Source organism: Ruegeria sp. BC3, from assembly GCF_056539265.1.
In genome coordinates, this window is the sequence record NZ_JBQFUP010000002.1 from 630,739 (window position 1) to 686,975 (window position 56,237).

General features: G+C 58.5%; 56 protein-coding genes (2 of these 56 only partly in view). 27 read left to right on the forward strand and 29 right to left on the reverse strand.

Annotated elements, in window-relative coordinates; translation table 11 throughout:
- Positions 1-860: the 3' portion of a GDP-L-fucose synthase gene (fcl, locus tag ACR0MV_RS08155; RefSeq protein ID WP_170423965.1), read on the forward strand. Its footprint begins 118 nt before the window's first position; 860 of the gene's 978 nt are visible here — the last part of the coding sequence; its start codon lies beyond the left edge, outside the window; the stop codon is at positions 858-860.
- 34 nt (positions 861-894) lie between these two features.
- On the opposite strand, the gene ACR0MV_RS08160 is transcribed toward fcl, so the two are convergent.
- The 15 genes from ACR0MV_RS08160 to ACR0MV_RS08230 form a co-directional block, all read right to left on the reverse strand.
- Entirely contained in the window at positions 895-1,971 is a 1,077-nt protein-coding gene (locus ACR0MV_RS08160) for a DUF2793 domain-containing protein (protein ID WP_170423967.1), read from the reverse strand.
- A gap of 223 nt (positions 1,972-2,194) precedes the next feature.
- The gene (gene galU, locus ACR0MV_RS08165; RefSeq protein WP_480701724.1) at positions 2,195-3,088 is read right to left on the reverse strand and encodes a UTP--glucose-1-phosphate uridylyltransferase GalU; all 894 of its coding nucleotides are present in this window, start codon (positions 3,086-3,088) and stop codon (positions 2,195-2,197) included.
- Positions 3,089-3,531: 443 nt separating this feature from the next.
- Positions 3,532-4,629 (reverse strand): M56 family metallopeptidase, encoded by a 1,098-nt coding sequence (locus ACR0MV_RS08170; RefSeq protein WP_170423971.1) that lies wholly within the window; start codon positions 4,627-4,629, stop codon positions 3,532-3,534.
- Positions 4,616-5,011 carry a BlaI/MecI/CopY family transcriptional regulator gene (locus ACR0MV_RS08175; RefSeq protein WP_170424269.1) on the reverse strand — a complete coding sequence of 132 codons (396 nt, stop codon included), beginning with the start codon at positions 5,009-5,011 and terminating at the stop codon, positions 4,616-4,618. The genes ACR0MV_RS08170 and ACR0MV_RS08175 overlap by 14 nt, the downstream gene beginning before the upstream one ends.
- A 65-nt stretch (positions 5,012-5,076) precedes the next feature.
- Entirely contained in the window at positions 5,077-5,478 is a 402-nt protein-coding gene (locus ACR0MV_RS08180) for a DUF2160 domain-containing protein (RefSeq protein ID WP_170423973.1), read from the reverse strand.
- Between the two features lie 8 nt (positions 5,479-5,486).
- On the reverse strand, positions 5,487-6,284 hold the full coding sequence (locus tag ACR0MV_RS08185) for a carbohydrate ABC transporter permease (protein WP_058280831.1): 798 nt from the start codon (positions 6,282-6,284) through the stop codon (positions 5,487-5,489).
- Positions 6,281-7,144 (reverse strand): carbohydrate ABC transporter permease, encoded by an 864-nt coding sequence (locus ACR0MV_RS08190; RefSeq protein ID WP_170423975.1) that lies wholly within the window; start codon positions 7,142-7,144, stop codon positions 6,281-6,283. Before ACR0MV_RS08190 ends, ACR0MV_RS08185 begins: the two co-directional genes overlap by 4 nt.
- The gene (locus tag ACR0MV_RS08195; RefSeq protein WP_170423977.1) at positions 7,144-8,217 is read right to left on the reverse strand and encodes an ABC transporter ATP-binding protein; all 1,074 of its coding nucleotides are present in this window, start codon (positions 8,215-8,217) and stop codon (positions 7,144-7,146) included. The genes ACR0MV_RS08190 and ACR0MV_RS08195 overlap by 1 nt, the downstream gene beginning before the upstream one ends.
- Before the next feature lies 1 nt (position 8,218).
- The gene (locus ACR0MV_RS08200) at positions 8,219-9,268 is read right to left on the reverse strand and encodes an ABC transporter ATP-binding protein (RefSeq protein ID WP_480701725.1); all 1,050 of its coding nucleotides are present in this window, start codon (positions 9,266-9,268) and stop codon (positions 8,219-8,221) included.
- Positions 9,269-9,351: 83 nt separating this feature from the next.
- Positions 9,352-11,091, reverse strand: a complete 1,740-nt coding sequence (locus ACR0MV_RS08205) for an ABC transporter substrate-binding protein (protein ID WP_170423981.1) — start codon at positions 11,089-11,091, stop codon at positions 9,352-9,354.
- Positions 11,092-11,283: 192 nt separating this feature from the next.
- On the reverse strand, positions 11,284-12,825 hold the full coding sequence (locus ACR0MV_RS08210) for a polyamine aminopropyltransferase (RefSeq protein ID WP_480701726.1): 1,542 nt from the start codon (positions 12,823-12,825) through the stop codon (positions 11,284-11,286).
- Entirely contained in the window at positions 12,822-13,046 is a 225-nt protein-coding gene (locus ACR0MV_RS08215; protein WP_475206008.1) for a DUF350 domain-containing protein, read from the reverse strand. The genes ACR0MV_RS08210 and ACR0MV_RS08215 overlap by 4 nt, the downstream gene beginning before the upstream one ends.
- Before the next feature lie 10 nt (positions 13,047-13,056).
- Positions 13,057-13,221, reverse strand: coding sequence for a hypothetical protein (locus ACR0MV_RS08220; protein ID WP_170423987.1), 165 nt, complete (start codon positions 13,219-13,221; stop codon positions 13,057-13,059).
- Between the two features lie 2 nt (positions 13,222-13,223).
- A complete protein-coding gene (locus ACR0MV_RS08225) occupies positions 13,224-14,525 on the reverse strand; it encodes a DUF4178 domain-containing protein (RefSeq protein WP_480701727.1) in 1,302 nt (433 codons plus the stop codon).
- Positions 14,522-15,136, reverse strand: a complete 615-nt coding sequence (locus ACR0MV_RS08230) for a DUF4178 domain-containing protein (RefSeq protein ID WP_480701729.1) — start codon at positions 15,134-15,136, stop codon at positions 14,522-14,524. The genes ACR0MV_RS08225 and ACR0MV_RS08230 overlap by 4 nt, the downstream gene beginning before the upstream one ends.
- Positions 15,137-15,627: 491 nt before the next feature.
- Here ACR0MV_RS08230 and ACR0MV_RS08235 point away from each other — a divergent pair, with 491 nt between their 5' ends.
- From ACR0MV_RS08235 to ACR0MV_RS08245, 3 genes are all read left to right on the forward strand, one after another.
- Positions 15,628-15,891 (forward strand): type II toxin-antitoxin system ParD family antitoxin, encoded by a 264-nt coding sequence (locus ACR0MV_RS08235; RefSeq protein ID WP_480701730.1) that lies wholly within the window; start codon positions 15,628-15,630, stop codon positions 15,889-15,891.
- Positions 15,888-16,202 carry a type II toxin-antitoxin system RelE/ParE family toxin gene (locus tag ACR0MV_RS08240; RefSeq protein WP_480701731.1) on the forward strand — a complete coding sequence of 105 codons (315 nt, stop codon included), beginning with the start codon at positions 15,888-15,890 and terminating at the stop codon, positions 16,200-16,202. The genes ACR0MV_RS08235 and ACR0MV_RS08240 overlap by 4 nt, the downstream gene beginning before the upstream one ends.
- A 95-nt stretch (positions 16,203-16,297) precedes the next feature.
- Complete coding sequence (locus ACR0MV_RS08245; protein ID WP_480701732.1) at positions 16,298-17,329, forward strand: NADP-dependent oxidoreductase; 1,032 nt, start codon at positions 16,298-16,300, stop codon at positions 17,327-17,329.
- Positions 17,330-17,685: 356 nt separating this feature from the next.
- On the opposite strand, the gene ACR0MV_RS08250 is transcribed toward ACR0MV_RS08245, so the two are convergent.
- From ACR0MV_RS08250 to ACR0MV_RS08265, 4 genes are all read right to left on the reverse strand, one after another.
- Positions 17,686-18,309, reverse strand: a complete 624-nt coding sequence (locus tag ACR0MV_RS08250; protein WP_480701733.1) for a dioxygenase family protein — start codon at positions 18,307-18,309, stop codon at positions 17,686-17,688.
- Positions 18,310-18,324: 15 nt separating this feature from the next.
- The gene (locus ACR0MV_RS08255; protein ID WP_480701735.1) at positions 18,325-18,717 is read right to left on the reverse strand and encodes a DoxX family protein; all 393 of its coding nucleotides are present in this window, start codon (positions 18,715-18,717) and stop codon (positions 18,325-18,327) included.
- 94 nt (positions 18,718-18,811) lie between these two features.
- Positions 18,812-19,675 (reverse strand): MBL fold metallo-hydrolase, encoded by an 864-nt coding sequence (locus ACR0MV_RS08260; RefSeq protein WP_480701737.1) that lies wholly within the window; start codon positions 19,673-19,675, stop codon positions 18,812-18,814.
- 54 nt (positions 19,676-19,729) lie between these two features.
- Positions 19,730-19,891 carry a hypothetical protein gene (locus ACR0MV_RS08265; RefSeq protein ID WP_480701738.1) on the reverse strand — a complete coding sequence of 54 codons (162 nt, stop codon included), beginning with the start codon at positions 19,889-19,891 and terminating at the stop codon, positions 19,730-19,732.
- A gap of 94 nt (positions 19,892-19,985) precedes the next feature.
- Here ACR0MV_RS08265 and ACR0MV_RS08270 point away from each other — a divergent pair, with 94 nt between their 5' ends.
- Positions 19,986-20,888 (forward strand): LysR family transcriptional regulator, encoded by a 903-nt coding sequence (locus ACR0MV_RS08270; protein WP_480701740.1) that lies wholly within the window; start codon positions 19,986-19,988, stop codon positions 20,886-20,888.
- 97 nt (positions 20,889-20,985) lie between these two features.
- Here the strand turns inward: ACR0MV_RS08270 and ACR0MV_RS08275 are convergent, their stop codons facing one another.
- Entirely contained in the window at positions 20,986-21,900 is a 915-nt protein-coding gene (locus tag ACR0MV_RS08275; protein WP_480701741.1) for a LysR family transcriptional regulator, read from the reverse strand.
- 117 nt (positions 21,901-22,017) lie between these two features.
- On the opposite strand from ACR0MV_RS08275, the gene ACR0MV_RS08280 reads away from it, so the two are divergent.
- Complete coding sequence (locus tag ACR0MV_RS08280) at positions 22,018-22,758, forward strand: SDR family oxidoreductase (RefSeq protein ID WP_170424010.1); 741 nt, start codon at positions 22,018-22,020, stop codon at positions 22,756-22,758.
- 32 nt (positions 22,759-22,790) lie between these two features.
- Entirely contained in the window at positions 22,791-23,921 is a 1,131-nt protein-coding gene (locus tag ACR0MV_RS08285) for an aldo/keto reductase (RefSeq protein WP_170424012.1), read from the forward strand.
- 97 nt (positions 23,922-24,018) lie between these two features.
- Here ACR0MV_RS08285 and ACR0MV_RS08290 read toward each other — a convergent pair whose 3' ends face one another.
- Positions 24,019-25,998: a bifunctional 2',3'-cyclic-nucleotide 2'-phosphodiesterase/3'-nucleotidase gene (locus ACR0MV_RS08290; protein WP_480701742.1), complete on the reverse strand. Its 1,980-nt coding sequence runs from the start codon at positions 25,996-25,998 to the stop codon at positions 24,019-24,021.
- A gap of 373 nt (positions 25,999-26,371) precedes the next feature.
- Here ACR0MV_RS08290 and ACR0MV_RS08295 point away from each other — a divergent pair, with 373 nt between their 5' ends.
- The 14 genes from ACR0MV_RS08295 to ACR0MV_RS08360 all read left to right on the forward strand — a co-directional run bounded on the left by ACR0MV_RS08295 (position 26,372) and on the right by ACR0MV_RS08360 (position 41,674).
- Positions 26,372-27,640 carry a metal-dependent hydrolase family protein gene (locus ACR0MV_RS08295; RefSeq protein WP_480701744.1) on the forward strand — a complete coding sequence of 423 codons (1,269 nt, stop codon included), beginning with the start codon at positions 26,372-26,374 and terminating at the stop codon, positions 27,638-27,640.
- 25 nt (positions 27,641-27,665) lie between these two features.
- On the forward strand, positions 27,666-28,796 hold the full coding sequence (locus ACR0MV_RS08300; RefSeq protein WP_475205958.1) for a substrate-binding domain-containing protein: 1,131 nt from the start codon (positions 27,666-27,668) through the stop codon (positions 28,794-28,796).
- A 61-nt stretch (positions 28,797-28,857) separates the two neighbouring features.
- Positions 28,858-30,375 carry a sugar ABC transporter ATP-binding protein gene (locus ACR0MV_RS08305; protein ID WP_480701746.1) on the forward strand — a complete coding sequence of 506 codons (1,518 nt, stop codon included), beginning with the start codon at positions 28,858-28,860 and terminating at the stop codon, positions 30,373-30,375.
- On the forward strand, positions 30,372-31,316 hold the full coding sequence (locus tag ACR0MV_RS08310; RefSeq protein ID WP_480701748.1) for an ABC transporter permease: 945 nt from the start codon (positions 30,372-30,374) through the stop codon (positions 31,314-31,316). Before ACR0MV_RS08305 ends, ACR0MV_RS08310 begins: the two co-directional genes overlap by 4 nt.
- Positions 31,313-32,284 carry an ABC transporter permease gene (locus ACR0MV_RS08315; protein ID WP_480701749.1) on the forward strand — a complete coding sequence of 324 codons (972 nt, stop codon included), beginning with the start codon at positions 31,313-31,315 and terminating at the stop codon, positions 32,282-32,284. Before ACR0MV_RS08310 ends, ACR0MV_RS08315 begins: the two co-directional genes overlap by 4 nt.
- Before the next feature lie 14 nt (positions 32,285-32,298).
- Positions 32,299-33,648, forward strand: a complete 1,350-nt coding sequence (locus ACR0MV_RS08320) for a substrate-binding domain-containing protein (protein WP_480701751.1) — start codon at positions 32,299-32,301, stop codon at positions 33,646-33,648.
- Positions 33,645-34,268, forward strand: a complete 624-nt coding sequence (locus ACR0MV_RS08325; RefSeq protein ID WP_170424027.1) for a helix-turn-helix domain-containing protein — start codon at positions 33,645-33,647, stop codon at positions 34,266-34,268. Before ACR0MV_RS08320 ends, ACR0MV_RS08325 begins: the two co-directional genes overlap by 4 nt.
- Positions 34,269-34,270: 2 nt before the next feature.
- Positions 34,271-35,053 (forward strand): alpha/beta hydrolase, encoded by a 783-nt coding sequence (locus ACR0MV_RS08330; RefSeq protein WP_480701753.1) that lies wholly within the window; start codon positions 34,271-34,273, stop codon positions 35,051-35,053.
- Positions 35,050-36,198 (forward strand): fumarylacetoacetate hydrolase family protein, encoded by a 1,149-nt coding sequence (locus tag ACR0MV_RS08335; RefSeq protein ID WP_480701754.1) that lies wholly within the window; start codon positions 35,050-35,052, stop codon positions 36,196-36,198. The genes ACR0MV_RS08330 and ACR0MV_RS08335 overlap by 4 nt, the downstream gene beginning before the upstream one ends.
- A 10-nt stretch (positions 36,199-36,208) precedes the next feature.
- Positions 36,209-37,705, forward strand: coding sequence for an aldehyde dehydrogenase (NADP(+)) (locus tag ACR0MV_RS08340; RefSeq protein WP_480701755.1), 1,497 nt, complete (start codon positions 36,209-36,211; stop codon positions 37,703-37,705).
- 288 nt (positions 37,706-37,993) lie between these two features.
- Complete coding sequence (locus tag ACR0MV_RS08345; protein ID WP_170424035.1) at positions 37,994-38,974, forward strand: TRAP transporter substrate-binding protein; 981 nt, start codon at positions 37,994-37,996, stop codon at positions 38,972-38,974.
- Positions 38,975-39,025: 51 nt separating this feature from the next.
- Positions 39,026-39,523: a TRAP transporter small permease gene (locus ACR0MV_RS08350; RefSeq protein WP_480701756.1), complete on the forward strand. Its 498-nt coding sequence runs from the start codon at positions 39,026-39,028 to the stop codon at positions 39,521-39,523.
- A complete protein-coding gene (locus ACR0MV_RS08355; RefSeq protein ID WP_480701758.1) occupies positions 39,520-40,794 on the forward strand; it encodes a TRAP transporter large permease in 1,275 nt (424 codons plus the stop codon). The genes ACR0MV_RS08350 and ACR0MV_RS08355 overlap by 4 nt, the downstream gene beginning before the upstream one ends.
- Positions 40,795-40,801: 7 nt before the next feature.
- A complete protein-coding gene (locus ACR0MV_RS08360) occupies positions 40,802-41,674 on the forward strand; it encodes an isocitrate lyase/PEP mutase family protein (protein ID WP_480701759.1) in 873 nt (290 codons plus the stop codon).
- Positions 41,675-41,735: 61 nt separating this feature from the next.
- Here ACR0MV_RS08360 and aroQ read toward each other — a convergent pair whose 3' ends face one another.
- From aroQ to ACR0MV_RS08395, 7 genes are all read right to left on the reverse strand, one after another.
- Entirely contained in the window at positions 41,736-42,284 is a 549-nt protein-coding gene (gene aroQ, locus ACR0MV_RS08365; protein ID WP_480701761.1) for a gamma subclass chorismate mutase AroQ, read from the reverse strand.
- Between the two features lie 26 nt (positions 42,285-42,310).
- Positions 42,311-43,306 carry an ABC transporter ATP-binding protein gene (locus ACR0MV_RS08370; RefSeq protein ID WP_480701763.1) on the reverse strand — a complete coding sequence of 332 codons (996 nt, stop codon included), beginning with the start codon at positions 43,304-43,306 and terminating at the stop codon, positions 42,311-42,313.
- A complete protein-coding gene (locus tag ACR0MV_RS08375; RefSeq protein ID WP_480701765.1) occupies positions 43,303-44,337 on the reverse strand; it encodes a Gfo/Idh/MocA family protein in 1,035 nt (344 codons plus the stop codon). Before ACR0MV_RS08375 ends, ACR0MV_RS08370 begins: the two co-directional genes overlap by 4 nt.
- Positions 44,334-45,173 carry a carbohydrate ABC transporter permease gene (locus ACR0MV_RS08380; RefSeq protein ID WP_170424048.1) on the reverse strand — a complete coding sequence of 280 codons (840 nt, stop codon included), beginning with the start codon at positions 45,171-45,173 and terminating at the stop codon, positions 44,334-44,336. Before ACR0MV_RS08380 ends, ACR0MV_RS08375 begins: the two co-directional genes overlap by 4 nt.
- A 10-nt stretch (positions 45,174-45,183) precedes the next feature.
- Complete coding sequence (locus ACR0MV_RS08385; RefSeq protein WP_170424050.1) at positions 45,184-46,098, reverse strand: carbohydrate ABC transporter permease; 915 nt, start codon at positions 46,096-46,098, stop codon at positions 45,184-45,186.
- Positions 46,099-46,166: 68 nt separating this feature from the next.
- Complete coding sequence (locus ACR0MV_RS08390; RefSeq protein WP_170424052.1) at positions 46,167-47,417, reverse strand: ABC transporter substrate-binding protein; 1,251 nt, start codon at positions 47,415-47,417, stop codon at positions 46,167-46,169.
- The gene (locus ACR0MV_RS08395; RefSeq protein ID WP_480701768.1) at positions 47,414-48,337 is read right to left on the reverse strand and encodes an N-acetylmuramic acid 6-phosphate etherase; all 924 of its coding nucleotides are present in this window, start codon (positions 48,335-48,337) and stop codon (positions 47,414-47,416) included. The genes ACR0MV_RS08390 and ACR0MV_RS08395 overlap by 4 nt, the downstream gene beginning before the upstream one ends.
- A gap of 161 nt (positions 48,338-48,498) precedes the next feature.
- Here ACR0MV_RS08395 and ACR0MV_RS08400 point away from each other — a divergent pair, with 161 nt between their 5' ends.
- Genes ACR0MV_RS08400 through nagA form a run of 4 tightly spaced genes read left to right on the forward strand, consistent with a single transcriptional unit; the run spans position 48,499 to position 52,293 of the window.
- The gene (locus ACR0MV_RS08400; protein WP_480701770.1) at positions 48,499-49,386 is read left to right on the forward strand and encodes a glucosamine kinase nucleotide-binding domain-containing protein; all 888 of its coding nucleotides are present in this window, start codon (positions 48,499-48,501) and stop codon (positions 49,384-49,386) included.
- On the forward strand, positions 49,373-50,128 hold the full coding sequence (locus tag ACR0MV_RS08405; RefSeq protein ID WP_480701772.1) for a GntR family transcriptional regulator: 756 nt from the start codon (positions 49,373-49,375) through the stop codon (positions 50,126-50,128). Before ACR0MV_RS08400 ends, ACR0MV_RS08405 begins: the two co-directional genes overlap by 14 nt.
- Positions 50,129-50,140: 12 nt before the next feature.
- Positions 50,141-51,169, forward strand: coding sequence for an SIS domain-containing protein (locus ACR0MV_RS08410; RefSeq protein WP_480701774.1), 1,029 nt, complete (start codon positions 50,141-50,143; stop codon positions 51,167-51,169).
- Entirely contained in the window at positions 51,166-52,293 is a 1,128-nt protein-coding gene (nagA, locus tag ACR0MV_RS08415) for an N-acetylglucosamine-6-phosphate deacetylase (protein WP_480701776.1), read from the forward strand. The genes ACR0MV_RS08410 and nagA overlap by 4 nt, the downstream gene beginning before the upstream one ends.
- 83 nt (positions 52,294-52,376) lie before the next feature.
- Here the strand turns inward: nagA and ACR0MV_RS08420 are convergent, their stop codons facing one another.
- The gene (locus tag ACR0MV_RS08420) at positions 52,377-53,144 is read right to left on the reverse strand and encodes a helix-turn-helix domain-containing protein (RefSeq protein ID WP_480701778.1); all 768 of its coding nucleotides are present in this window, start codon (positions 53,142-53,144) and stop codon (positions 52,377-52,379) included.
- A gap of 120 nt (positions 53,145-53,264) precedes the next feature.
- Here ACR0MV_RS08420 and ACR0MV_RS08425 point away from each other — a divergent pair, with 120 nt between their 5' ends.
- Complete coding sequence (locus tag ACR0MV_RS08425) at positions 53,265-54,866, forward strand: ABC transporter substrate-binding protein (RefSeq protein WP_480701779.1); 1,602 nt, start codon at positions 53,265-53,267, stop codon at positions 54,864-54,866.
- Positions 54,867-54,947: 81 nt separating this feature from the next.
- Positions 54,948-56,237 carry the 5' portion of a M81 family metallopeptidase gene (locus ACR0MV_RS08430; RefSeq protein WP_480701781.1) on the forward strand. It continues 210 nt past the right edge of the window, so only the first 1,290 of its 1,500 coding nucleotides appear in the window; it begins with the start codon at positions 54,948-54,950; its stop codon lies beyond the right edge, outside the window.

Below are 56,237 nucleotides of genomic sequence, written 5' to 3' on the forward strand. Positions count from 1 at the left end.
AGCTGGACCTGACCGATCAGGCCGCTGTCCGTGACTTCATGCAGTCCGAGTGTCCCGACGTCGTCATCCTGGCCGCGGCCAAGGTGGGGGGCATCCATGCCAACAACACCTATCCGGCGGATTTCATTTACCAAAACCTGATGATCGAGTGCAACGTGATCCATCAGGCCTTTGCTGCCGGTGTCAAAAACCTGCTGCAACTGGGCAGTTCCTGCATCTATCCGCGCGCCGTACCGCAGCCTATGCGCGAAGATGCGTTGCTGACTGGCGTTCTTGAGCCGACAAACGAACCTTATGCGGTGGCGAAGATTGCCGGCATTAAACTCTGCGAAAGTTATAACCGGCAGCATGGGGTGGACTATCGTTCGGTTATGCCCACGAACCTTTACGGCCCGGGCGATAACTTTCACCCGGAAAACAGCCATGTTCTGCCTGCACTGATCCGCCGGTTCCACGAGGCACAGCAGGACGGTCTGGACGAGGTGGTGATCTGGGGCACCGGCAAGCCGCGCCGCGAATTCCTGCATGTGGATGACATGGCCGAGGCGTCTTTGTTTGTCCTTGATTTGCCTCTTGGAGACTATGAGGCGAACACGGAACCGATGCTGAGCCATATAAACGTTGGGTGCGGCGAGGATGTCTCGATCGCGGAACTGGCTGCGCTGGTCGCAAAGGTCACCGGATTTACCGGTCGGATCACCCAGGACACCAGCAAGCCGGATGGCACCATGCGCAAGCTGATGGACGTGTCCCGTCTGGCGGATATGGGCTGGCGCGCACGCATAAATCTCGAAGACGGGGTTCGGGAAACCTATGCTTGGTTTCTTGAACAATCCGACGCGACCCTGCGCGCCAAATGACCACCCGAACACTGGGTCCGGACGGCCATGTTGATCAGAACCAGCGGCCGATCGCAACCACTGTCGGGGCAAGCGACGCAGCATCTGATGTAGTGGACAGAACCTTTAGTCCGACCTGAGCGTTCGACGGTTCGTCAAACCCCAGGAACCTGCCCGCAGCGCCGCCACTGCCGCTAAGGGCAGGCGTTCTGCCTGTCGCAAAGGCTGCGGGGAAGTTCCATGTCTGTAGGGCGCTTGCGAACAAAGCGCCCTCGCTGTTTGTGCAGGCGGTTGCGGTAAGCTTCGCGGTGCAAATCTGAGTGCCGTCGGCAAAGCGGACAAACTCGCCGTTCGGCGTGTTGCCCCGTTCGATTACCGCTCCAGTCGGATTGCCGCTGCTTTGCGTGACCGTTCCCAACAGATTGCCAGGCCCATAGCCATAATCGGCTCGCATCAACCGCCCGGCCGTAGTGTCATCTGCGCTGGATTGAACCGCGGTGCCAGAGGTTAGTCCGGTCGCCGGATCAAAGCGCAGCGCTTCAGCCCAGTTCGACCCGTTCTGCGAGACTTTTATGGAAAAAGCCGTGTCGCCAGACAGGCCCATTTCGGCATGACCGGTCCAGTTTGACTGAAACAACAGCGATGCCGTTTCGCCCGCATTCGCCTTGTTGATTTTCAACTGATGACCCGCACCATCGTGGGTGAGCAGAGTGGCTGGCGATCGGACCGATAATCGGTTTGTGCTGTCGTGCCCGGTGGCAATACCGATTCCTGGCAGGTTCTGAGTGGTCGAAGGCGGCTCGACCCAATCCGATCCGTCCCACCGTTTCAGGCTTCTGCTGCTCTGATCCCAGGCACGCCAGCCCGGTTCGGGGGACATGAAATGCCAACTGTTATCCAGCCAGGCGGCCAGCTTTTTGGTGTGTCCTGCCCAGTCTCCGGTGGGTGTATCCCCAAGGGCATAAATGTCACCTTGGGCCGGTGCCGCTGGCGGGGTTGTCGCGCTTGTAGAAATGATGGTCAGTTGGACGATGAGGTCCAGACGCCGCAGAGCCTCGTTATGCGTGACGTGTTTTTGCGCCTGTGACGGTTGCAGAAGGGGCAGGTTCAATCTGGGTGAGTTCTGGGGCAAGGGGCATCCTCCGTTGGTAGTCCGTTCGACACATGAATTGCGGACCAAACTGCCGTCGATCTCATGAATCCGGACTGACCGGCGCGAACGCCCACGTAACACCTTGCCAACGATTGAACGAAACCCAAGATGATCGGTCCGTACTGCGCTCTTCTCAAATAAAAAAGGACAAGCCGAGCGCGACGCGGCTTGTCCCCTTTTCCCCTAAGCTGGAGTGTGTCTTCTATTGAGCGGCCTGACCCGTTGTCGCCAATTCGTGCAAGTAATGCCGCAGTTCATCCCGCAAATCCTCACGTGCCAAGGCAAACGCGACCGTGGCTTGCAGGAATCCGGCCTTAGAGCCGCAGTCAAATCGTTGACCGTCGAATTTGTAGCCAAAGACCGGGACACCGTTTCTGATGTCTTCTGCGATGGCGTCCGTCAGCTGAATCTCACCGCCGCTGCCCAGCTTGTTTTGGTTGAGGTTGTACAGAACCGAGGGACGCAGAACATAGCGACCAATCACCGCCAGATTTGACGGTGCTTCCTGGGGTTTCGGTTTTTCGACCATTCCTCGGGCCCGAACGACTTTGCCGATGTTGTCGCCCACGTCCAGTACACCATACGAGCTGGTCTTCTCTTCCGGAACTTCCATGGCGGCCACCATATTGCCACCGGTTTCTTCGTAGGCTTCAATCATCTGCTGCAAACAGGGTTTTGGGCCAGAGATCACATCGTCCGGCAGCATCACAGCAAACGGCTCGTCACCGATCAGGCGGCGCGCGCACCAGACGGCGTGACCCAGACCCAGGGCCTTGTGCTGCCGGATATAAGCAATCGCGCCACTTTCCATATTGGTTGCTTGCAACGTTTCCAGCAGGTCGTTTTTGCCCTTTTCCTTTAGGGACTGCTCCAGAACCTGATTGTGATCGAAGTAGTCTTCCAAGGCCGATTTGCCGCGGGAGGTGACAAAAATGAACTCGGTGATCCCTGCAGCACGCGCCTCGTCGATGGCATATTGGACCAACGGACGGTCAACCAAAGTCATGATCTCCTTGGGAACCGACTTTGTCGCTGGCAAAAAGCGGGTACCCATTCCTGCAACCGGAAAAACTGCCTTGGTGACTTTACGTGTCATGTTACCTCTCAGCAAAAAGTCTTATCAGTCCAAATACGTATCTTCGATGCAACCTGATATTGTGTGTGTTCCCAACATTCAACGAACAAAAGCGAAGATCGGCTTGTTTAGTGGAATCGTGCCACTGCTCAGTTCGGAAGTCAAAAGGCCCGCCTGGGACCAGCGAGGCCGCGGCTGGGTGAGCGAGTTCAATCGAAGACAAAGGTCGGGGTCTTGGTTCAGCAGTTACAAGCTGGGTTGCCGCAGGTTGACATAGGGGAAGGCTGTTATCGAACCGCCTTCGATCAATCAATTTCAAGCACTGCGGACACTCGTTCAACAATTGCTGAAAGCTTTAATTTTGGAACTGAGCTAACCGAGCATCTACCGCAGCCTCCAGCGCCGTCGCACCAAAACGATGGCTCGATTGCTAGCATTGCACATGGGGCGAAGTTTTCAGCCTATCAATTTCCCTGATTCCGGGCTTCGAGCCTTTCCAGGTTCACGACCGTTGAAAGCATAAGCCGGTCATGACTCCAATCCTGCGTCTGGCGGACGGATGCGGCGCCTATAGCCAAGACCGAAGCCAGTGCCAATGTCAGACCCATAAACATCGCAGGGGAAAGTGTCCCGATGATGGAGCGCTCGGTCAGTGCAAGCACACGTTGACGCAGCACGTGTTTTGATTTGCTTCCGTTGACCAGACCAACATGCAGAACACGCGGATTGCTCAGCGCGACGGACTGCGCGCAATAGTCCAGCAGGCAGGTCGTATAGTCCTGGGCGTCGATCCCTTTGCGCCATACAACGGACTGGTCGCACGCCAATTCACGTAGCCGGTCGAACTGGTGTTTCAGGATCAGATAGGCAGGGTTCCAGAACAGGACCGGGCGCAAAAGTTCGAACCCCAGCTCCCATTCGACGTCTCTGGCGCGGATATGCTGAAACTCATGCGCCAGCGCGAAACGCAACTCGCGCGGCCGGTTCAACAGGTGGCTGGGCAGGACCACATGCCGCCGAAACAGCCCGCGCACTGCGAACGGTACGGTGATCCTGTCGGACAGGCGAATGTCCACCTTGGGCGACTGCCGCCACAAGAAACTGCCTTTCACAGCCTGCCGGATCGCCCAGGCGTCTCGCAGCACACGGATTGCCAACAGCGATGAAACCAGCGCCAGCACCACCAGCACGCTTGTCACAACGCCATTGCCGCCGGAGAGAACATGATCAAGCCAACGCGCACGAGTATTCAGCAGGGATTCAAATTGTGCGGCCGGCATCGCAATCTCACCACGCAGGTAGGCCGCCACGGCAATGTCGCCCAACGCTACGGCACGTCCCGGCCAAAGCAACCCGGCAAGCGTTGAAACACCCAGCGCCAGCAGCGGGCTCAGGACAACGCAGATGCACAGCATCTTGAACACACGCAACTGCGCCGCAAAGCCATATCGCATCGAGGTCCGGCCCAGCACAGCCCGCACGGCCAGCCAGGCAAGTGCGGACAAGCCCAGCACGATATTCAACTCGAGAAACGCATCGAGAACCGGTTTAACCGCCGTCATTTTGCAGTCTCCTTTCTACCAGTGCCCGAATTTCCTCAAGATCGGATTCGCTCAGCCCTGCGTCATCGACCAGCCGCGCGACCAGTGTCGCGGGGGTGTCGTCAAACAGCGTACGAGACAGGTTTTGCAGCGACCGCGCCTGGTATCTGTCTTTCTCAAGCAGCGGCTTGTAGATCAGGGTCTTGCCGTCCTTTCGGCTTTCGACAAAGCCCTTCTCATCAAGAATACGCAGAATTGTTGCGCCGGATGTGTAGGCCAGATTGCGTTCTGATGGCAGGCGGCTCAGGACGTCCCGAACGGACCCCTCGCCTAGCGCCCAGAGCTCGTTCATGAACTCCAGCTCTACTTCGGTCATCAGATTTGTGGTTTTTTTCTTACGCATCGGGTCTTGTGTCGCCATTCTTGATATGCCCGTTAGACAAGCATCCTTTCACTGTTTCGCAAAGCCTAAACTTTCCAGAAGACAAAAACGCCCCAACCTATGGACAGGAACAGAGGGGTCCAGACCGGTTGTCCGACCAGTCCCAGCCAGGCCAAAAAGATATAGGCCGAGCCCAGCAGAGTGATAAACAGCCGGTCGCCCAAAGTGGTGGTCAGTCCCAGCACGCCGCGCCGTTCGATACCGTCGCGATACTTGAACCCTTCCAGCACACCGATCAGGGCAATAGCCGAGAAGATGCCCACGAACAGAGCCAGCGTGGCCGGGGTCCAGGCCATCCAGAAGTCGGGCCACAGCGGATCGGTCCAGGAAAAGCCTTTTTCCTCTTGCTGGCCGACATTGCCCCACCCCGCCTGTTGGGCCGCGGCCATGGAGGGCAGGAAAAAGAGGGAGAGAAGAAGTTTGCGCATATCGAACCTCACACACGTCCCATCGCGAAACCGCGCGCGATGTAGTTGCGGACAAACCAGATGACGATGGCTCCGGGGATGATAGTCAGTGTTCCGGCAGCGGCCAGCAGACCCAACTCATACCCCGCGCTGGAGGCGGTGCGGGTCATCACGGCGGCGATAGGTTTTGCCTCGACCGCAGTCAGGGTTTTGGCCAGCAGCATCTCGACCCATGAGAACATGAAGCAGAAGAAGGCTGCGACGCCGACACCCGCTTTGATGTTCGGCAAAAAGATCGTCACGAAGAAGCGCGGGAAGGAATAACCGTCGACATAGGCCGTCTCGTCCAGTTCCTTCGGGATGCCGCGCATGAAGCCTTCCAAAATCCAGACCGCCAGCGGCACGTTGAACAGCGTGTGAGCCAGTGCCACAGCCAGATAGGTGTCGAACAGGTGGATCGACGAATAGAGTTGGAAGAATGGCAGCGCGAACACGGCCGCCGGGGCCATCCGGTTGGTCAGCAGCCAGAAGAACAGCTGTTTGTCACCCAGGAACCGATAGCGCGAGAACGCATAGGCTGCAGGCAGGGCGACACAGACCGACAGCACCGTGTTGATCGTCACGTAGATGATCGAGTTGATGTACCCCCAGTACCACGTCGGGTCTGTGAAGATGGTGATATAGTTCTCCAGCGTGAAGGTCTGAGGGAACAGGGAGAAGCCCGACAGAATCTCGTTCGTGGTCTTGAAGGACATCGCCACCAGCCAATAGATCGGCAGCATCAGGAACGCGATATAGAGGATCGGGATAAGGGACCGCTTCTTCATTGCGCGTCATCCTTTGTCATCAGAGTGTAGAAGACCCAGCTGACCAGCAGCGTGATGGCGAAGTAGATCAGGCTCATCGCGGCCGCAGGGCCAAGGTCGAACTGTCCCAGCGCGATCTTCACAAGGTCGATCGACAGCAAGGTGGTTGAGTTGCCGGGGCCACCGCCGGTCAGAACGAAGGGCTCGGTATAGATGTTGAAACTGTCCATGAACCGCAGCAGCACCGCGATGGTCAGGACGGTTTTCATCTTGGGCAGCTGAATATAGCGGAATACCGACCATGGGCTGGCGCCGTCGATCTTGGCTGCCTGATAATAGGCATCCGGGATCGAGACGAGGCCAGCATAACACAGCAGAACGACTAGCGACGTCCAGTGCCAGACATCCATGATGACGATGGTGATCCAGGCCGACAACGGCTGCTGCGTCATGTCATAGTTGATGCCCAGCACGTCGTTCAGAAAGTACCCCATCAGACCGATTTTCGGCAGGGTAAAGATGTTCCACATCGACCCGACCACATTCCACGGGATCAGCATCGGCAGGGCCATCAGCACCAGACAGACCGGCACCCAGAACCCTTTGCGCGGCATCGACAGGGCGACGATGATGCCCAAGGGCACCTCGATCAGCAGGATCAGGAAGGTAAAGAGGAACTGCCGACCGAGGGCCGCCTGAAACCGGTCCGACCGCAGAATCTGTTCAAACCAGCCCAGGCCTTCCCAGAAAAACTGGTTGTTGCCAAAGGTTTCCTGCACCGAGTAGTTGACCACTGTCATCATCGGCACCAGCGCGTTGAAAGCGACCAGTGCCAACACCGGCAGGACAAAGAACCACGCCTTTTGGTTTTCGGTTCTCATCAACTGCGCTCCTCGGTTGCGATCCAGCCGTCGCGGTAGACGCGGGATTGTTCAGGTTTGAATTGCAGGAAGACCTCGGATCCCGGCTCGGGCACCTCATGTTCCGTCACAGCCTTCAGCGCAGTGTTGCCGACCATGGCGCTGACCACATAGTGGCGGCCGATGTCGGACACCTTGGTCACATGCGCCGGGATGCCGCTGTCGCCAAAGCCCACATATTCTGGGCGGATACCCAGATCGGTGCGACCTCCGTCGCCATGGGTGGGACCCTCCAGCATGACCTCATGTCCTTCGAACACCGCGCGGTCGCCCTTGGCCTCACACGGCAGAACGTTCATTCCCGGCGAGCCAATGAAGTGGCCGACGAACGTGTGCTGAGGGCGCTCGAACAGTTCAACCGGAGTTCCGATCTGCACCACCTCGCCTTCCTGCATCACAACCACCTCGTCCGCGAAGGTCAGGGCTTCGGTCTGGTCGTGGGTCACATAGATCATCGTGGCCTGTACACGCTGATGCAGTTCTTTCAGCTTGGATCGCAGTTTCCATTTCAGATGCGGGTCGATCACGGTCAGCGGTTCATCGAACATCACCGCGTTCACGTCGTCGCGGACCAACCCGCGCCCCATCGAGATTTTCTGCTTGTTGTCCGGGCTGAGGCCGCTGGCGCGGGTATTCAGCATATCCGTGACGTCCAGCATCTCGGCAATCTCGTCAACGCGGCGCTTGATCGTTGCCGGGTCAACGCCGCGGTTCTTCAACGGGAAGGCCAGGTTCTCGCCCACGGTCATCGTGTCGTAGATCACCGGGAACTGGAAAACCTGCGCGATGTTGCGTTGATCGGGGGGCAGGGCGGTCACGTCTTGACCGTCGAACAGAATCTGCCCTTCGGACGGGGTCAGCAGACCCGAGATGATGTTCAGCAACGTGGACTTACCGCAACCCGACGGCCCCAGCAGTGCATAGGCTCCGCCGTCGCGCCAGGTGACGTCGATTTCCTTCAGCGCAAAATCCTCTGGGCCTTTCGGCGCGGGCATATAGCTGTGTCGCAGGTTAGAAAGCTTGATCTGTGCCATGTCACGCGACCCTTTGGCCGTCTTGGCCGAAATACCGGCAATGCGCCGGGTTCATATAGAAACTATGATCCTCACCGACCTGATAAGGATGCACGCCTGCAGCCAGAGACACCCAGTCATCCGCGCCGTGGCGGAAATGCGCGCTGGAATCCGAGCCCGACAATTCGGTCACGATCACCCTGCCTGTCAGTTCAACATCCGCGTCGGATGTACGGATCGGCGTGACCCGGTGCGGGCGTACGGCGACCATGTACTCGCCATCGGCCATCGCGGGGACGGGCCAGCCCCCTCCGCCGGCCAATTGCGCCTGAGCGCCGGATACGGTGATGCGGGCCACATTGATAGGTGGATCGGAAAACACTCGTGCAGCCGCTAGGTTCTCGGGGTTGCGATAGATGTCGGCGGTCGGTCCGAATTGCGTCACACGACCATCTTCCATCAGCGCGGTGTAACCGCCCAGCAGCAGCGCCTCTTCCGGTTCCGAGGTGGCATAAACCACCACAGCCCCGCGCCCGGCAAACAGGTCAGGCAACTGCTCGCGCAATTCTTCGCGCAGCTTGTAATCGAGGTTGGCCAGCGGTTCGTCCAGGAACACCGCGCGGCTCTCTTTCGCAATAGCACGCGCCAGCGCCGTACGTTGTTGCTGCCCGCCCGAAAGTTCATGAGGGCGACGGTGCAGCATCGGACGCAGTTGCAGCAGATCGGCGGCCTCTTCCACGCGGCCTTCGATTTCGGATTTCGCCATGCCCGCCACGCGCAGCGGCGAAGCAATATTGTCGAACACGGTCATATGCGGATAGTTCACAAAGAACTGGTGCACGAGGCTGATCTGTCGCTTTTGCGTGTTCAGCCGGGTCACATCCTGCCCGTCCATAAAGACTTTGCCCGAGGCAATCGGGTCCAGCCCTGCCATCATCTTGATCAGTGAGGTCTTGCCCGACCCGGTCGCCCCCAACAGCACGTTGAAATGGCCGGTTTGCAGCGTCAGGGATGTGGGTTTGATATGGATGACGTTACCGACCCGCTTGGTCGCGTCTTGAAGTTCGATCATGTCCGTGGGTTCCGGTCCTGCAGTGCTTGGCACTGGTCTTTGGGGTGGGGATGCCGCAACCGGCACCCCCGGTTCTTAGGGACTTACTGAGCCTGCCAGCGCGCCACCAGTTCGTCATAGTTGACGGTCTGGCCCTGCGGCTTTTCGTTCTCCAGCTTGGCCTTCGGCGAACCCGCTTTTTCCAGCCAGAAGGCAGGATCCTGCGGCTCGTTCAGACGCGGACCACAGCCACCGTAGACACCGGCGCTTTCATCCGCGGCCTGCATGCGGGCCATGGTGATGTCCATTTCTTCGGCCAGACGGTCCATCGCCTCTTGCGGAGTGAACGCACCCGAGTTCACGTCACCGATCTGCTGCCACCAGATCTGGGCCAGCTTCGGATAGTCCGGAACGTTGATGCCGGTCGGCGACCATGCCACACGGTCAGGCGAGCGGTAGAACTCGACCAGACCACCCAGTTTGGGTGCGCGCTCGGTGAAGGACTCGTGGTTGACCGAACTGTCGCGGATGAAGGTCAGACCCACATGGGACTTCTTCACGTCGACAGTTTTGGACGTCACGAACTGAGCGTACAGCCACGCGGCCTGGGCACGATCCGAAGGCGTCGATTTCAGGAAGGTCCACGACCCCACATCCTGATAACCAACCTTCTGGCCGTCTTCCCAGTAAGGACCGTGCGGGCTGGGCGCCATCCGCCACAGCGGCGTGCCTTCGTCATCCACAGTGTTGTTGCCTTCGGACTTCGGCTTCACCATGTCGGCGGTGAAGGCGGTGTACCAGAAGATCTGCTGGGCGACGTTGCCCTGGCTGAGTGCCGGCAGAGACTGGTAGAAGTCATAAGACGCCGCACCCGGAGGCGCATAGTTGCGCAGCCATTCATCCCACTTGCGGATCGCATAGACCGCAGCCGGACCGTTTGCAGCACCACCGCGCGAAACGGACGCACCAACAGGGTTACAGGTGCCCGCTTCCATGCGGATGCCCCATTCGTCGACGGGCACGCCGTTCGGCTCACCCACGTCACCGGCACCGGCCATCGACAGCCAGGCGTCGGTCATACGCCAGCCCAGGTCAGGCGCGCGCTTGCCGTAGTCCATGTGGCCATAGATCGCCACGCCGTCGATTTCCTTCACGTCGTTGGTGAAGAATTCGGCGATGTCCTCATAGGCCGACCAGTTGACCGGGACGCCAAGGTCATAGCCGTACTTTTCTTTAAACGCGGCCTTGTTGGCTTCGTCATCGAACCAGTCCTTGCGGAACCAATAGAGGTTCGCGAACTGCTGATCAGGCAGCTGATACAGGTTGCCATCCGGACCAGTGGTGAACTGAATGCCCATGAAGTCATCCAGATCCAGCGTCGGCGAGGTCGTCGCCGCCCAATCGCCACTCATCTGATCGGTCAGGTTATAAGCCAGTTGCAGGCGCGAATGCGTGCCGATCAGATCGCTGTCGTTGACATAGCCGTCATACAGGTTCCGTCCGGTCTGCATCTGGGTCTGAACGGCCTGAACCACTTCGCCCTCACCCAGGATCTGGTGGTTGACCTTGATGCCGGTGATTTCTTCGAACGCCTTGGTCAGGACCTCGGACTCGTACGAGTGGGTCGGGATACCTTCGGACAGGACATTGATTTCCATGCCGGCGTAGGGTTGTGCAGCTTCGATGAACCACTTCATCTCACCCATCTGTTCGTCTTTCGACAGGGTCGATGGCTGGAATTCGTCGTCAATCCAACGTTGTGCTGCGGCTTCGTCGGCCCAAACGGGACCGTGCCCCGCAATGACGGCAGCCGCCGCCACTGCGGAAAGTAGATGTCTCCGCATCTGTCTCCTCCCAAAGATTATGGTTTCCGGCGCGAACCGGATGGCGATCAGCATCAGCGATTTGTTGCGCATCTGTCAAACTAAATTTTTAGTAAATGGAGAATTTCTTCTACAAGAGTCTGATAAGTATAAGTTTTGTTGGGTGATCGGGGTAATCGGATTTGGCCCTCCTAACCCCAGATTTCGCGCGGATTATCGGAACCAGTAGTCCCACCCATCCAGATAATACCCGATCAGCGCGTGCGATTGCAGCGTGTTGGGCAGTGCTTCAAGCCGGTCAATATCGCCCCCGAAAACCTGCGCCGCTCGCCAGACATCCGCGTTGAGATAGCTCAGCCCGTCGGGCAGTTTGATCCGCCGATCCCGCGTCGGTTCGAATGAGGCCAGAACAAAACCCCACTCTCCAAAACTGGGCACATAGCTATGGTAGGGGATCGTCTGCATCCCCTGGCCAGGCCGTTGCGGATTGCGGCTACTCTCGATCGTTTCGACCACGGACCAGAAGGCCTGCCGCGCAAAGAAGGGTGATCCGGCTTGCGTGACAAAGACCCCTTGGCCACTTAGTCGCTCGGCCAGAAGCCCATAGAATTGCCGCGTGTAAAGTCGCGACAGCGCAATCGATTTGGGATCGGGTAAATCGATGATGACAACGTCATAAAGGCCCCGGTCGCGTTCTAGAAATTGCCAGGCGTCTTCATTGACAACCGTCACACGCGGATCGCTCAGCGCGTTGTCGTTCAGAGCTGACAACTCGGGGTGATCGCGAAACAGTTTGGTCACTCGCGGATCAAGGTCCACCAGCGTCACGGACTGTACGTCCCCATAGCGCAGCAGCTCGCGCGCGGCCATGCCATCGCCGCCGCCCAGGATCAGCACATTGTCCCGGCGCGGAGCCAGCGCCATCGCTGGATGCACCAACGGCTCGTGATAGCGGTGCTCGTCCAGAGAATCGAACTGGATTGAATGGTTCAAAAATAGGCGCACCCGGTCGCGATACCGCGTCACGGTGATCTGCTGATAAGGTGTGGCTTCGGTCAGGATGATGTCGTCTTCGAACAACTCAGCCTCGGTCACCGAAACCAGCCGTTCCGAATGCCACAACGCGACCAGAGTGGCGGCGAGCGCCGGCGCCCAGACCGCCACCTGTGCCCGCGTCGCCCACTCCCGGAACAACAGCAGGGACAGTCCCGCGACGGCAAGGTTCAACGCGCCAAAAGCAAGACTGGCGGACATCAACCCCAGATGTGGGATCACCAGCAAAGGAAATGCCAGCGAGGCGACCAGAGCGCCGATGTAATCTACGCTCAGCACATTTTCGAACCGGAACTTCAGAGCGCCAATCTGCTCCAACACGCGGGCGATCAGGGGGATCTCCATCCCGGACAGGACGCCGATGGCGATCAGCGTCGCGTAAAGCGGCACGGCGACCTGTCCTGCCCAAGCGTAATTCAGAAACAGAACCGGGGCCATGAACCCGCCGACGATCCCCAGCAGGATCTGCGCCCAGACAAAGCCCGAAAATGCCTGAGTCACGAAACGCGATAGCCAGGCTCCGATCCCCATCGCCGACAGAAAGATCCCGATAACCAGCGAAAACTGCCGTACCGAGTCGCCCAGCAAATAGCTGGAGAGCGTTGCGGCAATCAGCTCATAGATCAGGCCCGCGACGGCGACCAAGAAGGTCGCAGCCAAAAGCCACGCGGCGCGCGCCTTGACCGCGCGGTCCGGTGTCATGACAGGATGACAGCCGCAATGATAATGGACACCGCCACGAACAGCAGCCCGATCAGGATCGCCAGTGCGATGTTCTGGTCCTTTTCGATCTCATGCACGACCGAAAACGGCGTCATCCAATCGATCACTTTCCAAACACCCCACATCAGCGAAACGCCCAGAATGGTGTAGAAAATGGTGCTTATGATCTCTGCAATTTGAATTGCCGCAAGATAATCCATTGATTCCTCGTTATTTTATTCGATTTGATCGGTAGTAACCGCCGCCACCGCTGCCAACCCGGACAGACGTGTCCAAATCGCGGCTTTGTGCCCCGTAGCCATGCCAGGCGACATAGCCCGTGGCAGCAATTGCCGTGGTCGAGATGACGATGAATATGATCCTGAACAGTGTCACTGTTACTCCTCGTCCACCCAATCCGTGCCGGACCACCTTGCGCGTTGATGCAGGTGTTTACGCCCGAACTGAAACAGGAACAACAGCCCGAACGCGCCTGCCAGCACCAGCGCCCAAAGCCCGCTGGACAGACCCGAGGTCACATCAACACGCAAGTTACTGAAAGGCCGGCTGGGCACCCGGTCCGCGCTGCGGTCATTCCACACGCCTTGCTCTGGTACATCCATCACCAAGGTGTAGTCGCCGGTTTGCTCGGGCCGGAATGTCAGGCTGGCGCGCTGAGTTCCTTCGCCCCACGTTCCGTCCGAGTCCCGCCCCGTGTAGTACTCGATCATGCGGCCAGCTTCGAACACAGGTTCACCCGTTGGATCCAGCAGTTCGAGATCGAGATAGGCCCAGCTGTTTCGGACGTCTCCCAAGAACGAAATCCGGGTCAGTTGACTGTCGGTCTGCAATGGGATCGGAATCTCCACCGGCAGGCTCCGGAAGTCGACGTTGAAATTACGCAGCACCGGGTACCCCGTGCGCGTCGTCAAAACAAACGCCATCATCAGGCAGACTACGCCAAAGACAAACGCCGCATTGCGCAGGAACTCATAATTCGGACCTTTCACAAAGGGCTGCAACGCATGCACACGGTAGGGCTTGAGGTCCAACTCGACTCCAAATGCGGCCTCGGCCTGCGCCTTCGGAACGTAGACCGAGCGATAGATTTCCCGCTCGGACCCGGAGGTCGAGAAATCCAGCATCGCGTCATCAGACATGGCCGAGACGGTGGTGGTCTTTTCACCAACTTTTGGTCGCCAGGTGAATTCGCCTTCGACATAGGTGACCGAACTTGTGGCCGTCTCGAAGTACTTGAAACGCCCATGCTCAGTTGTGACCGTGGGCGGGTGTTCTGCGGTTTCAACCCATTGCTCGGACATCCACGCGGACCCGCGATAGCGCCGGGTAAAGATCAGATGGTCAGAATCCAGCGTCAGCCAGGCATAGCCGTGAGTGGGGGAGAACAGTTGATGATCGACCCAGCTGTAAAGCCGTCCCGCCCAACGTTCCTGACGCTCCATCAGGCCGATGATCGTGAACTCCACACCATACAGCGTCCCCTTCTGGCCCAGCGAGAATGGGGTCACGGGCCGCTTCAATCCGGTGAACTGGCGCAAAGTGCGATAGTTGTCCTGCGCATCCAGCTCCGATCCGCAATAGGGGCAGATCTGCACAACCACCCGACCGCCGCCCAGAACATCCAGACCGACACCGCAGCTGGTGCAATTGATCGAAAGAAGCTCGGGGTTCCGTGTCATGCGCCGCGTTCAACCTTTAATTCAAACGGGTCGTACCAGCGACCATAGAACCACAAAGCATTGTCCGCCCAGAACTCACCCGACAGCAGGCCTTCATCTCCGGCCGATGCGTTGACGAAATCGTGGCGTTCGCCAACCTGAAGCGCTTCGTCAAACTGTCCACGCAGGGCGATGCACTCTGCGGTTTCAACTTCGGTCACGGTGAAAGTTGAAGCATCAAAGTCGAGCGTTTCACCGGGTTTGAAGGGTGGGGGGGATTTCGGCGTGTCTTTGCCGCGCAGCCGCGTCTGCATAACGACATCGCCTTCATCCACCGAAATCCAGTAGGTCGTGCCCGCGTCATCGGCAGTGCAGAACTCATCCCAAAACCCGCGACCATAGGAATACCGCGCATGGCCTAAAATTCGCACCGAGGTCCGGCCAAGCGTCACGTTATCACCAAGCCCGAACAAAAGCGGCGCATCGTGCATGACGCCTTGATCACCAGCCAATTGAACCTGCGCATCGTTGACCATAAGGGTCGTGCCACATGAAGGGCAGGTGGCAACCTTGAGCCGCTGTAATAAAATTGGGTTTTCCGACCCGCAATTCGGGCAGTTCAAATAATCCATGTCTTCCAGTCGCCTAACAGTTGCAGAAGTTCAAGCCGGGAGACGCCACCGGTTGGTTTACCGTTGCCAACTGTGCTGATTGGGCCAACGGGGCTTCGCTATTGGCGAACTGGACTTTACTTGGTCATGCGGTGCCAGTTTGAGCGCATCACGCTTCAGAAATGGAAGTCATTTCTCGTGCCAGACGCGCCGTACCGAGGCCACGCAGAGGCTCTTACTTGTCTATACACGCCACTCTTGGTGCGGCCCGCATCGCCATGGCTTGTACAATTTGATTAGCCGTTTCTGGTCGTCGAACAGCAGATCAAGACGCTTATGTTTGGGACAAGCCTGTGAGGGGTCAATTTGCTGCGCACTCTGCCAGAGTGGCAAAACCTGCGATTTCTGCAGGTGCTTACTCCACATTGTGTGGCCATAAGGGTCTGATCCACCAGGCGATCAGGCTTGACTTGCGCCATCAGTATGACCAAGTATGACTGTGGAGGCCCGAAATGACGATCAAAACCACGCTCAGCTTTACGGACAGGCACCATCGATTCCTCAAAGAAAAGGTGGGGGAGGGGGTCTATGCCTCGGCCTCGGCTGCGGTGGCCGCCGCAGTTGAGCGCATGATCGAGGATGAAGAGGCGCGCGAGGTCGCGCTGGATGCCATGGCCGACGAAATCCGCCGCCGCGCCGCCGCCCCGCGCGAGGCGTTTGTCGAACATGATGAGGTCTTTGCCCCGGCCATGCGCCGCCTGGACCGCGGCACGTGACATACACCGTGCGCTATCATCCGTCTGTGGCGGATGATCTGCTGACGATTTCCAATCTGATCGAAGACTACGCCGGTGCGCAGGTGGCGCGCCGCAAACTGGCCGAAATTGCCGAGGCCGCGCTCGGTCTGCGGGCGCTGCCCCATCGTGGTTCAAGGCGCGACCATATTCTTCCCGGCTTGCGCGCCATTCCCGCCGCCCGCCGGGCCGTTATTGCCTTTACGGTGGATGATGACAGGCAAGAGGTTCACGTATTGGCCATTACTTATGGCGGTGCAGACTGGATTACGCGCACTGGTCGCCGTAGCTGATAGAGCCGGCGTTCAAGAGCGGAACTTTCCTGCTGGACAGCCTTCGACAATCTTGCTTGGTTGTGCTGCGCCACACTCTTTTTCAGGAGAAACCAATGCCCCAAGCTTCCGACACCAACCGTCGTATCGTTCTTGCTGAACGCCCCAATGGTCAACCGGACGAAAACACGCTGCGGCTTGAAACCACGGGCGTTCCCGCGCCCAGCGACAAAGAGATGCTGGTGCGCACCGTGTACTTGTCCTTGGACCCCTATATGCGGGGTCGGATGAATGACGCCAAGTCCTATGCCGAACCAGTACCGATCGGCGGCGTTATGACAGGTCAGGTTGTGGGGCAAGTCGTACAGTCGAATCTGGACGGGTATGAAGCCGGGGACTACGTGCTGAACATGAGTGGTTGGCAGGACTACGCAATCTCGAACGGTGAGCAGGTCGTCAATCTGGGCAAGACGCCGGACAATCCTTCCTGGGCACTGGGTGTTCTGGGGATGCCCGGCTATACCGCTTATGCGGGGCTTCTGAAAATCGGCGAACCAAAACCCGGCGAGACCGTTGTTGTGGCGGCTGCGGCGGGACCGGTTGGTGCCACCGTGGGGCAAATCGCAAAGCTTAAAGGATGTCGCGTTGTGGGTATCGCGGGTGGCCCCGAGAAATGCGAGCACGTGGTAAAGAACCTTGGCTTCGACGCATGTGTGGATCATCGAGCGCCTGATCTGGCAACGCAATTGCGCGACGCTTGCCCCGATGGCATTGATGTTTACTTCGAGAATGTCGGCGGCAAAGTGCTGTACGCTGTTCTGCCGCTATTGAATCCGTTTGCCCGTATTCCGGTCTGCGGCGTTGTGGCTTGGTACAACTTGCCAGGTTTGCCAGACAGACCGGATATGGGGCCTGTGATCATGGGCACGATTTTGCGGATGAAAGTCAAAATGCAGGGCTTCATCATTTTCGATAGCTTTGGCCCCGAGGTTTACAGCGAATTCGTCAAGGACATGACGGGATGGCTGAGGGACGGCTCAATAAGCTACAAAGAACATATGGTCGCAGGGCTTGAGAATGCTCCGTCCGCGTTTAACCAACTGCTGGCCGGGGGCAATTTCGGGAAGATGGTCGTAAAGGTCGATTGAGCAGAACCCAAACGTGCATGACGCAACCTCGAACGGGATGCATCAACTCTCTGAGAGGCGCGATCCAGCGTTTAACTGGAAAATTAGCGAGGGGTATCAGATCACCGTATCCTGTTGCGATTGAATAAAATAATCCCGTTGTGAGCATGCCGATGGCAATCCTTCGGTCTGCCATGGCTCATCGGATTGCAATGCCCGAGACGTTCCATCTGTTTGACGGTCAAACACAATATTTTGCTCACAACGCGACTTTGAAACTCAGGGGCTTGGTGTTCGGCAAATCGTCAGGACGACCATAGCCGTGATAGTCAATACGCTTTTGTTTGTCTGTCCTTTTCCTGATCCGTCGGAAAGCGTCAGACAATAATATTTATGATAGTCTCCGGGCCTTCAGGACCTTGGGCGAAATTCATGGATACCGCGTGGGCTTCTGCCTTGGACATCCTGCGATACAACCCGTCTTTTGCATTGTCCGGATCGCCATCAATGTAAAACTGTGTGGTCAGCAATTCTCTGCCCTGATCTGAGACTTTCACGTGGATATGGGGCGTGCGACCCGGATATTTTGTCGGCTTGATTGTGCGGAACGCATAATTTCCGGCGCCATCCGTAATGTCGTGGCCAAAGCCCTGAAAACCGCGATCATATGGCACCGGACGATTGTCGCCGGGGTGCAAGTACTTTCCATTTACGTCACATTGCCAAATCTCGATACGGGCACCCGCTATCGGAATTCCCTTGCGATCGGTGATTTGGCCCTTGAGTGTGATGATCTCTCCGCCTGCCTCGCGCACAAGCCCCGCGACCTTGACCAGGTCATTGTCGGTATCCTTCATCCGCATAGATCTGGTCGGATAAAAGGGGCCCTCTGCTGCGCGCGGCGTTAAATCGGCGGCAAGTACGGACCGCGGCAAAAGCAAACTTCCTGTAACAGATGAAAGTCCAGCCAGTAAATTTCGACGCGACTTTGAATACGCCATGAAATCCCTCCTCAGCTATTCCCGGCCCATCTTCGCATCAAGGCTCCAGCAACCTGGGCCGGAAAATACAAAATACAGGAAAACAAAGCAGTACAAAATCGCGGCATCACCGGCATTCAGGATCGGATAAAAACTCGCTGGGGCGTGGGCAATGAAGTGCGCGCTGGCCATCAAACCGGACAGAAGAAACGCCACCGGACGCGTAAACAGGCCCAAAACAATCAGCGAGCCGCCGAATAGCTCCATCATACCAGCGATCCATGGCATCGAGAATGCCGCGACCTCCCACTCGGGCGGGGCAGGGAAGTTCAATAATTTCTGGGTTCCATGCGCCACAAACAGAAGGCCCGTCATGATCCGCAAGATGCTGAGAACGCGAGGAGATTGTTTGTTAAGTGCAGCCATCATCTGTCTATTCCCAAGGATTGGGGGCCAGCTTTGACCAGCCAGCGCCTCATTTGACGTAGAAACCGAATTGGGCGGTTTTTGATGTCGATCTGGCTTACGGCCAAGACCGCTCGCCTTCGATAACTTGGGCGCTTAGCTCCAGATCGCTCACGTTCTCAAAGTCGGGATACGCGGCCTGCATTGCGGCGATTAGCTCTGCCGAACCTTCTGCCTTTTCTGCAGCTGCTTCGAATGCGGCGACATATTCATTTGTGAAGTCAACGATGCTGGCGTCCTCTGCGCTATCGCCGATGACATGGCCCGGAATGATCCGCTCGGGCTTCAATTCCAGAATCTGATCCAACGTCGTGCGCCAGTTGTCGCGGCTTTCCGGGGTTTGGGTGTCGGCCATCCAAACGTGCACGTTTTCATAAAGAACAACGCCGCCCAGTACGGTTTTTTCCGAGGGCACCCACAGGAACGTGTGAACCGGATCATGACCATCAAGGCCAACAACCTGCACGGATTCACCATCCACCGTCAGGCGATCACCTTCCAGAACGTCAGGTACAATCAACTCGGATGGCGCGTTGCCGTCCAGGATCGGACCCCAGAAATCGTATTTGAGCTGAATGGTCTTCTCGATGCCTTTGACGGTTTCGGGCGTCGCGACAATTTTGACATCCGGGTAGGCCGCGCGGATTGTATCCAGCCCGAAATAGAAGTCAGGGTCTTTGTGGCTGATAAAGACGGTCGTCAGGGGCTTACCAGTCGCCTTGATCACGTCGACCAGCTGCTGTGCATCATCCTTTTCGAATTGCGCGTCTACCAGAACCACCTCGGTCGGGCCCTCGATCAGGTTCGACGAGACCGGGAACAGGCTGCCTTCGTTGGGGTTGAAGGCAGTGATGGTGAGGTCCGCTGCAAAGGCCGCGGTCGAAAGCAGCACGGCTGCTGTGGAAGTGAGGATCGTCTTCATAAGGATGCTCCTTGCAACTACGCGGCCAGTGCCGCGGTCTATTTGGGGAAGTTTTTAGTAGGTGGACGTATCGATTTGGGGTGTGCTGGCACCTTGGAACACACGGCGATGCGTGACGGTGGCGTCGGCACATCTCGCAATCAGTTTGTCCATTTCCGGGGCGGTGCCATAGCAACGGTCGCAATAGCTCTCAGTGATGTAGGTAAGGCGCGTCATTGCGGTCTCCGGTTTGGTGAACCACAGATAATGCCGCCTTATTGTTAGCCAAAGGCAATAGATGTAGACACAATGTCAGCCAAAAGGTGACGATATGAAGAAATCCAATCTGAACCGCCTGGAGTACTTTGTTGCCATCGTCGAAGAAGGAACGATTACTGCGGCCGCTGAACGCATGCGCATCAGCAAAGCGGTTGTCAGCAGGCAACTGCAGCTGTTGGAGGAAGAACTTGGTGCAACCCTTGTTGTTCGAAACTCACGTCACCTGAACCTTACGGAAGTCGGACAGTCCTTTTATGAGGCCGCGCGTGCATCAGTGGCACAGGCCGAAGAAGCCTTTGAAGCTGTGCGACAGGGGCGCAAAGAGCCGACCGGAAACCTGCGTATCACAGCCCCACTTGATATGGGTGTGACATACATTTCACCAGTCGTGGCCGAGTTTCGCATCGCTTATCCGGCTGTGACGATTGATTTGACTCTAAGCGACACGCGGTTTGATCCGGTTGAGGCGCGGTTTGACATTGCGTACCGGGTGGGGTGGCTTGCCGATTCCGCCAACGTCGCGCGCAAATTGGCCGGATTCCAACAAATCGTCGTCGCGTCGCCAAGACTAGTTGAGCAGTTCGGGCGACCAGAACATCCAGAAGATTTGGCGAGGCTTCCGTTCGTCGAACAACGAGCGCTACCGAACCCACTAAACTGGCAATTTGTAAGCACAAGCGGTGAAACCCGTGACGTTCAAATGACCCCAGTGCTGCGCGCAGACGTAACACCGGCCATCAAGGCAATGGTCGTAGAAGGGGCGGGGATATCTATCCTGCCGGACTTTTTTGCCAAAAGGGAAATCGAAAACGGCACGTTGGTCCGGCTTGTTCCTGACTGGTCGCTTCCAGCCGGAGGCATCTATGCTGTGTACCCTCCCACTCAGTTTAGATCTGCTGCAACTAAACGCTTTGCGGACCTGCTGGCAGAAAGGCTCCGCGAGAATTTAGCATGAATTGAGTGTGGCAGCGCTCGGCCAACGACCACAGTCATCTGGCGGTCGAGTTGTTGCGATACTGCACGGGCGCGAGATCGCGCCCTGGGTTCAAGCCTCAGAGGTGCCGCTTGTTTTCTTGCAACGTATCGCGCACGGCTTGCCCGATGAACGCGCCCAATGGATCAGACACCAAACGCTGTGTCTGAACCATTTCGATATCCCAACCAGACAATTCCAACGGCGGGGCAAAAATGGTGCAGCCCGCGCGTTGGGCTATATGCGAAAGGGATGCCGGAATAGTCGCGATCATATCCGATTGCGCCACGATGTCGGGCAGCACAGCAAACTGGGTGCCCGTCATGACAACCCGACGCGAAAGACCCTGACGCCTTAACGCGTGATCCACGACGCCAGAGAAGCCGCCGCCCAATGTCATCAGAACATGATCCAGACCTAGGTAGGTATCCAGCGTCAGCGGCGCGCCCTCTGGCAGTAACCCTTGGCGAGTGATGCAGATAAACTGGTCGCGCAGAACCTTCTGACGCAAGAACCGGGCGGGCAATTTACCAAATGTCCCCAGCGCGACGGCCAAGAGTCCGTCATCCAAATCGCGTTCAAAACTGCGCTTGTCCAATGGAACAAAGCTAACGCGTAGCCCCGGTGCGTCCTTGTTCAGGTACTTCATCAATGGTGGGGCAAGGTTGATCACCATAAGGTCGGCAGCGGCAATCGTCACATCGGCACGCACCTGATTGGGGTCGAACTCTGCCGGGGAAAGCATCCGCGAGATGAGCGACAGCGCCTCTTTGATCTGTGGGGCCAGTTCGTCGGCTTTGGCGGTGGGCAACATACCTTCGCGGCTGCGTTGAAACAAGGGGTCGTCGAACTGGGCACGCAGGCGGTTCAAAGCGTTGCTCATGGAGGGTTGCGCCAGGCCAATGGTCTCGCCCGCGCGTCCGACGTGCCGTTCGCGATAAAGGGCATCGAAGGCCTTGAGCAGGTTTAGGTCGAGCGTATTTAAATTCACCATGTCAATTTTCAATATATTTAATATCCATTTCAAGGATCAAGGCCGGTTTCCTATATCACTGCTCATAACAGACAGAGCGGGCAATTCCCGCTGATCCGAGAGTTAGGATAAATCGCTATGAAAACCCAATTTGCAGATTTTCTGAACGGCAAACACGTTGTCATCGTTGGCGGTGGCAGCGGCATGGGCCGGGCCACAGCCGAACTGGCTGCCAGCCTCGGAGCAAAAGTGACGATCGCCAGTCGCAACGCGGACAAACTGAACGCGGTGGCGGATGGCATCGACGGGGACGTCTCGGTCGCTGCCGTCGACACCACCAACGAGGCCAATGTCAAATCATGGGCCGCCGGATTGGGAGAGGTTGACCATCTGGTGATCTCCGCCTCAAGCGCGGCCCACGGGGCCTTTACCGACCTGCCAACCGACGACCTTCGGGGCATGATCGAGGCCAAGTTCATCGGCCCATACGTCACCGCCCGCGAAGTGCTGCCCTTCCTGAAAAAGGGTGGATCGGTGACCTTCTTCTCGGGCGTTCTAAGCCGTCGCCCGTCGGCAGGGGCAACAGGGTTGGCTGCGGTAAACGCTGCCGTCGAGACACTTGCCAAAGGACTGGCGCTGGAATTGGCGGGCAGGGTTCGCGTGAACTGCATCAGCCCCGGCATGGTCGATACCGAAGCCTATGCCGGGATGCCCGACGAGGCCCGTACCGAGATGTTCGCACAAGTTGCCAGCGGCCTGCCGGTCGGGCGCGTCGGAGATGCCAGTGAAATTGCACAAGCCGTCGTGCTGGCGATGACCAACACGTTCATGACCGGCTCGGTTCTGGATGTGGACGGCGGCCATCTGGTGCGCGGCTAAACCCCCCAACGAAAGAAAATCAGGAAACGAAAATGTCGGAAGCACTGTCTGACGATCTGCCCTTTGCAGCCAATGAGCTGCCCGAGGGTCGGATCGCATCACTCACCACATATCGGATGCTGGGCAAGACCGGGTTGCGGGTGTCACCGCTGGCCTATGGCGCCGGAAGCTTCGGAGATGCCTGGGGCGATGCGTGGTCCAGCGGAAAATCGCAGGCCCGCGAGATCTTTGACCGCTATCTCGAAGCTGGTGGCAACTTCTTTGACACGTCCAATGCCTATCAAGGCGGAGAAAGCGAAGAATGGTTGGGCGCGTTCATCAAGTCAGCAAGTAACCGCGAACGCGTGGTGATCTCGACCAAAGGAACAATGAACCAGGTTCCGGGCGATCCGAACGGAGGTGGCAACGGGCGCAAACACATTCTGAATGCGTTCGACGCCTCGTTGAAGCGATTGGGCACAGACTACATCGATGTGTACTACCTGCACCAATGGGACATGTTCACCCCCATCGAAGAGGTTCTGGACACATTCGACACGCTGATCCGTCAGGGAAAACTGCTGGCTTTTGGTCTGTCGAACTTCCCGGCCTGGTATGTCGCAAAAATGCAGACGCTGGCCGGGTTGACCCATCGCAACCCCGTCTCGTCGATCCAAAACCAATACAGCCTGGCCGCGCGTCATGCGGACTACGAACATTTGCCGATGTGCGATGCACTGGACATCAGTTTCACTGCCTGGAGCCCGCTGGCCAATGGTCTTTTGACCGGGAAGTACTCGGTGGATGATCAGGGCAATCTGGTGGGTGCTGGCCGATTGACAGATACGTGGACAACGGACCCCAGCACCGCGAACCTGGCGTCACAGCAGAACATCGCCATCCTGCGGGAACTGGTGCGTATCGCCGAGGAAACCGGTCACAGCGCATCGCAAATCGCGCTGAACTGGATGGTAAATCACCGCGGCGTGACATCTGCCGTTGTCGGCGCGCGTAAACTCAGCCAGCTGGAAGACAATCTGGCCGCGCTGGAATTCTCGTTGGACAAGGCTCATGTTGCCGCGCTGGATGCCGTCAGCGAAATGCCGGGACTGTCCCCTTACTCATATCACACCGATATGATGCAGGGCATGATCCACACGGGCGCAAGGATTGCGCGCGTCTGACGATTTGACCCGCGGCCTGCAGAGGCCGCGGGCGCAACTTCACCGTTTCAGGCCCACGTTGCCGCCCTTGGCGGCACGGGACCTCGCCCGGAATTGCTCAGAGCTTGATGCGGAAGGCCGCAAATCCGTCGGCACCTTCTCCGGCGTCCTCGATGGCAACACCTTTGACATCGCTGATGTAGTCCCGCGCCTTGGGGCCGGTCTCGAACAGCACTGTGGTGCCCTCTAGCGGCGCAAACGACCAGTTGGCATCTGCTTTTGGATCGATTGTGCCTTGCTCGACAATATAGCGCACGATGACGTCGCGATTGGTGTCTGGGGCCTCGAACACGATTGTATCGCCCAAAGCGCCAGGGAACGATCCACCGCCCGATGCGCGGTAATTGTTGGTGGCGATGATGAATTCCATATCGTCCGTCACCGGCTCACCATTGAAGGCAAGGTTCACGATCCTCGCGGCGTCGGGGTTGATCTCTTCGCCTTTTGGCCCAAAGCGCGACGGCTGCGACAGGTCGATCTGATAGGTCACACCGTCCATCACATCGAAATTGTACGACGGGAAGTCGGGGTTCAGCAGGATCGCGTCGTTGGACCCGGCCTCGATCTGGTTAAACATACCCGCCGAACGTTCCAGCCAGCCCCGCACCTGCGCGCCGTTCACGCGAACCGCACGGACCGTGTTCGGATACAAATACAGATCCGCCACATTCTTGATCGCTACGTCCCCAACCGGAACGTCGGTGTAATAGTCAGGACCACCACGCCCGCCAGCCTTGAAGGGTGCCGCTGCCGAAAGGATGGGCAAACCTTCGTGTTCGGTGCCCTTCATCATCTCTTCGACATACCATTTCTGCGCGATTGAGACGATTTGAACCGAGGGATCATCAGCGACCAACGCGAAATAGCTGTGCAGCGGCGCCGATGTTTTGCCCACGGCGCGGCGGACATAAGCCAGCGTTTCGTCGTGATCCTGCGCGACCGAGTCCAGAACCTTTTGATCGTCCCCGACCAGAGCAGTGATCGAGCGGTCTTCGTTGCGTTTGGAAATCGGTCGCGCCTCGGACGTTGTGGTCACGACGCGCCATTCGTTTCCGTCCCGCTCGAGCAGCAGGTCAAGCAGACCAAGGTGCGATCCCCAAAAACCGCCCATCACGGCGGGTTTGCCCATCAAGGTGCCTTTCTCGATGTCGATCCCCGGGCGGTCGGCAAAGGTCGGCGAAGGGAAAACGAGGTGATTGTGTCCGGTGACCAGCGCATCAATCCCGTCGACACCGGCCAGAACAACCGATGCGTTTTCCATGCCGTCCGCATGATCGGCGCTGCCGATCCCCGAATGCGAAAGCGCGATGACCAGGTCACAGCCTTGTTCCTTCATCTCGGGCACGTAGGCCTGAGCAGTTTCGACAATGTCTCGGGCTTCGACGTTCCCTTCAAGATGCTTGCGATCCCAATTCATGATCTGCGGCGGGGTGAAGCCGATGACGCCAATCTTGATCGGGTGCTTGGTGCCGTCACCCATTTCGATCTCGCGGTCGAGAATGGCGTAGGGCTGGACCAAGGTCTTGTCGTCGCGCGGGTTTGCGCCTTTTTCCTTAGCGATGTTCGCCAGAACCACCGGGAACTCGGCTCCGGCGAGCGCTTTGTCCAGAAACTCTAGCCCATAATTGAACTCGTGGTTGCCAAGGGTGGCGGCATCATAGCCTACGGTGTTGAAGGCGGTGATGATCGGGTGGCTGTCGCCATCTTTCATGCCCCGCTCATAGGCGATGTAGTCGCCCATCGGGTTTCCCTGTAAAAAGTCACCATTGTCGACCAAAAGCGAGTTCGTGGCCTCTGCGCGGATGTCATTGATGATCGACGCCGTACGGGACAGGCCCACCGTGTCACGGGGTTTGTCCGCGTAATAGTCATACGGGAAGACGTGGACATGGATGTCCGTGGTTTCCATGATCCGCAGATGCGCCTGGTTGTCAGCAGCTGCCGCAGAAAAAGGGTGCAGGGCAATGGCCGCGGCACTGGCTGTGGTTGTTGCAATAAACTGGCGACGCGAAAGTGTTGAGCGGCTGGAAAAAGACATGAGTCACCTTTCAGATTTGTTGGTCAACGCGCCTTACCGGCCTTGTATAAAATTCGCATGAAATGCGGTGCCCGCATTTTCGACGCATTGTTCGTTTGGATTTATGACAAGTACCATATTCATACTTCGCGAAAACGCGAAAGTTTCGACCAATGGTGCCCGAGCGTCTGACCGGGTCATCACCTGACCGAATTTGCTTTTGAAAGTCCGCGAAGCCGACCAAAACTTCGGACAGGCAATGAGGTCAGCCTGTATATCGTAATAGTCCAATATATGGTAACATCTGGTTCGTTTTGGCCTGATTAATGATTAGGATTTGATGCAGGTTTTTTCCGACCGCGACGTTTGAGTTCAAGCGGGCAGGGAGGAAAACATGTCAGATATCACCATCAAAGGTGCGCAGATTTGGGATGGCGTATCGGAAACGCGCTACCCCGGAACAGTCACGATTTCGGGCAACAAGATCACCGTCGTACACAAAGGGGACGACGCCCCCACTGATGCATCCGGCGAGGTCATCGACGGCACCGGGCATACGCTGATGCCGGGCATGGTCGAAGGCCATTGCCACCCAAGCTTTACCGGAATCAACGACCCGTGGGAATTGGGGCAACTAAGCCCCGAAGATCACATGCTGCAGACCGCAGGAAACCTGCGGCTGTTGCTGAGCCATGGTTTTACTTCCATTTTCGAGGCCGCTTCGGCCAAGCCTTTGCTGGGCGTGGTGGCGCGCGATGCCATCAACAGTGGTCTGCTCGATGGGCCTCGGATGCGGGCCGCAAGCCCCGAAGTGACCACCACCGCAGGCCTGGGCGACGAGCGCAAACGCCACATCTATCAGGAAAGTTTCGGCCTGATCGCGGATGGCGCGCTGGAAATGCGTCGCACAGCGCGCGAATGCGTGCGTGACGGTGTCGACAACCTGAAAATCAACATCTCGGGTGATGAGTTCGTGTCTTTTGCCAAGGCCGAAGTCACTCCATTGGAGGATGACGAGCTGGCGGCTTTTGTTTCGGTGGCCAAGACATACGGCAAGACCGTCGCGGCCCATGCCCGGTCGTCAGAATCCGTGAAAATGGCCGTGCGCCACGGTGTCGATTGCATCTATCACTGCGACTTTGCGGATGAAGAGGCGTTGGACATGCTCGAAGAGGCCAAGGATCGCGTCATCCTCGGGCCCGCGTTTGGCCTTGTCCACAATGCGACAAAAGAAGGCGATGCGGCGGTCGCCGAAGAACTGAACCTGTACCGCAAATTCGAAGCCACCTGCGCGGTTTATCACGAAGTACGCAAACGGGGTTTGCGTGTTGCCGTTGGTGGTGACTATGGCTTCGCGATCACGCCGATGGGGCAGAACGCCCGGGATATCGAACACTTTGTTCGTTATTTCGGCTACTCGCCGGTCGAAGCCTTGCGCTGTGCCACAACAGTCGGCGCAGAGCTGATGCAGATGGAAGACCAGATCGGTCAGATCAAAGAGGGCTTTCTGGCCGATCTGCTGCTGGTCAAAGGCGACGTCACCCAAGATGTGAGCCTGGTTCAGCATCAGGACAACCTGTCGATGATCATGAAGGACGGGGTGATGTTCAAAGACCCTAGGTCCGGCATCAATGCAGGCGGTTTGATCCGCGCTGCCGAATAAAATCAATACGTTAGGGAGGAAACGCATGCGTATTTTGAAAACCGTGGCTGCGGCTGCGACTCTGGGGCTGTTTGCCGGATCGGCGATGGCGGAAGGGTATCAAGGGGTGCCGCGCACCTTTTTGTGGAACCCCGGAGCGTCGGAAATCTATGACGCCGCCGAGTACAAGAAAGAGGGTCCCTATACGATTGGGTTCTCGAACGCCTCGATCTCGAACCCGTGGCGCGTGGCGATGCTGCACGGGATCGAAGCGGCGGCAGAGCGCAACGCTGACAAGCTGAGCCGTTTCATCATCACCGACGCCAACGACGATCCCAGCAAGCAGGCGGCCGATGTGCAGGACCTGATCGCGCAGGGCGTCGATATCCTGCTGATCTCACCCGCAACCGCCGAAGCGATGGACCCGGTCATCCGCCGCGCCAAGCGGCAGGGCATACCGGTCGTTCTGGTCGACCGTTCTGTACCTTCGGCTGAGAATTTCATCAGCTTCGTGACGGCTTCGGACCAGGCGCTTGGCCGTATCTCGGCGCAGTGGCTGGCCGAAAAGCTGGATGGCAAAGGCAAGGTCGTGATGCTGGGCGGTCTTGCCGGCGCATCCCCTGCCGAGGCACGCATTCAGGCCGCGATGGAAGTGTTCAACCAGTTCCCCGAATTGGAAGTGCTTGAGACCCAATACACCAGCTGGTCGCCCGCCAATGGAAAAACCATCATGTCAGCCCTTATCCAGAAATACGGCGACGAGATTTCAGGCGTCTGGGCCGACTCGGGCCTGCAGGGTTCAGGTTCGATCGAAGCCTTCCTTGCCGCCGGGTATGAGGCTGGCACCATCCCGCCGCACACCGGGGGTGACTTCAACGCGATGTATCAGCTGTCGGTCAACAATGACGTACCGATGATCGGCATCGACTATCCGCCAGCAATGGGCGCACAGGCCTTCGAAGTGCTGTTTGACGTCCTTGACGGCAAGGGCATCCCAAAGCGGATCGAGGTGAACCAGCAGGTGGTTGTCTCGGAAGGGCATGAAACGCCCTCCGTTCAGGCGGATGTCTTTGTCTCAGACTATGCGCTGATGGACAAACCCGGCTCGGTCATCATGTCTTCTGGCGTTGGCGCGGACTATGACCCGGCGACCTTCTCGGCGGATTATCCCAAGTAAACGGGCACAAACGGTTGGGGCGGCCATACATCGCCCCGCCACCCTACGGGAGGAGAAAACAATGGCACAGCCATATCTGGCCGCGCGCGGCCTTAGCAAGTCATTCGGCCCGAACGAAGTTCTCAAAGGTATCGAGTTTGAAGTCCACGGCCACCATTCCGTCGCGCTGTGCGGTGAAAACGGAGCCGGGAAATCGACCCTGATCAAACTGCTGACCGGGCTTTACACGCCAACCGGCGGACATGTGGAGTTCGAGGGGCAAAAGGCTGGCTGGTCAGATCCACGCCAAAGTCTGGCCGCAGGGATCGCGGTTGTGCATCAGGAGTTCTCGGTTCTGGGCGCGCTGTCGATTGCCGAAAACATCTATCTGGGGGCTGAGCCGCGCACCAATTTCGGCCTGATCGATCGCAAGGCTTTGAAGCGCAACGCCCAGGCTCTGTTGGATGACCTTGGGATCAAGCTGAACCCTGACGATCTGGTTGAAACTTTGTCCGTGGCTGACAAGCAGATGGTCGAGATTGCCAAGGCGCTAAGGGTGGAGGCTAAGGTACTGATTCTGGATGAGCCGACAGCGGTGCTGAGCCAGAACGAAACGAAACACCTCTTCCGTATCATCAACGACCTGCGGGAGCGGGGGATGGGGCTGGTCTATGTCTCGCACCGGCTGGACGAGATTTTTGAGATTTGCACCGATATCACGGTGATCAAGGACGGGGTTGTGACCTCGAAGGGGCCGACGACGGACTACACCCATGACAGCGTGATCGCTGCCATGGTGGGGCGCGAGCTTGGTGATCTCTTCCCACACAAAGCCGCAAACCCAACGGCGGGCGAGAAGGTGCTTGAGGTGGAAAACCTTGTGGTGGCTCCGCACCTTCCGCCTGCCAATCTGGATGTCCATGCTGGTGAGATCGTGGGGCTGGCCGGTTTGGTCGGCTCGGGCCGGACCGAGCTGGCGCTGGCCCTGTTCGGGGCAGCACCGTCCACGGGTGAAGTGAGCTTGATGGGCGAGCCGATGCCCCATCGCGATCCGGCGGGATGCATCGAGGCGGGTATCCTGATGCTGACGGAATCCCGCAAGGATGACGGGCTGTTCCTTAATTCTTCGGTCGCGCGGAACTTTGCCGCCACAACGCCGGGCTTTGGTGTGCACCATAACTCCATCCCTCCGGGCCATGAGGAGCGTCGCGCTGCCGTGCTGAAGGAACGCCGCGGCGTGGTTGTTGACCACGTGGGCCTGCCGATCTCGGCCCTGTCAGGCGGCAACCAGCAAAAGGTTCTGATCGCACGTTTGTTGGAGAACCGGCCCAAACTGCTGATCCTCGACGAACCAACGCGGGGGGTTGATGTCGGCGCAAAATCCGAGATCTACAAAACCCTGCGCGAGCTGGCGGACGAAGGTATGGCCTTGCTGGTGATCTCGTCTGAGCTGATCGAGATTGTGGGGCTGTGTGACCGCGTGCACGTGATGCACGACGGCGAACTGGCGAAGGAACTGGTCGGCGACGAGATCACTGAAGAGGCGATCATCACCGTAGCCGCCGCCGAAACCTCAACCCATCACGGAGTAGCGGCATGAGCACCATCGCCCGCGCCACGCGCGCCCAGCCCGTTCATCTGGTTGTCGTTGCCCTGATTGCCATCGTCTTCGTGGTTGGCATGTCGGCCTCAGACCGTTTCGCCACCCCGCTCAACATGGCTAATGTTCAGGATCAAATGGTGGCACTGGCCATTGTAGCTCTGGCACAGACCGTTGTGATCCTGTCCAACGGCATCGACCTTAGCTATGCCGGAGCGTTGAGTTTCCTCTGCGTGGTCTTCGCAGCCATTGCGGGCGACACGGCAGGTACCTTGCTGCTGGCGATGGCCGCGGTCGTCGCGTTGGGCATCTTCATCGGTATGATCAATGGAGGCATCACCGCTTATGTCGGTGTGCACCCTCTGATCACGACGCTGGGCACCTCGACAATCCTTGCAGGCGCGGCGTTGTTGATCACACGGCAACCATCGGGATCGGTGCCACTGTTCTTTGAGGATTTCACCTATGGCCGGCTGGGTGTGATGCCGTTTGGCATGATCTTTGTCATCGCGCTGTATCTGCTGATCGGCTTCATGCTGTGGCGCACAACCTTCGGCACGCGCATCTATGCCATCGGTGATAATGAGGCCGCCGCCGCCGTTTCCGGCCTGCCGGTGAAACAGACCAAAGTGGCAATCTATGCTTTGTCCGGCCTGCTCTGCGCGGTTGCCGCCATGTATATGACGGGACGGTTCGGGGTCGGTGACCCACGCGCGGGCGTTGGGTTCGACCTGCGCTCGATCACGCCGGTGATTGTTGGCGGTACGCTACTGGCCGGAGGCAAAGGCGGCGTTCTGGGCACAGCACTCGCCGTGATCCTGCTGGCATTTCTGGCGAATGTTCTGAATTTCATGAACATCTCCAGCTATTACCAGTGGATCGCCGAAGGTCTGATCATCATCGCCGCCGTTTCATTCTTTGCAGGAAAGGGCAAGTCATGACCGCGACCGCCACCAACCCCGCAAGCGTCAAACCCAACCGCAACACGATGCGCGCGACCCAGCGGCGAGAACTGTTGATCCTGTTGGGGTTCCTCGCCGTGATCTGGGCAGTGACAACGGCCTTGTCACCCCGCTTTCTGACCCCTGCAAACCTGAAGGACATCCTGATCCAGGCTGCCCCGCTGGGCTTTGTTGTCATCGGTCAGATGATAGTGATCATTGTCCGGGGGCTCGACCTGTCGGTCGCCTCAATCATGGCGACGGTTGCAGTTTTGTCGACCTCGCTGATCGACTCGACACCTGTGATTTTCATCGTGGGTCTGCTGTTGGGCGCGTTTATAGGCGCGATCAACGGCTACCTTGTGGCCTATCGAAAAGTGACGCCATTCCTTGCAACGCTGGCCACGATGATCGTGCTGCAAGGTATACGATTTGCCTACACCAAGGGCGCACCGGGCGGCACGCTGCCAGAGACCTTCCGCTGGCTCGCGACCGGCGACATCTTTGGTATCCCGGTTGCGCTGATTGCCTTGGCCATTGTCGGTTTTGGAATGCACTGGCTTTTGGAACGTACCGTATTTGGCCGCCGCCTGAAGCTTTACGGTGATAGCCCGGACGCCGCCTACATGACCGGCGCGCCGACCAAGTTTCTGGTGGTCATGGCCTTTATCATCTCGGGCGTACTGGCCGCCATCGCCGGGCTGTTTCTGGTGGGGTATGTCGGGATCGTCGATAATTGGACCGGGCGCGGATACGAGTTGGACAGCATTGCAGCAGCTGTGATCGGCGGCGCGGCACTGTCAGGGGGTAAGGGCTCTGTCCCCGGCGTGTTGCTGGCAGCGCTGATCTTGGTGTCGTTGTTCAACATCGTCGTCATCCTTGGCCTGTCCATCGAGTTGCAGTTGGTGATCAAGGGCACGCTGATTATCCTCGCCGCAGCCGTTTACATGAAACGGTCGCAGAGCTGATCGGGAAGACGCCCATGTCTCAGGATGACAAATCAAACGTGCAGCGCATCGCAGCGATCCTGAAAGGGTTCGACGCGCAAAACACGCCGCGCCGCACGCATGATATTCTCGAGGATTTGGGCGTCACCCGCTCAACCGGCTTTGGGCTGCTTCGGGCCATGGTCGCAGCGGGTTGGCTGGAACGGTTCGACCACGGGTTCCTGCGACTGGGCCCTAAAGCCCGCGATTTGATCTTTGCTGCGCTTGAAATGCTTGAAACCACCGAGCGGAAGAAGCTGCTGGCAAAGCCGGGCGTGCCCGGCGCAGGCAAGCAAGAGAACCTTCCTGATCTGGAGTGGGACCCGGCGCTGGTGCGAACTGTAGATGCCAGTCGATACCGGAGCGCTGCCCCGTATCGCATCGGATTTTCCAACGCATCGACCAGCAATGTCTGGCGCAGTGCCATGTTGCAAAGCCTGTTTTATGCCGAACGGATTGCGCAATCGCAGATCGAAGCCCTGATCGTGCTGGATGCACAGGATGACCCGGCCTTGCAACTTGTTCAGATTGATGAGCTGGTCGCGCAGGACATTGATCTTTTGCTGATCTCGATCACCTTGGTCAACGATCAGGCGCTCAGTGACCGGCTGGGCGAGCTGGCCGACCAAGGTCTGCCGATTGTTGCGGTCGACCGAAGGCCGAACGATCGATCCTCGCTTGTCTCGTTTGTCACGGCATCCGACAGCCGGATCGGACGAATCAGCGCCCAATGGATGGCGGAAACGTTGTCGGGTCAGGGGCGGGTCTGGATGCTCAGCGGGCTTGAAGGGGCCAGCCCCGCCCTGCGTCGACAACAAGCGGCACTTGCCGCCTTCTCTGCCTTCCCAAATATCAGGGTCGAGAATGTCAGCTATACCGACTGGACCGAAGCAGGCGGCTATAAGGCAATCGACAAGGTGCTGGCCGAAGCGCGCCGCCCCCCGGACGGGGTCTGGTGTGACAGCGGCTTGCAAGGGGTGGGTTCGGTCAAGCGTTTCCTGGATGGCGGGTTCGATGTACCCGCCCATACCGGCGGCGACCTGAACGAGATGTACAAATTGTGTCTGCATCACAAGGTTCCGATGGCCGCGTTGGACTATCCAGCCAGCATGGGTGCGCGGGCGCTGGGGCTGGCACTGGATATTCTGGGCGGAAACGTGGTGCCGCGGCGTGTCGAGGAACCTGTTCAGATCGTCTTACCCCGAGGGGTGGAAACCGCCTCGGTCAAGGCAGACAGCTGGGCCGAACTGCATGTGGCCTGGGAACTGCCTGACACTGCAATTCTCTCGCAAGGGCCTGCCTTGCGCCGAGACAAACGATCCACCAAAGGGAGCGCTACGGGATGACCCATTCTGCCTATGTTCGAGCAGTCGATGCTTTTGAAGCCCTCATAAAGGCACCGGGGCGCGATGCCTTTGCCTCTCCGGCGGGGCTGATCCGGGCAGCCGGGTTGCCTGCCAGCAGTGGCTATCGCCACACCGCCGTGCTTGAGGCCGAGGGGATGCTGCGCCGGGACGCTCAGGGTCACTACCTTCCGGGCATGTCTACCATTCGGGTCGGCCTGCAGGGGTTCGGTTTCGGACGAATGGCACCGCTGGTGCAGCCCATTCTGCTGCAACTGCGCCAAAGAACTCAACTGACATCCTTCCTGGCTATTGCGCAGGATATGGAGTTGCGCATGGGCCCCCACACGGTCGGGCGCGAGACGCGCGCCATTCCGGTGCAGCCGTCTTATAGCTTTGAGACCATCCCCGACCTTGTGATCGGCGATGTGTCAGAGGTGGTTTTACGCTGGTTTGAGCGTACGGTGGCCCGCCGCACCAGTGTGGCATTGATCCCGGTCGAAAGCTCGACCAGCAACATTGCTCTGATCGGGCTGGTTCTGAATGCAACACGCGGTGCCAGCGATGCGCAGATCCAGGCTCTGCAACAGGCTTACGGCCAAATCAAAGAGCAAGAGATCTGACCATGCAGGCTATCTGGGATCGTCAGTTCAAGTTCTCCGAGGTCATCCTTGACTTTGCCAGTGCTTTGGATCGTATGGCGAAGGACAGTGGTGCCGTTGCCGAACACTTGCGATTTTCGCGCGCGGCCTATGGCGATCATTCACGGCAGTGGGTCGAGTGGGTCGAGGGCATGGGCCCTCAGACAGTATTGCCCGTGATCATCCACGGCGGGTATTGGCGGGCGCTCCAGGCCGAGACACATCGCTTTATGATGCCGGGCTTTCTGTCGGCGGGGGCGGCGGTCGCCAACGTAGAATATCGGTTGATGCCCGGGGTTCGGCTGGCCGATGTCGTGGCGGATGCCAAGTCGGCTCTGCGCAGGCTTGCACAGTCTTTTCCAACTGCGCAATTCGTTCTGGTTGGCCATTCCGCTGGCGCTCATCTGGCTTTGTCAGCCCTGACCGATGCCACGTTGGCGGATCGGACGCTGGGGGTTCTGTCGATCAGCGGCGTCTATGATCTGGCCCCGGTGCGCCTGTCCTTTCTGCAATCGGAGCTGAGTCTGACCCCGGACGAGGTGGCGGCTTTCACCCTGTCACCCGACAGTACGCGCCCGCCCGTTCTCTACATCAATGGCAGCGCTGAAACGCCCGAGTACCTGCGGGGCGGGGCGCTGATGTCGCAAGCTGAAAACGCCGATTGGCACGTGATCGACGGGGCAGATCATATGTCGCTGACCTGGGCCACTTGCGATCAGGCTGAGACCCTCCTTTCCAAACTCTATTCTCTGGGAAACACTAAATGACACTGAACTTACCCGACACCGGAACGTTCGTCGGCCGGATCTGGCTGCCTCAGGCGCAAGGTCCAGCGCTGGTTACACGGAAGGGCGACCGCCTGTTCGACATCACCTCATCAGACCTGCCTACCATGCAGGCGCTATTGGAACTGGACGACCCGGCTGCCGTTGCGCAAACCCTGGATGGCACAAGCATTGGCAGCATCGACGCGGTCGCCTCCAATTCGACCGAGGCCCCGGACCCATCCAAGCCCTATTTTTTGGCACCGCCTGACCTGCAACCGATCAAGGCCTGCGGCGTGATTTTCGTGTCGTCGATGCTGGAACGCGTGATCGAAGAGAAAGCCAAGGGCGATCCGGCCAAGGCTGATGCAATCCGCGCCCGCTGCACCGAGATTTTGGGCGACAGCCTGCGCGCCGTGGAACCCGGGTCGGATAAAGCGATGGCCCTTAAGGATGCCCTGATCGCCGAGGATGTTTGGTCGCAATACCTTGAGGTCGGCATCGGACCTGACGCCGAGGTGTTCACCAAATCGCAGGCCATGTCGGCGGTGGGTTTCGGGGCCAGCATCGGGCTGCACCCGATCTCAACCTGGAACAACCCCGAACCCGAAGTGGTTCTGGCCGTCGACAGTGCAGCCCGTATCAAAGGGGCGACGCTGGGTAACGACGTGAACCTGCGGGATGTGGAAGGGCGCTCGGCCCTGCTGCTGGGCAAGGCCAAGGACAACAATGCATCATGCGCCATTGGTCCAATGCTGCGGCTGTTTGATGACAGTTTCGGGCTTGATGATGTCCGAAAGGCCGAACTGACCCTGAAGGTCACCGGCGAGGAAGGGTTCGAACTGCACGGAACCAGCTCGATGGCTGAAATCAGCCGCGATCCGGCGGACCTGGTGGGACAGGCTCGCGGTGCGCATCACCAATACCCGGACGGTTTTTTCCTCATGCTGGGCACGCTTTTTGCCCCAACGCAGGATCGGGACACGCCCGGTGGCGGCTTTACGCACAAGATGGGGGATGTGGTTGAGATATCGAACCCGATGCTGGGCACGTTGTCCAACACCGTGCGTCTGTCGACCGAATGCCCGCCTTGGGTGTTCGGCACAAGCGCATTGATGAAAAACCTTGCTGCACGCAATCTGATCTAAGGACATTGACATGAACGGACACAGCCTGATTGCTGGTGAATGGTTGGCAGGCGAAGGCAGCTTTCAGTCCTCCCCCGCGACCGGAGACGACATGACTTATTCGGCGGGGACACCGGAATTAGTGGAACAAGCATGCGCTGCCGCCGAGGACGCCTTTTGGTCCTATGGCTATTCAACGCGGGAAGAGCGTGCGGTGTTTCTGGATCGTATCGCCGACGAAATCGAACTGCGTGGCGCAGCAATCACAGAAATCGGCTGTTCGGAAGCCGGTTTGCCTGCCGCCCGTCTGGAGGGCGAGCGGGGGCGCACAACCGGACAGCTGCGCCTGTTTGCGCAGCACATCCGCGATGGAGGCTATCTGGACTATCGCCACGACGCGGCCCTTCCGGATCGTCAGCCTTTGCCGCGCCCGGATTTGAAAATGGTGCAGCGCCCCATCGGTCCAGTTGCTGTCTTTGGTGCATCGAACTTTCCATTGGCCTTTTCGACCGCAGGCGGAGACACCGCGGCCGCCTTGGCCGCAGGTTGCCCGGTGGTGGTCAAAGGCCACCCGGCGCATCCGGGCACGGGCGAGATTGTCGCCGAGGCCGTTGATGCCGCCCGCTGGAGCTTAGACCTGCATCCGGGTGTCTTCAGCTTTGTGCACGATGGCGGTGTCGCCGTTGGCGGCGCGCTGGTTCAAAACCCGCTCATCAAGGCTGTTGGTTTCACCGGGTCGCTGCGCGGTGGTCGCGCCCTATTCGATCTATGCGCGGCGCGTGACGAACCCATCCCGTTTTTCGGCGAACTGGGGTCGGTCAACCCCATGTTCCTGCTGCCCGAAGCCCTGAGGGCGCGGGGTACAGAAATCGCGCGGGGTTGGGCCACGTCCCTGACCATGGGGGCCGGGCAATTTTGCACCAACCCCGGCATTGCCATTTTGCCTGAAGGCCCGGAGGCAGAGGCTTTTATCGCCGAAGCCGCCGCTGCTTTGCAGGATACGACGCCACAAACGATGCTGACAGACGGAATTGCGCAGGCGTTTTGCGATGGTCGAGATCGGATCGCCTCGACACCCGAGGTCACGGCGGTGGTTTCCGGCACGGCAAAAAACCGTCAGGTTGGCGCGTTTTTGTACCGCGCCTCCGCCGAGGTCTTTCAGGCCAACCCGGTTTTGTCGCACGAGGTTTTTGGGCCTTTAGGCGTTGTGGTCGTGGCCAAAGATGTTGAGGTTTTCGTCTCAATTGCGCGTGCGCTTGAGGGCCAGTTGACTGCAACCGTCCACATCGACCAGGCCGACACAAAAGATGCAGCAGTGTTGTTGCCCATCCTTGAACGCAAAGCCGGGCGCGTTCTGTTCAACGGGTTTCCGACCGGTGTCGAGGTTGCCGACTCGATGGTCCATGGCGGTCCATACCCGGCCTCGACCAACTTCGGGGCGACGAGTGTCGGTACTCTTTCGATCCGACGTTTCCTGCGGCCGGTCTGCTACCAGAACCTGCCGGAAGAGATCAGCATATGTGTCTGACCAAACCCAGTGGCAGCCGCGCATTCTTGTGGGGCAGTCATACCTGCGATGATCAGACCGCGTTCACGCGAAACAAGTCGTTTGGCGTTGGGCCAACCGAAACTCAGATGAAACCTCCTCCTGACGCGTAAGGAAGGCAGCTTTGGTCGCTGGAAGGGTCTGAAATTGTTGACGTTTCGAATGTCATTAGTATTAAAGTGATACTGGGAGAGATCGTAAGCCGCTGCGCCCCATAAGGCGTAAGGCATTACTTCTGATCTGACTCTACGTCGCAATTGGGAGGAAAAAATGGTTAAACACTTTGTAGGGGCCGCGGTCGCCGTGGCACTGTCTGCGTCTGCGGTTGTCGCGCAGGAAAAGATGCGGATTTCACTGCAGCTTCCACTCAAAAGCCATCTGGGGCAAAACTTGGTGCTGTTCGAGAAGGAGGTCGAAGACCGCACTGGTGGCGCGATCGACGTGGAAATCTATGACAGCGCGACGCTCTACAAGGATAAGGAAGTGCCTGCTGCTGTTGGCTCTGGCGCTATCGAGGCCGGTGTCGCGTCACTGACCCGCTATGTCGGCGACGCGCCGGTTGTGGATGTCTTCTACATGCCCTTCCTGTTCAACAGCGAAGACAAGGTGCGCGCTGCCGTCGCCGAAGGATCGGACGTGCGCGAAATCATCGAAGCCGAGATCGAGAAAACCGGCGGGCAGGTTCTGTTCTGGCAGGCCTATGGCGGTGCCATCATGCTGTCGAATGGAGAACCGATCCGCACACCGGCTGATCTGGAAGGCAAGAAAGTTCGGGTCTTTGGCAAAACGCTGGGCGACTTTGTGACTGCTGCGGGCGGCGCGCCGACCCTGATTTCGGGCTCGGAACAGTACCTGGCCTACCAGCGCGGAACAGTTGACGTGGGCATGACCGGCGTATCCGGCGTAAAGTCCCGCAAGCTGTGGGAGGTGATGGATACGATCACCGTAACGAACCATGCAGACATTGAGTTCGTCGTGGTCGTCAACAACGACTGGTGGAACGGTCTGTCTGAAGAAAACCGCGCTCATATCGCCGAAGCTGCCGCTGTCGCTCAGGCAGATGTTCGCGACAAGATGGCCGCGATCGAGGCCGAAGCCTATACCGCCGCCCAAGAAAACGGGATGACCGTCGTGCAACTGACGGACGACGAGTTGGCCCAATGGAAGGCAGTTTCCCAACCCGTCTACGACGCCTATCTGGCCGCAGCCGGGGAAGCGGGGCAAAAAGCCCTAAGCGCGGCTGGAAACTGATGTGTTGAACTGCGGGCGACGCCCTGCGCGATGCGCCCGCAGACGATCCTGATGCACCTGATAACCACCATATCCCGCTTTGCCGGACTGCTTGGCGCGTGCTTGATGGCCGCGACGGGCGCGATGCTGACCTATGAGGTCATCGCCCGGTACTTTTTCATCAAACCGACCATTTGGGCCGCAGAGCTGAGCCAGCTGTGCCTGATCTGGGGCTGCCTCTTGTCGTTGGGTTGGGGGCTGAACATGCGCCGCCACATTACGGTGAATGCGCTCACGGCGCTTATGCCGCCAAAGGCGCAGAAGGCCTGCGTCGCGATTTCCCTGATCGTCCTGATCGCCTTTTCGGCAATCGTTGCGTTTTGGGGATGGGAGATCTTTTTCGACAGTTGGGATCGCGGACGCACCACCGGGTCGCTGTTGGATCTTCCAAGCTGGGTGGCCGAATTGTCGGTTCCGGTTGGGTTCGGGCTGGTTACGGCCCAGGCCGTGGTCGAACTATTGTCTTTGCGCACGGAACATATCTCATCTTTGGGCGGTAGCCACGAATGACGGTTCTCATCATACTGGCCTGCCTGTTTGGACTGCTGCTGATCGGCGTGCCCGTTGCCTTTGCCCTGGGTGGTCTGGGACTTGGCATGCTGCTGCTCGGAGGGTTCTCGCCCCTGATGGCACCTCAGGCGGTGCTGTCCACTTTGGATGGATTCATCCTTCTTGCGGTGCCGCTTTTCCTGCTCATGTCCAATGTCCTGTTGAAGGGCGGAGTGGGGCGCGATCTTTTTGCGGCCGTGCAGGCCTGGGTCGGGCACTGGCCGGGTGGGCTGGCTGTGGCAACGATCCTCAGCTGCGGGCTTTTTGCGGCAATCTCAGGTTCATCGGTCGCCACTGCTGCCACCATCGGAACGGTCGCAATCCCCGAGATGGTTAACCGGGGCTACGACAAGCGCTTTGTCTACGGTCTGCTTGCTGCGGGTGGAACGCTGGGCATTTTGATCCCTCCGTCCATACCGATGATCGTCTTCGGTTTTGTCGCCGAAGAGTCGGTTATCGCCCTGTTTTTAGCAGGCATCGGCCCCGGCCTGCTGCTGGTGGCTTTCTTTGTCCTTTTTGCAATGCTCCATGCGCGGTTGGCCCCAAACTACGTTGCCGTTGAAAAAGCAGACATGCAGCAAAGGATGCGCAGTTCGATGCGGGCACTCCCGTCCTTTGCGCTGGCCTTGCTGATCGTGCTCGGGCTTTATTCCGGTGCGTTCACCCCGACCGAGGCGGCCGCAGTGGGCTTTGCAGCCGCCATCCTGATCACCGTATTCTGGCTGCGGACACTGACATGGGCTGCGTTTTGGGACGCCGTCAAGGAAAGTGCCGTGACCACGACAGCCATTTTGTTGATCGTCGCTGGGGCCAAGGTGTTCGGAAAGGCAATCGCGCTGTACCGGATTCCGCAAGACATTTCGGCTTTTATTGCCGCCAACATCGACGGGCCGGTTGTCTTCATCCTGCTGGTCTGCGTTGTGTTGCTGTTGATGGGCCTCGTCTTCGAAGCGCTATCGATGATCCTGATCATGACCCCCGTTCTGTTGCCCGCCGCAACGGGCCTTGGGTTTGATCCGATCTGGTTCGGGATCTTCATGGTGATCATGGTGGAATGCGCGCTGATCACACCGCCCGTCGGGTTGAACCTTTACGTGATACAGGCCGTTGCGCGCGTCTCGCTTGGCGAGGTGGCCCGTGGCGTGTGGCCCTTCCTGCTGCTAATGCTGGTGACGGTTGCTGTTCTCTATATGGTGCCGGACCTAGCCCTTTATATCCCTTTCAAATGGTAGAACCGACATGACTCAGGCCGCGAAACTTCGCCATCTTTTGCAGCAGGATCAGTGCCACATCATGCCCTGTTGCTTTGACGCGCTGTCCGCAAAACTGATCGCGCAGGAAGGGTATGCGCTGACATTCATGTCGGGGTTTGGGGCTTCGGCCAGCCGCATCGGGGCGCCTGACCTGGGTCTGATGAGCTATGGTGAGGTCATCGATCAGGCTCGCAACATTGCCGGCGCGGTCGACATCCCTCTGATCGGCGATGGCGATACGGGGTACGGCAACGCCATGAATGTGCGCCGTACCGTCGAAGGATTCGCCCGCGCAGGATGCGCAGCCGTCATGATCGAAGATCAACTTGCCCCCAAACGCTGCGGCCATACGCCCGGCAAGGCTGTTGTGGGACGGGACGAAGCGTTTGATCGTATTCGCGCCGCCGTAGATGCCCGCGAGGATCTTCGTGCGAACGGAGGAGACATCCTGATCCTTGCGCGCACCGATGCGCGACATGATCACGGTCTTGGTGAAGCAATTGCCCGCGCCGAGAAATTCGCAGACATCGGAGCAGACATTCTGTTCGTCGAAGCCCCTCGCAGCGAAGAAGAAATGCGCGAGATTTGCAGCGCCGTGCCTCTTCCGAACATGGCCAATATCGTCGAAGGTGGCGAAACGCCCGACTTGCCCAACGCTCTTTTGCAGGACATCGGCTATTCCATCGCGGCCTACCCGCTGTCGCTGATGGCCGTAGCGATGCAAGCGATGGTGACCTGCCTCAGGTCCATGCAGAGCGACGAACGTCCCGGGCGGATGGAGTTCGCAGAGCTACGCCAGAGGATCGGGTTTGACGACTATTACAGCGCGTCCGAGAAATACGCGACGTCCAAGCGGTGACCTCAGAATGGTTTTTTACGCGGCGGGTCGGTGATTGACCCTGCCTGCAAATCTGCGAGGTTCAATTCGCCAGATCGACCTGTTTCAATCCGCCAAAAATGTCGGACCGCGCATCGTCATCCAGACATTCAATTGAGACGGTCGTTTCGAAATTCTCTCTTTCCGGTTCACCGATTGCACCGTTTTGCATGATCTCATCGGCAAGGGCCGCCAGCACCTGATTGCCCAGACGAAGCAGTTCGGGGCGGATTTCAGTCACAAGATCAGGGGCTTTTCCGAGGGTGGCATTGCCCGCCTCCCATTGTTGGATCCAACATTCCTGGATCGCTTTTGCGGCGTCGATCTGGGCCTGAAAGAACGCGGCAACGCTTGGTCCGGACAGGCCCAGTTCCTGCGCTGCATCCATTGCGGCGGTCAGGACAACGGCCTCGCGCTCAAGGTCTTCCACGGCAACCGCATTCTCGTACTTCCACGCTGCGACATCTTTCATCCAGGTCAGACGCTCATGAATTGACGCGAACAACACGTCCACGTCGGCACTGACCTGCACACTGCCAAGCAGCAGGAAGCAGAGCGCCAGAACAGGTTTCAATCGCAGCTTTTGATGCATTTTCCCAATTCCGTAGTGAATGCCTGTTACTCCAGACGTTCCCCTTGTGGATCAAAGCGATAGACCTTGCTTGGCGAATATCCAAACCGGATGGCCTGGCCAGGATCCACCTGATGCTGTCCGAACAGGCGGGCCGTGATCTGGTGGTCTTGCATCATGGCAATCACGTTGGTGTCGCCACCCAGATGCTCGACATGGGTGACATTTGCGGTCACCGGGCCGTCGTCAGCCAGAAACAGATCCTCGGGGCGGATACCTGTGGTAATGCCTGCGCTTTCGCCAATCAGGTCGGCGGGGAAGAAGTTCATCGACGGCGCGCCAAGGAACCCGGCCACAAACTGGTTGGCGGGGTTATTGTACAGCTCCATCGGGCTGCCGACCTGTTCAACGCGCCCGTCGCGTAGCACCACGATTTTGTCGGCGAGTGTCATTGCCTCGGTCTGGTCGTGGGTCACGTAGATCATCGAGGCATCAAGCTGCTGGTGCAGATTGGCAATCTCCAGACGTGTGTTCATGCGCAAAGCTGCGTCCAGATTGGACAGGGGTTCATCAAACAGGAACAGTTTGGGTTCGCGCACAATGGCACGGCCAATAGCCACGCGCTGGCGCTGGCCGCCGGACAGCTCGGACGGGTAGCGGTCGATATAGGGTTCAAGGTTCAGCATCTTGCTGGCTTTGGCGACGCGCTCTTCGATAACCTGCTTGCTCTGACCTTCCTGTTTCAGCGCCAGCGACATGTTCTTGCGAACGTTCAGGTGCGGGTAAAGCGCGTAGCTTTGGAAGACCATCGCGATGCCACGCTTGGAAGGCGGGGTAAGGTTCATCAACTCTCCGCCAATGCGGACCTCGCCCGAGGTCACGTCCTCAAGCCCTGCGATCACACGCAGAAGGGTCGACTTGCCACAGCCCGATGGGCCGACGAAAACGACGAACTCGCCGTCTTCCACCTCGATATTGATGTCTTTCAGAACTTCGACGGTCCCGAAGGATTTGTTCACGTTCGTAAGCGTCAGGGCGGTCATTTGCGTGCCTCTTTCAGCGAAATGGGTTGGCCGGTGCGGATGCTTTCGTCCGCGGCCAGACAGATGGCCAGCGATTGCACGGCGTCGTTCATGTGGCGGGTCAGGTCGATATCCTTGGAGATGGCGCGCAACATGTAGGCTTGTTCGGCATCGCACAGCTCCTGATGGCCGGGTTCATCGGGCATGTCGATTGTCTGGTCGCCACCGGGGCGGTGGACCAGAAGACCGCCGACCTTGGTATGTCCGTCGATATCAGCCGATGCTCCCTTGTTGCCGTCAGTGATCGAGACCGAGCCGTTGGGCGAGACGATGTCTTTCACAAAGAACGCGGTTTCCGACATCATCGGCCCCCAGCCAGCCTCATACCAGCCGACCGAGCCGTCCTCGAAGATCACCTGAAACTGGCCGTAGTTGTACATGTCCTCGGCAATCTCATTGCTCAGCCGCAGGCCCATGCCATGGACGCGCACCGGGTCCGAGTCTGTGATCTGGCACATGACGTCGACGTAATGCACACCGCAATCGACGATGGGCGAGGTGGTCTGCATCAGGGCCTTGTGCGTTTCCCACTCGGCACCCGAGGACTGTTGGTTCAGGTTCAGGCGGAAGACGTAAGGCGCGCCAAGGTCGCGCGCCTCAGCGATCAGGCGCATCCATGAGGGGTGGTGCCGCAGGATATAGCCGATGACCAGTTTGCGGTTGGTCTCGATGGCTTTGGCGACGACGCGCTTGGCGTCGGCCACCGTGGTTGCCAACGGCTTTTCGACAAAGACATGCGCACCTGCCTCCATCGCGGCGCAGGCAAAGTCAGCGTGGCTGTCAGAGTAAGTCGCGACGACGACCAAATCCGGTTTTGTCTCAGTCAGGGCAGCGTCAAAATCCGAATAGGTCGGATAGGCTGACAGATTAGGATGGTCGACGCGCCCGGACCGGTTCACCAGCCCTACGACCTGCGCGTCTGGATGATTGTGGTGAGCCAACGCATGGCTCAGGCCCATATTGCCAAGGCCGGCGATCAGAACTCGGGTCATTTCACAGCTCCTGATGTGATGCCGCGGATCAGTTGGCGTGAGAAGATGACATAGAGCACCAGCACCGGCAGGATTGCCATCGACAGCGCCGACAGAACCGCATTCCAGTCGGTGACGAACTGACCGATGAAGACCTGGCTGCCTAGTGTTAGGGTCTTGGTTTCCTCAGCCGGGGCAAGGATCAGCGGGAACCACAGATCGTTCCAGATCGGGATCATGTTGAAGACAGCAACGGTTGCCATTGCTGGGCGAACCAGCGGCAGGACCAGTCGGAAGAAGATCGTGTATTCTGACAGCCCATCAACCCGGCCCGCGTTTTTCAGATCGTCCGAGACCTGCCGCATGAACTCGGACAGGATGAACACGGCCAGTGGCAGGCCTTGCGCCGTATAGACAAGGATCAGTGCCCAGAGCGTGTTCACAAGACCGGTGGCGACCATCATTTCCAGGATTGCGACCGTGCCGATGCGGATCGGGATCATGATCCCCAGCGCCAGATACAGGCCCATGATCAGGTTGCCCTTGAACCGGTATTCACTCAGCGCAAAAGCCGCCATGGCCCCGAACAGCAAGATGAAGGCAAGCGACACCACGGTGACGATCAGCGAGTTCTGGAAATACAGGAAGAAATCCCCCTGTTTCATCACCGTCTGGTAGCCGATCAGCGAGAAACTCTCGGCATCGGGCAGGGCGAGCGGCTCGCGAAAGATGGCGCGGCGGGTCTTGAAGCTGTTGATGATGATCACGAAGACCGGGAACAGGGCGATCAGCGTATAAAGGATCAGCGCCCCGTGCATTGCGGCCGTGTTCAGCGGGTTATGGCGTGCTTTGTTCATCGCTTGGCCTTCACAGCTGATACCGGCGCATCCGGGTCTGGATGCCGAAGAGGTAGATGCAGACACCCACAAGGATGATCGCGAACATGGCCCCTGCAATGGCGGAACCCATATGCGGGTCACCCAATTGCAGCTGGAAGCCAAAGAAGGTGCGGTACATGAACGTGCCAAGGATATCGGTCGAGAAATCCGGCCCCGCCAGCGCGCCCTGAGAGACGTAGATCAGGTCAAACGCGTTGAAATTGCCAACAAATGTCAGGATAGAAATGATCCCGATGGACGGCAGGATCAGCGGCAGTTTGATCTTCCAGAAGGCGGACGCCCCGGTGATGCCGTCGATCTCTCCGGCCTCAAGGATTTCCTCGGGGATCGACAGCAGCGCGGCATAGATCAGCATCATCGGAATGCCGACGAATTGCCAGACGGACACCAGCGCCAGCGTGGTCAGGGCGTATTCTTCCTTGCCCAGCCAAGGCGCGAACAGAGATTTCAGGCCAACCGCATCCAGCATTGAGGGCGCGATCCCCCACAGCGGCGACAGGATCAGTTTCCAGGCAAAGCCCACGATCACAAAGCTCAGGATCGTCGGAATGAAAATCGCCGAACGATAGAGCGCGGCGAAACGCAATCTTGGATGTGACAGCAGGGCGGCCAGAGCGATTCCGATTGGGTTCTGGACCAGCATGTGGATCAGGAAGAACCAAAAGTTGTTGCCCAGGGCGTTCCAAAACTGTTCTGACCAGATCGGATCAAAGAACAGCGTGCGGAAATTCTGCAAGCCCACGTAGATGCGCGTCTGATCGACCTCGGTAAACAGTGCGAGGCGCAGCGTGTTGAACAAGGGGAAGATCATCACTGCCGTGTAGACCAACACCGCGGGGGCGAGGAAAACGACAATGTGCCAGCGTATGCGGCGGGTCTGCATGGGAATCTCCGGGGAAAAGGTGCCGGACGCGACGCGGGTGGCCGCGTCCGGTGTGAGTGGTTCAGGTCTTACTGATGCGGCGCGTACCAGGTGGCCAGGCCATCCTGCAACTGTTGGCCCAACGCCTCAGGGCTTTCAGTACCTTTGATGGCCGCAACGGATGCACCCCAAGTCTCGTTTTCGAGGTTCGGTGTGCCGCGCGACAGGATCTGATAGGTCGAACGGATCGTGCTTTCACACTCATCACGCCAACCAACGATTTCCTTGGCCAGAGGGTCTTCTAACTCGACCGGAGTGTTCGAGAGTGGGAAGAAACCGGGAACCGCATTGCCAAAGATGCTGGCGAATTCCGGGCTGGCAACCCAGGACAGGAAGGTGCGTGCAGCCTCTTGGTTTTCGCTCGCCGCATTCAGACCGATACCGATGTCGGTGTGGTCCGAAATATAGCAGGTGTCACCGGCATTCTGGACCGGCGGCTTGAAGGCACCCATCTCGAAATCGGCCTGCGTGTTGAAGCCTGCGATTTCCCAGCTACCTGCCGGATAGATCGCAGCGCGGCCCAGCGTGAACAGGTTCTGGCTGTCGGGATAGGTCTGCGCCTCATACCCGTCGCCCAGATATGCGCCCCACTTGGCCAGCGTCGCATAAGGTGCGACCCACTGTGGGTCGGTCAGCTTCTGTTCACCTTTGATCAGGGCCAGACGACCTTCTTCACCTTTCCAGTAGTTCGGGCCGATGTTGTTGTAGCCCATCGTCGCAGCTTCCCACTGGTCGTTGGTGCCCATCGCCATCGGGATATAAGTGCCGTCTTCCTTGATCTTGTCCAGCGCGGCAAAGAACTCGGCCTCGGTGGTCGGAACTTCGATGCCCAACTCGTTGAACGCATCTTTGTTATAGATGAAGCCGTGGATCACCGATGCCATCGGAACGCAGAAGCTGGCGGATGCATCGTCGGTCTGCCACGCGGATTTGGCTACGTCCGAGAAGTTGCCCATAGCTTCCAGATCGGACAGGTCGGTCAGATGACCGGCCTCATAAAGCGCCAGCGACGCGTCGAAGGGGCGGCAGGTGATCAGATCACCGGCTGATCCGGCTTCAAGCTTGGAGTTCAGAACAGCGTTGTATTCCGCAGGGGCCGACGGAGAAAACACGACCTTGATGCCCGGATTCGCCGCCTCAAAGGCCGGAATGATCTTTTCCTGCCACAGGGCGAGGTCATCGTTGCGCCAGCTTTCAATTGTCAGCGTAGCCTCTTGCGCATAGGCGCTTGTGGCCAGCGCTGTGCCCATCAGAGCCAGGCTCAGAACTTTGCGTTTCATTTGGTTTCTCCCAGGTTGATAGTTTCTTTGTTTTGGTTCAGCCGTTTCATCGCAGGGCGCAGGTGCCCCTTTGTTTCATCCAATAGCGCTTGGGCGTCCTCTGCCGATCCAGTGCCGGCAGCTATCAGCGCCGCGCATTTGAGGTTGCCGCCTGCGGTCTTCAGCGCAGCATCTGCGCGCGCGGGCGTCACGCCGGTCAGTTGGCAGACAATCCCGTTGGCCCGCGCGCGCAGCTTGTCGTTGTCCGCCCGCAGATTGATCATCATGCCATCCTGAATGTGGCCAAGCTCGATCGCCATCAGCGTCGACAGCATGTTCAGGGCAATTTTCTGCGCCGTTCCGGCGCCCATGCGGGTCGAACCTGAAATCAATTCAGGGGGCGTCGCCAGCAACACCGCATGATCTGCCATAAGCAGCAATTGCGAACCTGCGTTGTTTGCAATCCCGATCACGGGCGTGCCCCTGTCTCGCGCCAGCTTTGCGGCGGCCACTGTATAGGGCGTAGTGCCGCTGGCCGACACAGCGATCAGCGTATCTTTGGCATCCATATCCGCCAGTTCATCGGCAAGACTGTCAACCGCGTCCTCTACATCGCCCGGCATTTCGGCGGTGGTTGGCAATCCGCCAGCCATATGGATGCGGATCTGGGCAGCGGGGATTGAGAACGTCCCCCCAAGCTCTAACGCATCCGAGGCCGCCATAAGGCCGGATGATCCAGCGGCGAGGTAGCGAAGTTTGCCACCAGACCGGATCGTGTTGGCCATCGCCTTGGCTCCGCCGCAAATCGGCGCAATGGCATCCAGGGTTACCTGCGCTGCTGATGCCTGCGACTGCGCCAGCAGGTGGGCCACCTCTGCCAGCGGACGGGTGTCCAACCCATTCGCATCCTGATGCAGTTGTTCCGTTGCAGGCGTGTTCACGTGATTCTCCCCCAAGAGCTTTCAATATCATACCTTTTAAATACCATTAGTCTACCAAATATTTTTTGGCCTTAAATATCTGGAGGTTTAGGGCGGTATTTGGTCGTGTGGTTATATTTAGGACTTCTAAAACGCCAAAAGGTATTATAAAGGTATCTACTATGGCTCACGCATCGAAATACCTGATTCTGGCCGCCGATGGGGGTGGCACGCGTTGCCGCCTTGCGGTTTCCGACGGCAGCGCAACGCATCGGGTCGAGGTGGGCGCAGCAAATGTGTCCACTGATTTCAGTGCCGCCTGCGCCGAACTGCAGCGCGGCCTGAAAGCTTTGGCGGTGCAGTCGGGCATTCCCTTGGACGAGCTTGCGCAAGCGCGCGCGTATCTGGGCTTGGCCGGGATAACGGGCGAGGCAATTGCCGGAAAGCTTGCGGCCGCATTGCCGTTTCAGAACGTTCGGATCGAAGATGATCGGGCCGCGGCCCTGCGCGGCGCATTGGGGCCTGGGGATGGGTTTATCGCTCATTGCGGAACGGGGTCCTTTATTGCGATGCAAAAGGGCGGCAAGAAAAGGTTCGCTGGCGGCTGGGGCCCAGTTCTTGGCGATCAGGCTTCTGCGCAATGGGTCGGCAAACGCGCGCTGTCCAAAGCGCTGGAATACACGGATGACGTGACCGTCCCTTCGCAATTGGCGCAGGATCTGTTGGCGCGATATGACGGGGCTGCAGGAATTGTCAAAGCTGCCGCCCAGATGACCCCGTCCGAATTTGGTGCGCTCGCCCAGTTGGTGACCGAGCACTCTGATCACGGCGATGAATTGGCGCTTTCCGTCCTTCAGGATGGGGCGGACTATCTTACCGACATGATGATGAAAATGGGGTGGACCGCGGACATGCCGATATGTCTGACAGGCGGCATCGGCCCCCTTTACGCGTCGCATCTGCCCTCGGGCATGCAGTCTGCATTGCTTCAGCCCCTGGGCGACCCACTGTCCGGCGCACTTGCATTGGCGCAGGCTTATCAGGAGGAAATCGAACATGAATGTAGCTGATTTCCTGCGCCCCGAAGGATGGTTGGGGCAAAGCTCAGGCCCGCGGTACGTACAACTTCGTCAGCGCCTTGAACAAGGAATCGCGGACGGCATCCTGCCGCCGAACAGTTCACTGCCGCCTGAAAGAGAGATCGCCGAGCTGACCGACCTGTCGCGCGTAACCGTGCGCAAGGCCATTCAGGAACTGGTGCGCAAGGGCGCGATCGAACAACGGCAAGGGTCTGGTTCTTTCGTCCTTGAACCTGTGGCGAAGGTCGAACAATCCTTGTCCCACCTGACATCGTTCACCGAAGATATGGAGCGACGCGGGCTCAACACGACCTCAACCTGGTTGGAGCGCGGCATTTTCCTGCCGTCGCCAGAAGAGATGATGGCCTTGGGGTTGTCTGCCAACGAACAGGTCGCAAGGATTCACCGCCTTCGCGAGGCCGGAGGCCGCCCGATGGCGTTGGAGAAAGCAGCGCTGCCACTCGACATCCTATCAAACCCGACCGAGGTGACAGGATCGCTTTACGCTGTTCTCGAACAGGCCGGTTTCCGGCCGGTCCGCGCGATCCAAAAGATCTCGGCCATCAACCTTGAAGCGCCCGAGGCGGAGCTGCTGGATGTTGCAGAAGGGTCAGCCGGGCTTCGGATTCAACGCACCTCTTATCTGGAAAGTGGGCGGGTCGCTGAACTGACCCGCTCAATCTATCGCGGCGACGCTTACGACTTTGTGGCCGAGCTGCGCCTGTCAAACTGAAAGCTTGGGATAATGTCTGACAAAACCACTCAAATGCGGCGGGAAATCAATGAGATACCCGATGCCGTCGACCGCCTTTTGACCGAAGGCGCGGACTTGATTGCACAAACCGCCGACGAAATCCGGGCTCGCGACCCACGTTTCCTGATCTCGGTGGCGCGGGGGTCGTCGGACCATGCCTGCAACTTCTTGAAATACGCTTCAGAGCTGCTGCTGGGGTTGCCGATGGCGTCGATTGGGCCATCGGTCAAATCCATCTATGGCGTCGACATGCGCTGCGACGACGCCATCTGTGTTTCGGTTTCGCAGTCGGGGCAAAGCCCGGACATCGTTCAGCTGACGCAGTCCGTTACCTCTGGTGGCGCGTATTCGGTCGCGATCACGAACAACACTGCATCTGCCCTGGCCGAGGCGGCCACTGCGACACTGCCAATTCACGCCGGTCCTGAACTGAGCGTGGCAGCGACCAAGACCTTCGTCACCTCACTGGTTGCAGGGCTATGGCTTATCGCGCAGGTCAAGCGTGATGATAAACTGTTGCGCGCGATCCATGGCCTTCCCGACAGTCTGTCAGCGGCCATCGCCTGTGACTGGAGTCTCGTGGCGGATGCTGTCGACGGTCGCTCGCTTTTCACTTTGGGCCGCGGCCTGTCCTTGGCGATCTCGAATGAAGCCGCGTTGAAGTTCAAGGAAACGTGCCAGATTCACGCGGAAAGCTACTCGGCGGCCGAGGTTCTGCACGGCCCCGTTTCCATTGTAGATCAGGGCTTTCCTGTCCTGGCCTTGGCATCCGGTGATGCGGCTGAGGCCAATCTGGCCGAGGTCGCGGATGAGTTGGCCGCAAAGGGTGCGCAAGTTTTTGCAACAACCAGCCGCGTGAAACGCGCGACGCAGTTGCCCCATGTTCGGACCTCTCATTGGATGACCGACCCCATTCCGACAATCGTATCGTTTTATGGAATGGTCGAAAAAGTTGCCGCAAACCGCGGTGTTGACCCCGACACGCCCCGCCATCTGAAAAAAGTGACGGAAACGATATGACCGGTCCTTCGATCACCTTTGCAGGCGGCCCGATTTTTGACGGCACTGAATTGCATGACGGGTACGCGGCGCGGTTCCGAGACGGCGTTTTCGACGCATTAGTGCCCGAACATCAAATAGCGCGCGATGATCAGATTGAGGATCTGGCGGGGCAAATTCTCAGCCCGGGCTATGTTGACCTGCAGGTCAATGGCGGAGGGGGCGTGATGTTCAACGACGACCCGTCCGTTGACACCCTGGCACAGATCGCCACGGCCCACCGGGGGCTGGGTGCAACGCGGATTCTGCCGACACTGATAACGGATACGCCCGAAAAAACCCGCGCGTCCATTGATGCCGCGGTCGAGGCCGTTCAGGCTGGTATTCCGGGCATCGCGGGGCTGCATCTGGAAGGCCCCCATCTGTCCGAGCGACGCAAAGGGGCGCATGATGCGACCCTGATCCGCCCTATGCAGCCAGAGGATCTGGACGCCATACTCAAGGCCGCGAAACACCTGCCTGCCTTGATGATCACGCTGGCCCCCGAAAACACCACTCTGGATCAGGTCGACGCATTGACCCGCGCCGGAGTGATCGTTTCGCTGGGCCATACGGACGCACCGTTTGAGACCTGCATGGCTTTCGCCAAGGCCGGGGCCCAATGTGCCACCCATCTGTTTAACGCTATGAGCCAGCTTGGAAGCCGCGAGCCCGGATTGGTCGGCGCCGCACTGTCCTGCGGGTCCATGTCGGCGGGGCTGATTGCGGATGGGATCCACGTCCACCCCGACACAATGCGCACCGCCAGGGCGGCCAAGCGCGGGCCGGGACAGATCTTTCTTGTCAGTGACGCAATGGCGGTCGCGGGCACGTCGCACACGGAATTCCACCTTGAAGGCCGTTTGATCCGGCGAGAGAACGGCAGGCTGACTTTGCAGGATGGAACTCTGGCCGGGGCTGATTTGTGTCTGACCAAGGCGATACAGGTTCTGACCGAACAGGTGGGCGTTCCGCTTGCCGAGGCGCTTGCCGCAGCGACCAGCGTTCCGCATCGGATGATCGCCAACGCAAGCGATGAACTCAAACCAACACTCGCGCACATGATACGGATAGCGCCCGATCTGTCCGAAGCCAGACCGGTTTAGCACTGAACCAAACGTCGCCCCTCCGGTCGTTAAACTTGAAGGGGTCACAGAGGCCACTGCGCGCGACAAGCGCCCCGGATTGGCTATTCCACTGCTGGTTTAAGGTGTTGCCGAACCTTGAGGTCCAGTCGGTTGCTGCTGAGATCAACCTCTCCGCAGCTTGAAAACAGTTCCCGGACCGAGCGGTAGCTCTCCACCTTTTTCCAGACAACAGGGGATGAGGTCGGCGTGCGCCCTGACAGAGACGCCAGATAGGACATCGTACCGAACAGAAGGCCGGACTTGTCGCGGTGGGGTTTGTTTAGAATATAAAGACACAGCGAGGCCTCTGGACCGCGTTCGGAATCCACGACGAATATCTGGCCCGCGCGATGAGCCGCTTTGCCATCACAACGTGTCCAGCGACGGGTTTTCGTCTTGGCATCGCCAAGGGCCTCGATAACCCGGCTATAGACCATGCGGTCCCGTTCATCCAAAAAGGCAACGTTGATGATCGCCTTGGTGGGATCGTTTGGTGCCCGGAAAAAGACCTGGTAGGACCCCAACAGCGGCCTCAGCTTTTGCAGATCCCCCGGAAAGACATCGGTCAGCGGGTCGCGCCGTCGATCGGCGTCTGTTTTGGCAAGACGGGTTGTGTGACGGCGCAGGTTCTCTGGCTCACCCAGCAGAATACCCTCGTCGATGTCGAAGAAACGGCAGATGCGGCGCAGATTGTTCGGCGAAGGTGTACTGCGACCACTGAGGTACTTTGCGAATTGCTGGTGATTGATGCCGATATCCCGGCACACCGATGCAACAGACGGGTAATCGGCGCAGAGGTAACGCAGATTGGTTGCCAGGTTGTTTTGCATGACCGCCCCAAAGTTTCGAGCTTAAACTCGCTAAAGAAAGCATAATGTGGCGTTATTGTTAAGCCATATTCGGTACGCAATCCTGCGCGCAACAAAGCCATGCCCAGGGGAGGTCAACCGATGGATAAACTTCAATACGTCCGGCAAATGGAGCAGCGCCTGCAATTGCGTCAGGTCGATCGCCGTCAGTTCATGCGCGGGGTCCTGGCGACCGGCATGACCGTTGGCGCGGCGACGCTGCTGGCGGATCGCGCGCTAGCCGCCGCGCCCCAAAAAGGCGGCAGCATGGTCGCCGGGATCGGCCATGGGGCGTCAACCGAACAACTTGATCCGGGGCAGATTTCGGCTGGTTTTCTTATTCCCCTCAGCCTCGGCGTGAATGGTTTCCTGACCGCTATTGACGCAGACAGCAATGTCCAGCCGTCACTTGCGCAATCCTGGGAGGCGTCACCGGACGCATCCGTCTGGACGTTCTCGCTGCGCGACGGGGTCGAGTTCCACAATGGCCGCAGCGTGACAGCCGACGACGTGATCGCCTCGATCAACTATCACCGGGGCGAAAACTCGACCTCGACCGGGGCCCCGCTGCTGGCTGGCGTCAAAACGCTGCGGGCCGACGGGCCACAGACCATCGTGTTTGAACTGGAAGGCGGCAACGCGGACTTCCCGGCCATTCTCAGCGATTACCGGTTTGCCATTCTGCCCGCTGACGGCGACAGCATTGACTGGCAATCCGGCATTGGCTGTGGTGCCTATCGGCTCAAGGATTTCCAGCCGGGGATTTCGGCTGATCTGATCCGGCACGCCAACCACTGGAACCCCGATGTTGCGCATGTTGATGAGTGGAAACTGCTGGTGCTGCTGGATACCACCGCGCGTATGGCAGCGCTGTCGGCAGGAACCATCGACGTCGCGGACAAGGTCGATCCCAAAACGGCCAAGTTCATTTCCCGGGACCCCAATGTGACGCTGCATTCGGTTGCAGGTACGCAGCACTACTCCTTCCCGATGCTGACCAACGCTGCTCCGTTTGATGACAACAACGTCCGTCAGGCGATCAAATGGGGTATCGACCGGCAGGAACTGGTGGACAAGATTCTGCTCGGCTATGGGCAGGTCGGTAATGACCACCCGATCGGGTCCGGACAGAAGTATTTCAATGCCGAACTAGGGCAAAAGACATTCGACCCGGACAAGGCGAAGTTCTACCTGAAACAGGCCGGGTTGGACTCGCTGGATGTTGAGCTTTCGACTTCTGATGCCGCGTTCCCCGGTGCAGTGGATGCGGCCACGCTGATTTCGAATTCGGCAGCGAAATGCGGGATCAACGTGACGGTCAAACGGGAACCCAATGATGGCTACTGGTCTGAGGTCTGGACGAAAAAGCCCTGGTGCGCCAGCTATTGGGCCGGACGTCCTGTCGAGGATCTGATGTTCTCACTGGCCTTCCAATCCGGCGTCGCCTGGAACGAATCCTTCTGGTCCAACGAAAAGTTCGACACGCTTCTGGTCGAGGCCCGCGCCGAACTGGACAGCGAGAAGCGCCGGCAGATGTATGGCGAGATGCAGGAAGTCGTGGCCAATCAGGGTGGCGTTGCGATCCCGATGTTCGCATCTTACGTCTTTGCCACGCGCCCAACCGTCGGAACGCCCGAGAAATTTGGCTCGAACCTCGACCTGGACGGCAGCAGCTTTATGGAACGCTGGTGGAAAGCGGAATAACTGTCGGATTATGTTAGCATCGCGAATGCGCAGGGGATGGCTCGTGCAGTCATCCCCTAACGTGTTGGGGATAGGACTTTTATGAAACTCTTTATTGCGACACTTTCGACCGAGACGAATACCTTCTGCACCATGCCGACCGCAATGTCGGGGTTTGAGGAGTATTTCCTGCGCCATGGAACCGCGACGCAAGAGCCGCCGAACCTGATGACCGAGGCGCTGCATGTGTGGCGCGAAAAGGGTGAGGCGCTGGGATGGCAGATCATCGAAAGCCTGACAGCCATTGCCGAGCCGGCCGGACCCACGACGCGGGCTTGCTATGATACGCTCAGCGCCGAGATTCTATCCGATCTGGCAGAATGCGGTGGTGCCGACATCATTCTGTTGCAACTTCACGGGGCGATGGTGGCCGAGCATATCGAGGATTGCGAGGGCGATATTCTGGCCCGCATCCGCGCCCAATGCCCGGAAGCGACGATCGGAGTGTCTCTGGACCTGCACTCACATCTGACAGGCAGGATGCTGGAAGCCAGCGATCTGATCGTGCACTTCCGGGAATACCCGCATGACGACGCCACCGCCTGCGCGATTGAACTGTTCGATCTGGCGCAACGCGCGCGTGCCGGTGAAATAACACCGCGAATGGCGTATTTTGATACGCGCATGGTGAACCTTTACCTGACAAAAGAAGGGGCCATGAAGGATTTTGTGGCCGAGATGGCGGCAAATCAGACCAATCCCGGCGTACTGTCCGTCTCGCTCAGTCATGGGTTTCCGTGGGGTGATGTGGAAGATGTCGGTGCCCGAATGCTGGTCATCACGGACGACCAACCAGATCTGGCCGCGCTGCTGGCCGAACGGCTGGGCCGACGTTTCTTTGACCTGCGTCAAGAGGTGACGACGGAGTATCTGCCAATTCCCAAGGCCCTCGACCAGATCGGTACAAGGCCTGGCCTGTGCGTGCTGGCGGATATGGGGGACAATTCCGGTGGCGGCGCACCGGGCGATGCCACCCATATGTTGGTCGCGATGCTTGCGCGCGGTCTGACCAATTTTGCCGCCGGCCTGTTCTGGGACCCCGGCGTTGTACGCATCTGTCAGGACGCAGGCGTCGGCAGCAAACTGACCTTGCGGCTTGGTGGTAAGACTGGTGCCGTCTCGGGCGATCCAATCGATTTGGACGTTACTGTCATGAGTATCAAAACGGGGCTGGGACAGCATTTGGGAACAGGCCTTGAACCCATGGGAACGGTCGTCTGGCTGCGCCTTGAGGGCGAAATTGACCTGCTGGTGAACGACCTGCGCGTTCAGGTTTACCACCCCGAAGCGTTTGAACAGGTCGGCATTCGACTGGCAGAAAAATCAGCTGCG

Bases quoted from the DNA above. Each gene is read 5' to 3' on its own strand.
- galU (WP_480701724.1), bottom strand. From the start codon at position 3,088: ATGACACGTAAAGTCACCAAGGCAGTTTTTCCGGTTGCAGGAATGGGT.
- ACR0MV_RS08170 (WP_170423971.1), bottom strand. From the start codon at position 4,629: ATGACGGCGGTTAAACCGGTTCTCGATGCGTTTCTCGAGTTGAATATC.
- ACR0MV_RS08175 (WP_170424269.1), bottom strand. From the start codon at position 5,011: ATGCGTAAGAAAAAAACCACAAATCTGATGACCGAAGTAGAGCTGGAG.
- ACR0MV_RS08180 (WP_170423973.1), bottom strand. From the start codon at position 5,478: ATGCGCAAACTTCTTCTCTCCCTCTTTTTCCTGCCCTCCATGGCCGCG.
- ACR0MV_RS08185 (WP_058280831.1), bottom strand. From the start codon at position 6,284: ATGAAGAAGCGGTCCCTTATCCCGATCCTCTATATCGCGTTCCTGATG.
- ACR0MV_RS08190 (WP_170423975.1), bottom strand. From the start codon at position 7,144: ATGAGAACCGAAAACCAAAAGGCGTGGTTCTTTGTCCTGCCGGTGTTG.
- ACR0MV_RS08195 (WP_170423977.1), bottom strand. From the start codon at position 8,217: ATGGCACAGATCAAGCTTTCTAACCTGCGACACAGCTATATGCCCGCG.
- ACR0MV_RS08200 (WP_480701725.1), bottom strand. From the start codon at position 9,268: ATGATCGAACTTCAAGACGCGACCAAGCGGGTCGGTAACGTCATCCAT.
- ACR0MV_RS08205 (WP_170423981.1), bottom strand. From the start codon at position 11,091: ATGCGGAGACATCTACTTTCCGCAGTGGCGGCGGCTGCCGTCATTGCG.
- ACR0MV_RS08210 (WP_480701726.1), bottom strand. From the start codon at position 12,825: ATGACACCGGACCGCGCGGTCAAGGCGCGCGCCGCGTGGCTTTTGGCT.
- ACR0MV_RS08215 (WP_475206008.1), bottom strand. From the start codon at position 13,046: ATGGATTATCTTGCGGCAATTCAAATTGCAGAGATCATAAGCACCATT.
- ACR0MV_RS08225 (WP_480701727.1), bottom strand. From the start codon at position 14,525: ATGACACGGAACCCCGAGCTTCTTTCGATCAATTGCACCAGCTGCGGT.
- ACR0MV_RS08230 (WP_480701729.1), bottom strand. From the start codon at position 15,136: ATGGATTATTTGAACTGCCCGAATTGCGGGTCGGAAAACCCAATTTTA.
- ACR0MV_RS08235 (WP_480701730.1), top strand. From the start codon at position 15,628: ATGACGATCAAAACCACGCTCAGCTTTACGGACAGGCACCATCGATTC.
- ACR0MV_RS08245 (WP_480701732.1), top strand. From the start codon at position 16,298: ATGCCCCAAGCTTCCGACACCAACCGTCGTATCGTTCTTGCTGAACGC.
- ACR0MV_RS08250 (WP_480701733.1), bottom strand. From the start codon at position 18,309: ATGGCGTATTCAAAGTCGCGTCGAAATTTACTGGCTGGACTTTCATCT.
- ACR0MV_RS08255 (WP_480701735.1), bottom strand. From the start codon at position 18,717: ATGATGGCTGCACTTAACAAACAATCTCCTCGCGTTCTCAGCATCTTG.
- ACR0MV_RS08260 (WP_480701737.1), bottom strand. From the start codon at position 19,675: ATGAAGACGATCCTCACTTCCACAGCAGCCGTGCTGCTTTCGACCGCG.
- ACR0MV_RS08265 (WP_480701738.1), bottom strand. From the start codon at position 19,891: ATGACGCGCCTTACCTACATCACTGAGAGCTATTGCGACCGTTGCTAT.
- ACR0MV_RS08270 (WP_480701740.1), top strand. From the start codon at position 19,986: ATGAAGAAATCCAATCTGAACCGCCTGGAGTACTTTGTTGCCATCGTC.
- ACR0MV_RS08275 (WP_480701741.1), bottom strand. From the start codon at position 21,900: ATGGTGAATTTAAATACGCTCGACCTAAACCTGCTCAAGGCCTTCGAT.
- ACR0MV_RS08280 (WP_170424010.1), top strand. From the start codon at position 22,018: ATGAAAACCCAATTTGCAGATTTTCTGAACGGCAAACACGTTGTCATC.
- ACR0MV_RS08285 (WP_170424012.1), top strand. From the start codon at position 22,791: ATGTCGGAAGCACTGTCTGACGATCTGCCCTTTGCAGCCAATGAGCTG.
- ACR0MV_RS08290 (WP_480701742.1), bottom strand. From the start codon at position 25,998: ATGTCTTTTTCCAGCCGCTCAACACTTTCGCGTCGCCAGTTTATTGCA.
- ACR0MV_RS08295 (WP_480701744.1), top strand. From the start codon at position 26,372: ATGTCAGATATCACCATCAAAGGTGCGCAGATTTGGGATGGCGTATCG.
- ACR0MV_RS08300 (WP_475205958.1), top strand. From the start codon at position 27,666: ATGCGTATTTTGAAAACCGTGGCTGCGGCTGCGACTCTGGGGCTGTTT.
- ACR0MV_RS08305 (WP_480701746.1), top strand. From the start codon at position 28,858: ATGGCACAGCCATATCTGGCCGCGCGCGGCCTTAGCAAGTCATTCGGC.
- ACR0MV_RS08310 (WP_480701748.1), top strand. From the start codon at position 30,372: ATGAGCACCATCGCCCGCGCCACGCGCGCCCAGCCCGTTCATCTGGTT.
- ACR0MV_RS08315 (WP_480701749.1), top strand. From the start codon at position 31,313: ATGACCGCGACCGCCACCAACCCCGCAAGCGTCAAACCCAACCGCAAC.
- ACR0MV_RS08320 (WP_480701751.1), top strand. From the start codon at position 32,299: ATGTCTCAGGATGACAAATCAAACGTGCAGCGCATCGCAGCGATCCTG.
- ACR0MV_RS08325 (WP_170424027.1), top strand. From the start codon at position 33,645: ATGACCCATTCTGCCTATGTTCGAGCAGTCGATGCTTTTGAAGCCCTC.
- ACR0MV_RS08330 (WP_480701753.1), top strand. From the start codon at position 34,271: ATGCAGGCTATCTGGGATCGTCAGTTCAAGTTCTCCGAGGTCATCCTT.
- ACR0MV_RS08335 (WP_480701754.1), top strand. From the start codon at position 35,050: ATGACACTGAACTTACCCGACACCGGAACGTTCGTCGGCCGGATCTGG.
- ACR0MV_RS08340 (WP_480701755.1), top strand. From the start codon at position 36,209: ATGAACGGACACAGCCTGATTGCTGGTGAATGGTTGGCAGGCGAAGGC.
- ACR0MV_RS08345 (WP_170424035.1), top strand. From the start codon at position 37,994: ATGGTTAAACACTTTGTAGGGGCCGCGGTCGCCGTGGCACTGTCTGCG.
- ACR0MV_RS08350 (WP_480701756.1), top strand. From the start codon at position 39,026: ATGCACCTGATAACCACCATATCCCGCTTTGCCGGACTGCTTGGCGCG.
- ACR0MV_RS08355 (WP_480701758.1), top strand. From the start codon at position 39,520: ATGACGGTTCTCATCATACTGGCCTGCCTGTTTGGACTGCTGCTGATC.
- ACR0MV_RS08360 (WP_480701759.1), top strand. From the start codon at position 40,802: ATGACTCAGGCCGCGAAACTTCGCCATCTTTTGCAGCAGGATCAGTGC.
- aroQ (WP_480701761.1), bottom strand. From the start codon at position 42,284: ATGCATCAAAAGCTGCGATTGAAACCTGTTCTGGCGCTCTGCTTCCTG.
- ACR0MV_RS08370 (WP_480701763.1), bottom strand. From the start codon at position 43,306: ATGACCGCCCTGACGCTTACGAACGTGAACAAATCCTTCGGGACCGTC.
- ACR0MV_RS08375 (WP_480701765.1), bottom strand. From the start codon at position 44,337: ATGACCCGAGTTCTGATCGCCGGCCTTGGCAATATGGGCCTGAGCCAT.
- ACR0MV_RS08380 (WP_170424048.1), bottom strand. From the start codon at position 45,173: ATGAACAAAGCACGCCATAACCCGCTGAACACGGCCGCAATGCACGGG.
- ACR0MV_RS08385 (WP_170424050.1), bottom strand. From the start codon at position 46,098: ATGCAGACCCGCCGCATACGCTGGCACATTGTCGTTTTCCTCGCCCCC.
- ACR0MV_RS08390 (WP_170424052.1), bottom strand. From the start codon at position 47,417: ATGAAACGCAAAGTTCTGAGCCTGGCTCTGATGGGCACAGCGCTGGCC.
- ACR0MV_RS08400 (WP_480701770.1), top strand. From the start codon at position 48,499: ATGGCTCACGCATCGAAATACCTGATTCTGGCCGCCGATGGGGGTGGC.
- ACR0MV_RS08405 (WP_480701772.1), top strand. From the start codon at position 49,373: ATGAATGTAGCTGATTTCCTGCGCCCCGAAGGATGGTTGGGGCAAAGC.
- ACR0MV_RS08410 (WP_480701774.1), top strand. From the start codon at position 50,141: ATGTCTGACAAAACCACTCAAATGCGGCGGGAAATCAATGAGATACCC.
- nagA (WP_480701776.1), top strand. From the start codon at position 51,166: ATGACCGGTCCTTCGATCACCTTTGCAGGCGGCCCGATTTTTGACGGC.
- ACR0MV_RS08420 (WP_480701778.1), bottom strand. From the start codon at position 53,144: ATGCAAAACAACCTGGCAACCAATCTGCGTTACCTCTGCGCCGATTAC.
- ACR0MV_RS08425 (WP_480701779.1), top strand. From the start codon at position 53,265: ATGGATAAACTTCAATACGTCCGGCAAATGGAGCAGCGCCTGCAATTG.